The sequence below is a fragment of the Coprothermobacter sp. genome (assembly GCA_013824685.1).
Taxonomy (GTDB): Bacteria; Caldisericota; Caldisericia; order Cryosericales; family Cryosericaceae; genus Cryosericum.
In genome coordinates this window covers 1-57365 of the sequence record PNOG01000008.1, presented here as the reverse complement: position 1 = coordinate 57365, position 57365 = coordinate 1, and the positions used below count along the sequence as shown (strand labels likewise).

Sequence of the window (57365 nt, the reverse complement as noted above, 5' to 3'; positions counted from 1 at the left end):
CTGAATGAAGTCGGGGATGCGCACGCCGACGGGGCAACCCTCGACACAGGGCTGGCTGGTGCAATGAAGGCAGCGCTGCGCTTCCTGCAACGCCATTGCGGGGGTGAACCCCAGTGGCACCTCGCGGACGTTGTGGACGCGTTCGGCGGGGTCCTGCTCGGGCATGACGACAGGCGGCAGCTTCAGTCGATCGGCAGCGTTCATCGGGCCTCCCCGGCGTCCAGGCCGACGCGGCATTCGTGGTCATAGCGTTCAGCTGCCTCCTGCTCCGCTGTGTGGTAGGTCCCGAGACGACGGATCATGCTGTCCCAGTCTACCTTGTGTGCATCGAACTCTGGGCCGTCCACGCAGGCGAACTTCATCTCGCCGCCCACCGTGACACGACATCCGCCGCACATGCCGGTCCCGTCGATCATGATGGGGTTCAGGGAGGCCATCGTGGGGATGCCGAGTTCCTTGGTGAGCAGAGACGTGAACTTCATCATGAGAGGGGGGCCGATGACGACAGCCTGGTCGATGTGCGTCCCGCCGTTCACGAGAGAGCGGATCGCGTCGGTCACGAGTCCCTTGGTGCCATACGACCCGTCGTCGGTGGTGACGATGAGCTCATCGCTCACAGCGCGCAGGTCGTCTTCGAGAATGAGCAGGTCGTGCGTCCTGGCTCCGAGGACCGTGATGACACGGTTGTGGGCTTCTTTCATGCCCTTCGCGATAGGGTAGAGAGGAGCTGTCCCGATGCCGCCGCCAACGCACAGCACGGTCCCGAACCGCTGGATATGCGTTGGTTTGCCCAGTGGGCCAACAATGTCGTGGATGGCATTCCCGGGTCTGAGCATGGCCATCTCACGCGTGGTCTTGCCGACGGACTGGACGATCAGGGAAATGGTCCCCATCTCGGGGTTTGCATCGGCAATCGTCAGCGGAATCCGCTCACCGTGGTCCGTCACGCGGATGATGACAAACTGTCCAGGCTTCCTGTGCATCGCAACCAGTGGCGCGTCGACGACATAGCGGACGACGTTGCGTCCGAGCTCTTCTCTTCTGCAGATCGTATTCATGCGTTCCTCTTGGTTTCCCGGTGAATGAGTTCGTTACAGTATATTCCGAAAAGGCGAGAGGCATCAGGCCGGTTGCTGTGATGGCGCCTCTGCTCAATGGTTTGCAGTTCTTTCCCAATTGTCGTATAACCTAAGCCAGAGAGGTGTGATGATGCTTGGGACGTTCATTGCCGGATACGGAGCCGAGATGCTTCGGCGTACGCTCCAGCACATATCGATGGTTGGCGTCGCCCTTGTGCCGTGTGATCCTTGCGGTCACCTTGGCGCCATCTGGTGTGGCGGGGGCCTGGCTGGTCCATTGTCGAAGAGATGGCGCGGGCGGGTTGGTCCTTGGTGTCAGGGGAAATGAACGCTGTCACCGCGCCGGGACCGGTCGTGAACGGATGACTGCTGCAGGTAGAAGTAGCCCTGATGTTGGGAACACATGGACGAGGGGAGCTGATATGAGCGGGAAGACAGACAGACTGCAGGCAGCGACGGATATGGTGACCGCGATAGCGGCCAGCGTCGAGACCGTGCTGCGTGGCAAGCATGAACAGGTCCTGCTGGCCCTGGTTCCAATGATCGCGGGTGGACATTTGTTGCTGCAGGACGTGCCGGGTGTCGGCAAGTCGACGCTGGCGCAAGCACTGGGGCAATCCATCGGAGCGTCCTATAGCCGAATCCAGTTCACGTCCGACCTCCTGCCCGCCGATATCCTTGGCGTCAACGTCTATGAGGCTGCTACCGGGGAGTTCCGGTTCCGGCGCGGCCCCATCTTCGCGAACGTCGTTATGGCCGACGAGATCAACAGGGCCAGCCCCAAGACCCAATCTGCGCTTCTGGAGGCCATGAACGATCGGCGCATCAGTATCGACGGGGCGACATGGGAGCTGCCAGACCCGTTCTTCGTCATCGCCACACAGAATCCTATCGAGTATACGGGGACGTACCCTCTGCCCGAGAGCGAACTGGACCGCTTCCAGCTGTGCATGGGTATTGGATACCCGGACGTCGACGCGGAGCGCAGGATCCTGACCGAGCGCCCCGTACGCCAGCATTCCATCCATCTGCAGCCGGTAGCCTCAGTCCAGCAGGTGCTGGACGCACAGGATGCGGTCGACAACGTGACGGTGGCACCAGCGGTGCTGGACTACCTCCTCGCGTTTGCGCGCGCGACCCGTTCCGAGACGCTGTTCGAGGTTGGCGTCAGCCCGCGGGGCGCTATCGATCTGCTCAAGGCAGTTCGCGCATGGGCGCTGCTGCAGGGTCGCACGTTCGTCGTCCCTGACGACGTCAAGACGATGGCTCCATACGTAGCAGCTCACCGCATCCTGCGTCGTGGCAGTCGAAAAGGGGCATCGCGCGCCGATATCGACCGCGTCTTCGAGCAGGTACTCGCTCCTGCCTGACGGGCGTGGCTCCATGCTTCAATCGCGATGAATCTGGTCGAGCTGCGGTACAGGAAGTCCCACCGAGCCGAACGGCTGACCCGCAGTGGCCTGTTGTTCTTCCTTGCCATCATCGGCATCGGGGCGGTCGCCATCAACTCGGGCAACAACCTTCTGTATCTCATCTTCAGCGCACTCCTTTCTGCGCTTATCTTTTCGGGACTGCTGTCGGTCGCGAACCTTCGCCGTCTCGACATCTCGCTTGACGCAGCAGACGAGGTCTATGCTGGCCGTCCGGCACTTCTCGGCATCAGGGTTCGCAATACTGGTTCGTTCCCGCTGTTCTTCGCACGCATCGCCGTCCGGGAGCGTGGAGACACTGTTTCGTTGAGCGTTCCCTTCGTGGACGCTCGTTCTGCCCTGGAACTTCCACTCACCCTTACCCTGCCCACGCGAGGGCGCGTGACGGGACTGTGGGCGGACATTGCGTCGACGTTCCCCTTCGGTATCGTCGAGATGCGCAGGGACGTGATTGTTGGTGGGGAGCTGGTTGTCTACCCACAGATCCATCCCGTCCTCTTGCGGCAGCAGGATGAACAGGGCGAACACCGCCTCGAGAGAGCGAGGGCAGGTGGCGACGGGGATTTCTTCTCTCTGCGCAGGTACCACGAGGGCGACGATTCCCGCCACATCGACTGGAAGGTGTCGGCGCGGAGGGGCGACCCCTACGTTGTGGAACAGGAAGCCAGGTATCAACAGGAGACGGTCTTCTACCTCGACACGGCAAGGGGTGCGTGGCCTGACAGCCAGGCGTTTGAACTCGGCGTCTCGAAGATCGCGAGTGGTCTGACGTCGGTCTTCGAGTCGGGAGAGGCCGTCGCGCTTGCTCTTCCCGGATCGTTTCTGGTCGGACGTGAGCGCAGGGTGTGGCAGCAGGCAATGGAGCTGCTGGCTCTGGCGGAACTCACGGAGGACCCTCCCCATTCCGGACCTCTCCACAGTTTCACGCACGAAGCCATCACCTTTGTGAGTGGTGCTCCGTGAAGAGTTCGCTGGACATCCGGCGCATGCTGGCGTTCCTGCTCGGTCTCACGGCGTGCGGGTTTCTGTCCATCGTCGAGTCCTGGTATGCTCTGTATGCCATCGCATTCCTCGTGGCCCTGCTCCTGGCCGGGCACGTTCAGGGGCGCTGGGGACGGCGCTCTCTCGAAGCACTCCCCCTCGTCTGGTTCCTCGTCCTCGTGGTCCTGGGGACCCAGCTCTTCGCTCTCCTTGCGCAGGCGATGCTGGCAGCAATGACGTGCCGATTCGTTCTGACAGAAAATACCCGCGACTATCAGGGACTGGTGCTCATCGGCGTTTTTGTTACTGTCCTGTCTGCCGCCGGGTCCATCTCAGCGGCATTCGGGCTTCTGCTGCTCACCGAGTTCCTGATTGCGACCGTCCTGCTGATCATGGCCCAGTTTGAAGGCAGGGTCCCGCACATCGGCTGGGGATTTTATGGTGTCATCGTCGTGTCTGCGCTCGTGTCGTTTGTGTTTGCATTTGGCGTGTTCTTTGCCCTTCCGCGGTGGACACTGGGCTATATCAAGGGCAGTCCTGCGCTGGCGACCCAGACGACAGGTTTCTCCAAGGACGTCACGATCACCCCTGGAGAAGTTCAGCAGGACAATACCGTCGTCATGCGTGTCGAGCCCCGGAAGGGTGGTCCCCGGTTGCCCCTGCCTGCTTACATCTCGGGCATGCGCTACACGACCTTCAATGGCAGGCAATGGCTGGTCGCCGCTGGTCGCCCTGAGTCCCTGTATGCGTCCTCCGGGATTGATTCGTTTGTGGTGAGCGAGCAGCAACCCGATACGCTGACGACCGTGTACCTCGAGCCGACTGGGACGGACGTCGTCTTCGGACTGGAACATGTGACCGGAGTGCGAGGGCAGTTTCAGTACCTTCGGCGCGACACGGAGGGGAGCCTGTTCACGGATGCGCCGTACTACAAGACGATCCGGTACGATGTCTCGTCGCTGGATCGAGACACGGTCCCTGTAGACAGTGTCGTGGCTCGACGGCCGACATTGCTGGGAAGGTACCTTCAGGTCCCTGAGCTTTCGCAGGCATTCAGGGACGTTGCCTCACGTATCGTGCAGGGTCTGACAGTCAGAGACAAGGCGCGAGCGACTCGCGACTATCTCCTGGCCAACTATGACTACTCACTGAACCCGACGGCGTCTTCGGTGGAGGACTTCGTGGTGAACCGGCGCACCGGGTACTGCGAGCACTTCGCGACGTCCATGGTGTTGTTGCTGCGTGCCGAGGGCGTTCACGCCCGCCTGGTGTCCGGTTTCGTAGCCACAGAGTGGAACAACGCCTCGGGGTATCTCATTGTTCGGGCCAAGGACGCACACACGTGGGTCGAGGTCCTGGATGGGAACCTCTGGGTTCGCTACGACCCGACGCCCAGCTCCTTCCAGCAGGTGTCGCTGATGACAAATGTCCTCGACAATATTCGCATGGCCTGGTACCGGAACGTCGTCACGTACGACCTGGCCAGGCAGGTGCAGACGGCCAACAGTCTCAGCCAGTTTCTCACTGGCAGTGGCCGTGCCGTCGCCGGGGCGTTCGAGTCCTTCCGGACGACAGTGTCACGTTTGGCGCGTGACTGGCGCGTCATTGCGGGCCTATGTGCGGCTGCCGCCCTGGCAGTTCTGTTCCTGCGCCGCCGGTCGGAGGACAGGCGTGGCCGGCTCGCTTCAGCGCTGGAGGACCTCGTCGGAGAACGGCGGCGCCCCGGCGAGACGCTTCTGGAGCTGGTGCACCGTGCGGCGCCGTCTCCCGGTGTTGAAGGCCTTGTCTGGCGCGTCTATGACGCCCTCTTCGCCGGGGAGCGATCGGTGGAGGAGGAGAAGGCCGTCCTGCGACTCATCCACGATGCGCGGCGTGCCCAAGCGACGGCCGGTCCTCAATTGTGAATCCCTTTGGGGTCAGGCACTAATGATATTCACAATTGCAGGGGTAGTCCGATCGAACCTTCGGCGGCCTCCATGATCATCTCAGTCATCGTCGGATGCGGGTGAATCGCTTGTAGCAGCTGTTCCGCCGTCATGCCGAACTGTACGGCCAGGACCGATTCCATGACCAGGTCGGTGGCTTCGGCGCAGTAGAGGGAGATTCCCAGGACCTCGTGGGTTTCGGCATGTGCCAGGACCTTGGCGAAGCCGATGCTTTCTTCCATCGTCCGCGCCTTGCCGCTGGCGCTGACGGGGAATGTCCCCGCCTTGTAGGGGATCCCTTCTGCCTTGAGCTCGTATTCCCTCTTGCCCACCACACTGATCTCCGGGTCGGTGAAGATGACCGAAGGGACAGCCGTGTAGACCATGTGAGCGTCGTGCCCGGCGATGTTCTCGGCCGCGACGACCCCTTCTTTCTCGGCGACGTGTGCCAGCATGTAGGTCCCCTTTACGTCACCGACAGCGTACACGCCGGGGACACTGGTGTGCATGTGATCGTCGACGACGATCCCCTTCTTCGAGAGTGTTACGCCCAGCGGCTCGAGTTCGGGGCCGACATTCGAACGGCGTCCGATGGACAGTAGAACGTGGTCGCCGTGGACTTCCTGTGTGCTGCCGTTCACGTCGAGTATCAGGGTGTAACCGGCATCCGCAGGGGTGACCGACTGGGTCTTCGCCCCGGTGATGATCGTGATGCCTCGCTTCTTGAGGGTGGCAGTGAGGGCCAGGGCCACGTCCTCATCCTCGGCAGGCAGGATATGTGGCATCAGCTCGACGATCGTGACCTTCGTCCCGACGGCGCTGAAGAATGTCGCCATCTCGACGCCGATAACGCCGCCCCCGATAACAACGAGTTCCTTCGGCTGCTCCCTGTTGCGGAAGACGTCATCACTGGTCCAGATGCCCGGATCGGTGAAGGGAGGAAACCTGATGGGGGAGCTGCCGGTCGCGATGATGACGTTTTTCGCTTCGACAACTTCACCGGTCGCGCCGATACAGACGTGTGTCGCATCGTGCAGGGTCGCCCGGCTGGCATAGACTTGGATGTTGTTCTTCTTCATCAGGTATTCGATTCCCTTACGCAGGCGCACGACGACCTGGTCCTTGCGCGTCATGATGGCGCCGAAGTCGGCTCCGACGCCCTCGGCCGTCAGTCCGAACTTGCGGGCCTCCCGCATGCGCGTCAGCAGCTTGCTGCTGGCAAGCATCGTCTTGGTGGGGATGCAGCCCCAGTTGGTGCACGTACCGCCCATGTCGGCCTCTTCCGCCAGCGCGACCGACAGACCCAGCTGAGCCGCCTTGATTGCTGCGACGTACCCTCCAGGTCCACCACCGATAATGAACACGTCCACCATGTCAGCCTCCTGCGATGTTGTCGCGATGCACGTTCATGGTATCACACTGGGCTCCCCGGTCAACTCTGGAAGTCATCTGGTTTCAGGTCTCGAAACCATGCAATGCGTGAGCGGTTTGTACATGGTGTTGCGCGCTCGCACGACCTTGACTCGGGCAAGCGCAGCGTATCATAGGGATAGATACAGTGCGCGGTTTCGTGGAACGAGTTCGTCGGGTCTCAATCGGCAGCAAGAGTATCAAGGAGGAGCCATGAGTCGAAGACTGTTCGTTGCACTACTCATCCTGGCCATGTGTGTCCCGTTTTTTGCGCCTGCATCTCCAATCGAGGCGGCGACGACGCAGACGACACTGGTGTATGATTTCATTGCAAACGCGCCGACTGCGACATGGCAAACTACGGCGGTGCCGATCTCATTTGGTGGTCCAAACACCGACATCCGTGGCTTTGCGATGTACGTGAGCCCGGCGACTCTTGAGGATGGCGTCAGTCGCCACAGAGTGCTGGAAACGCACCCTCAATGGGTCAACGACGGAGCCATTGAAGGAACATACAGAGATATACGTGTCCCCGACGGAGCCACACTCACGCTGAGTGTCGGATTCCTTACGGGCGCTTCTGGCACCAACGGGGTTCACTACTCCATCCGCTTCATGGAAAACGGGACGTCGACCTGGTACTACTTCCCCGCCGGGAACACGACCGCAAATGTCGGATTGCTGGACACCTACGACGGAAAGATCCAGACGCGGTACTACAGCTTGGACGCGCTTAAGGGCAAGACGGGGAAGTTCGTCCTGCGTGTCTCCGCCAACGGGTCGTCCACCAAGGATTGGGCCTGCTGGGCCGATGCCAGGATCACGGCGCTGTCGGTCCCGGGAGCCGTCGAGGCCCACTCGCTGGGGTCGAGCGTCGTCGTCGATTGGGAATACACCTACACGGCCGAACTCTTCCACAGTCTAAGCTTCGAAGTGCAGAAGCGGAGCGGTATTTTTCCGATCTGGCTTGACGTTGGAACGGTGGCCTACCCGGTAACGACCTTGGCGATCGAGGACCAGTCCGCTGGGCAGAACACGTACCGCGTGAGGGCAGTGGAGACCGTCACCTTCATCTGGACCACGACGACGGAAAGCGAGTGGTCGGCGGCCGTCTCCTCCTGGGTGCTGACGGTGCCAGTTGGGGCTGCTGTACAGCACGTCGAGGGCACGAGAGACATCCGCGTCAAGTGGACAGGACTTGATCCGCTTGCGACCGGCTACGAGGTCCTGAGGACCGTGAACCCGCTGATGCGCCCCTCCGTTGTCCATGAGGGTCCTCGCACCGACACTTCCTGGGTGGACACGGGACTCGACCCGAACAAGAACTACTATTACTACGTACGGGCATGGAAGACCGGGACCGAGAGCAGCGACAGGGATGTGTCGGCAATGTCGCCCATGCTTTCCATCACGACGTTCCCAGAAGTACCCACAGAGCAGGTTGCGCACAGCTCGGGACGAACCATCACCGTTTCCTGGGCGCATTCCGGCAACTGCAGTCAGTTCCATGTGTGGTCAAAGCCGACGCGCGTAACGGATCCAGTCATGCCAGACATGCTTCCTGCTACACAGCGGTCGAAGGCAATTGTGGATGCCGAGTACGGCAAATGGTACATCTTGGTTAGGGCTTGGGGTGAAGGGGGATACAGTCCTCAGACGCTTGCGCTGGACACCTGGGTGCTGACGGCACCCTCTGCGCCCCTGGCGACGGTTGGGGGTACGGCCACGGTGAACCTCTCGTGGGGCGCACCTGATGCCAATGCTACGAGCGTCCACATACTGAGAAGCGTCTCGGCTGGCCCGTTTGCCGACCTTAGTACGGTCGCGGCGAACGTCACGTCGTTCGCAGATACGACCTGTCTTCCTGGAACAGCGTATTCTTACAAGCTGCAGGCTGTGAGGGACGACGACGTCTCGGAACTCTCACCGGCATCGTCACCAGTGACGACGTCTGCGGCTCTGACGCCACCCGCAACACCGACCAGTCTCATTGCTGTGGCCCAATCCTCTACTGCCGTCGGCCTGACCTGGGCGGACAATGCCAGCAACGAGGATTCATACCGTGTCTATCGCAGAGATGGCACCGCTATTGTCTTTGGCCAGGTGTCACCCGATCTGCCGGCCGGCACGACGAGCTGGCAGGATGTCGGTATGGCTCCGTCATCCATGTATACGTACGCCGTCAAGGCGCGTAACCCCGCGGGAGACTCTGGATGGTCAAACGAGGCGTCTGTGACGACCCCTGCGGCACCTGTGACCGCCCCGCTTGCGCCGACATCTCTGACGGCCTCAGCGGGCAACCCCCGGTCCGTCGATTTGAACTGGATCGACAACGCATCCAACGAGGACGGATTCCGGATTGAGCGCCGCACCGGAACTGGGGCCTGGGCACAGGTCAAGACAGTCGGAGCGGACGCGATTAAGTGGGCCGACGAGACCGTCCTACCAGCAACTGCCTATGGTTACAGGATACGAGCATACAACGCAGGCGGTGAGTCCGGCTGGTCCAACGAATTCACAGTCACAACACCTGCCGAAGTGCAGTCCGTCGTCATGAAGCTGATCATCGACAAGAAGAACTACACGGTCAACGGCGTGTCGATGATGATGGATGTGGCGCCCGTCATCCTGGAGAGCCGGACACTGGGTCCTGTCCGGTACGTCGCAGAGGCGCTTGGGGCGGACGTCGCCTGGGATCCAGTGGAGCGCAAGGTCACCCTGACCCGGGACAGCCTGGTCATCGAGCTTTGGGTGGGCAGGAACACGGCGCGCGTCGACGGTGCCTACATGCTCATCGACCCGCAGAACCCCGAGGTCAAGCCAGTCATCCTGCCACCTGGCCGTACAATGCTGCCGTTCCGGTTCATCGCTGAGCAGCTTGGCGCCAGTGTTGGGTGGGATGCCGTGAAGCGCGAGGTGACAATCACCTATCCGGCTTCCTGAGAACCGTACGCGCAGTGAATCATGGCACAGGCTCCTTCGTGAGGAGGGGCCTGTGCGCTTGATAGACTGCGTCAGCTGATGTACAGTGTTAGGAGGACACATCCGGAGAGGTGAGTATGAGGCACCGTCGTTCCAACAGATGGGCCGTACTGGCAGTACTGGTCCTCTTCACACTGCTTCATCAGGCAGACCGGCTGCTCGTCGGCCCGCTGACAAGTTCCATCATGGCCTCCTTCAGCATCGATGAGGGGCAGATGGGTGCGGTAGTCTCCGGGGCACTTATTGTCGGCGGTCTGCTTTTCCCGGTCTGGGGATATCTCTTTGACCGGTTTTCGCGGGCGCGACTCATTGCACTTGCTGCGACTATCTGGGGTGCAACAACCTGGCTCGCGGCGCTCGCTCCCACCTTCGGCTGGTTCGTTGTGGCACGGGCGGCCACCGGTGTGGATGACGCCAGTACGCCCGGTGTCTACAGCTTGCTTGCCGACACGTTCGAGCCACGCATGCGGGGGAGGGTGTATGCTCTGCTCAAGACGGCGATGCCGGGCGGGTATGTTCTTGGCGCAGTCCTGGCGACGACCCTCGCTCCGCTCATCGGCTGGAGGTGGATCTTCGTCGTGACGGGAGGAGCGGGCCTGATCGTTGCCATGCTCGTCGCGCTTGTGGTCAAGGACGTCGCACGGGGAGCGACAGAGCCGGAGCTTGCAGGGGCGCCGGTCGTGGCGGCACGATTTAGCTGGGCGGTCGCGCGCAGCCTGCTGCGGCGGAGGACCCTCGTGGCACTGTATGCCCAGGGGTTCTTCGCCATTGTGCCCATCAACGTCGTGACATTCTGGTTCTTTCGGTATCTCGAGACTGAACGGGGCTACACCGGCACAGCGTCGCTCTCAGTGGCGGCCCTTACAGTCCTGGGGCTCGGTGTGGGATTCCCACTGGGAGGAGTGCTCGGTGACAAGATGTTCCGGAGGATGCCCCAGGGCCGTCTCCTTGTAGGCATGGCAACGCTCCCAGGGTCTGTTCTGCTGTGCGCTGCCCTTCTCACGGCGACAACGCAGCCGGTCCTGTTTGCCTTGCTGGCGGCGACCGGAGCCTTCCTGACTTCGTTTGCAGCTCCGAACATAGGGGCGACGATCAGTGACGTGAGCCTGCCGGAGGTTCGGAGCACCGCTCTTGCGATGCAGGGCCTGGTCGAGACGACCGGAGCGGCCCTGGCGCCGTTTCTGGCTGGGCTTGTGGCCTCTCGGGCGAGCCTGGGCACGGCATTCCTCGTGGTCGTCGCGGGCGCCGTGACGTGCTGGACGCCTTTCTACCTGATTGCGCTTGCGAGCATTTCCCGCGATCTAGATCAGACGCGCTCGCAGCTGCGAGCCAGGTCCGGGTTCTGATTACACCCAGGGATTCTCGCCCAGTTCGGCGCCTACGGTCGTCGGATTGCCGTGTCCCGGGAAGATGCGTGTGGCCGGGGGGAGCGTCATGAGGGTCACGCGTATTCCGGCAAGCAGCTGTTCGAACTCTTCCTGGCTGGGCGTGCGCCCAACGCTGCCGGCAAACAGTGTATCGCCGACGAACGCGTGGTCTCCCGCGATGAGGATGCTGCTGGCCGGCGTATGCCCCTGTATGGTCGCAATGCGGTAGGTGATAAGCCCCAGGGGTAGCTCCTGCCCTGCAATCAGTGGAGATGACGCAGCCTGCATGGCGAATGTTGACCCCATCTGTGCGGCGTAGTTCGCCATCGGATCTCTGGCGAGTTCAGCCTCTCGCGGGTTCATGAGTAGCGTCGCGTCGGGAAAACGCTTCATCGCCGTGTCGACGCCCGAGACGTGATCGAAGTGCCCATGAGTGCACACGATCCACCGGAGGTGAGCGTTGGCGCTCTCGACGACGGTGGCCACCTCCTCAAGTTCCCGGTTCCAGACCATGCCGGGGTCCACGAGCATGAGCTCCGTCCCTGACTGTACCAGGTAGCAATTGGTCAGCAGGGGGCCGACCGGCATGCGCGTGACCGTGGCTCCCGCCATCGTCTCGTGAAACTGTTCCATTCTAGCCTCCCCGTACTGTAAGGAAAGTATACTCAAACCGGACCCCAGGCGAACCACAGAGCAACAGGCTTGCCAGAAACAGACGTTTGCTTTTCTTTGTTTGACGCTCAATCGCCATGTTGGTTTTTTGAGAGCAGTCTCCAGCGTGGAAGCGATCAGTTCGGCAATTCCTGAGTTGGCGAAACGACTCACGTTCATGCCGGGTACGTCGATATGTGTGCATGCAATAGCTACAGCAGACGTATACTATTAATGAGTACGTGGATGTAACTACCAACAACGCAGCAGTGCAAGGAGAAGAAGCAATGAGACTATCCGTCATCGACGCGGAACGCTGTACAGGCTGTCAGATATGCATGTTTGCGTGCACTCGCCGACTGGGCTATGCGGGAATAGGCAAGACGGCAACCCACATCAAGTCCGTGAGTGGCATCTATACGCCGGAGTTGACACTGTGGGTGTTTGAGACACCGGCCGTTGTAAGTGGGTTCGATGAGGCGTACATGCGGCGCGCGATCGCGTTTGCCGCGAATCAGCTGGCCAGTCCGCGCGCATAGTCGCGGCAGAACAGCACAGGAGGACCAGACATGACAGACAAGAACAGGGAACCGATGAGCAGCAGCGCCGAGGATCGCAAGGACCGCAGGCAGCGGGAACGCCTCGCGGAGCTGACGCGTTCGTTCAAGAAGGACCCCAAGGACTTCGTTCAGAAGGTGGAGCAGGCGTGTCCGGCGGGCACGCCGCCTGCGACCGCATTGCAGGACGCTGCGGTAGTTCTTGCCGAGCAGGACGAGTTCAAACCCGCGCTGGCCCTGCTGGACAGGGCGGTGGTGCTGTACGAGGCCAAGCATGACAATGCCGGCCTGGCCCACGTCTATGTCAACATGGGCCCCCTGTACGGCATGCTTGATGAGTTGGAGAAAGGCATCAGTGTCTCGCTGAAGGCCGAAGCGCTGGCCAAGGCTCTGCCGGCCGATCCTGAGCTCACGCTGCATTATGCGAGTGACCTCGGTGGCATGTATACGGAGATGGAGGAGTGGGACAAGGCAATGTACTATTTCCAAGTCGCTTGCGACACGTCAAAGGGCATGGGCAACAGGGAGGTCGAAACCGACGCTCTTCTCATCATGAGCCAGGTGGCCGTCGCCCAAGGAGACGCAGGCAAGGCACGTGAGCTCGCTGAGAAAGGCGGCGCTCTCGGCAAGGCCCTCCACAACAAGCTTTTTCAGGCGCGTGCACTCCAGACGATCGGCGACGCGAGTGCACTCGACGGAAACCATGAGCAGGCTGTCGTCCTGTTCCAGCAGGCGCTGGACCTCGAAGCCGACGAGCCCGACCTGGAGCTTCGACAGCAGTTGTTCTGGGAAATGAGCGAGTCGTACGAAGAAGCTGGAAACAAGGAACTGGCAGAGGACTATCGCAGTCGCGCTGCCGATCTCGACGAAACCGACGAGGATATGGACGAGACGGACGACTCAGCCGAGTGACCACGTAGTAGATGCGCATGTGCCGCGTTTTCAGGGGCGAGCTGCGGACAAGGAGGATGGTATGTTGTACGAACGTGAATTGAAGGAGACGGCAAGAGCTCTGGTGGCGCCGCACAAGGGAATCCTGGCGGCTGACGAGAGTGTTGGGACGATCGGCAAGAGATTTGCGAAGTTGGGCATTCCGTCGACGGCCGAGACGCATCGCGCCTATCGAGACATGCTGTTTACGACGCCCGGTATCGAGGAATTCATTGCGGGCGTCATCTTGTATGACGAAACGATTCGCCAGGAGTCTCTGGGTGGAACGCTATTTCCCAGGCTGCTGGCCGAGAAGGCTGTTATCCCTGGCATCAAGGTCGACACGGGAGCGGTTGAGCTGGCGCTTCACCCCGGTGAGAAGGTCACACAGGGACTGGATGGACTCCGCGAACGGCTGGCCGAGTACCGGTCGATGGGCGCACGGTTCACCAAGTGGCGTGCCGTCATCACGATTGGAACGGGTATCCCAAGCAAGGCATGTGTCAGTGCCAACGCCCAGGACCTTGCGCGCTATGCGGCCCTGGCACAGGAAGCTGGACTTGTTCCGATCGTCGAACCCGAGGTCCTCATGGACGGTGATCATGACCAGGAACGGTGCGAGTTTGTCACCTCGGGCGTCCTGAGGTCTGTCTTCAAGGAGCTTGCCCGGCAAGGGGTCCTGCTCGAGGGCATGTTGCTCAAGCCGAGCATGACAGTCTCCGGCAAGTCCTGCTCACATCAAGCGGGGGTCCAGGACGTGGCCGAGGCGACCGTGCGCACACTACGCCGTACTGTCCCGGCAGCTGTCCCGGGCATCGTTTTCCTGTCGGGCGGGCAGTCGTCCGAACTGGCGACCGCTCATCTCAATGCGATGAACAAGCTGGGACCGCACCCGTGGGAACTCAGCTACTCGTACGGACGGGCACTGCAGGAGCCCGCACTCACCATCTGGCACGGTGAGCAGGCAAATGTGGCGGCGGCGCAGGCGGCCTTCTATCATCGAGGCAAGTGCAACAGCGCTGCACGGACCGGTTCGTACACGCCCGAGCTCGAGCGCCAGCAGCAGTAGGCCCCCTGGGGATCTGACCCACGAAACGACGTTCCGGGCAGTAGAGATACCCCACTGCCCGGAACGCTGAGAAGGAGGAACGGCGGGGAGGCTAGCCGCCCAGGTAGGCTTTCTTCACGTCCGGGTTGTTACGCAGTTCCGCGGCTGTCCCTGACAGTACCAGGGAACCGGTTTCCAGCACGTATCCGCGGTTGGCTATGGACAGCGCCTTGAATGCGTTCTGCTCGACGAGCAGGACCGTCTTGCCCAGACGGTTGATCTCGACGATGATGCCGAAAATCTCCTCGACCAGCACGGGCGACAGGCCCATCGAGGGTTCGTCGAGGAGCATGAACGGGTTGTTCTGCATGAGACCCCGACCAACTGCCAGCATCTGCTGTTCGCCACCTGACAGTGTTCCGGAGATCTGTCGTCTGCGCTCCTTGAGACGCGGGAACAGCGAGAATACCTTGTCCTGGTTGGGGCCGGCCGACTTCTTGTCTTTGACCGACGACAGCGCCACGTCCAGGTTTTCCTGCACGGTCAGGTTGCCAAAGATGCCACGGCCTTCGGGGACCTGGGAGATACCCATGCGCGCGATGAGATGCGGCGGCGTGTGGGTGATATCCTGTCCGTCATAAATGATGCTGCCGGACGCTGCACGCAGAATGCCGGAGATGGCGCGCAAGGTCGTCGACTTGCCGGCGCCGTTGGCACCGATGATCGAGACGATTTCACCCTTCTCCACGTTGAACGATACATCCTTCAGGGCACGGATGGAACCATAGAAAACGTCGATGTTCCGGACTTCGAGCAGCATGTCAGGCCCCCTTTCCAAGGTATGCTTCGCAGACCCGCGGGTCGTTGCGGATGTGCTCGGGCACGCCTTCGCAGATGGTCTCGCCGAAGTCCATGACCTTGATACGTTCGCACACGCCCATGACCACCCTCATCTGGTGCTCGATGAGCAGGATAGTCAGGTCGAACTTGTCGCGGAGCCAGTGGATCATTTCCAACAGTTCGTCTGCCTCTGCCGGGTTCATGCCGGCAGCCGGCTCGTCCAGGATGAGGAGCTTGGGTTTGGTGGCAAGAGCGCGGGCGATTTCCAGGCGGCGCTGGGCCCCGTAGGGAAGGGAACCCGAGATGTCGTCGGCATGTCCCTCCAGGTGGAACAGGCGCAGGAGGTCGATGGCATAGTCGTCGACAAGTTGCTCGCCCTGCCAGTACTTTCGTGTGTGCAGGAACGCATCAGTATTGCCGTAGGACATGCGGAAGTGATAGGCGATCTTGATGTTGTCGATAACGCTGGATTTGCCGAACAGCCGGATAGTCTGGAACGTGCGTGCGATCCCTGCCTGGGCGATCTGGTGGGTTTTCTTGCCCACAATGTTTTGCCCGTCGAAGACAATTGTGCCACTCGTCGGCGTATAGACGCCGGTGAGCACGTTGAACACGGTGGTTTTTCCTGCGCCGTTCGGCCCGATGAGGCCGACGATCTCGCCGTGCTCCAACTGGATGTTGAAGTCGGAAACGGCGCGCAGGCCGCCGAAGAACTGCGTGAGATGCGTAACGTCGAGGAGAGCCATTATGCGCTCACCTCCTTCCTCTGACGCTGGGGAATGAGGATGAAGCCGAATTCCTTGAGGCCCATAATGCCTTCTGTCCGAAAGATCATGACGAAGATGAGGATCAGTGGGTAGATGACCAGGCGCCATGATTGCAGACCGCGCATTAGTTCGGGCAGGAACGTGAAGATGGCCGGGCCGACCATGGCACCACTGATTGATGTGGAGCCGCCGACGTACAGGTAGATCAGATACTCCAGCGACTTCACGAAACTGAAGTTGTCCGGGTGGATGAACTGCAGCAAGTGAGCAAAGACACCGCCCGAGACGCCGGCGAAGAAGGCCGAGAAGACAAACACAAAGACCTTCTGGCGCGTTGTATTGATGGCCATTGACTCTGCGGCGATCTCGGAGTCGCGGACCGCCTTCATGGAGCGACCGTACGACGAGAACAGGTAGTTGCGCATGAGAACGACGCTCACGATTGCGAACACGAAGACGACCTCCAGCGTGGTGAGCTTGGGGATGCCGCCCAGGCCACGGGGACCACCGAGCACTTCAGTGACACGGATGACGGTGCGGATGAGCTCGTTGGCGGACAGTGTCACGATGGCCAGGTAGTCGCCCTTGAGACGCAGCGACGGCGCACCGACAAGATAGCCTGCTGCCGCAGCCAGCAACCCTCCTGTAAGAATCGCGACAATGAAGACAGGATACGCGACCCATGGATTGGCTGTACTTGTATGCAACCAGACTGTCGTAATCATGGCTGAGGTATAGGCGCCGACAGCCATGAAACCAGCATGTCCGATGGAGAACTGGCCGGTGAAACCGTTCACCATGCCCAGGCTGACGGTCATGACGATGTTGATGCCGACCAGGGCAATGAGCTGGATGTAGTAGCCGTTCAGAAGAGGTCCTCCGTCGACGAGGGGCAGGATGCTCAGTAGCTTGATGACGACATAGGCCAGCACGAATGCAATGACTGTGGCTAGGGTGCGGTGCGTACGGAGAAAGGTCATGTCAGACCTTCTCCGGCATAAACTTGCCCAGCAGGCCGCTTGGTCGAACAAGCAGGATGCCAATAAGGATGGCGAACGCGATGCCATACCCCAGGTTGGAGTTGACCGACGTCGCAAACGCCTCCGAGATTCCCATGATATACGCGCCCAGCACGGCGCCCGGGATATTGCCGATGCCGCCAAGGACCGCTGCGATGAACGCCTTTAGGCCCCACCATATGCCCAGGGACGGGGAATTCAGGCTGCCGTAGGTCACGCCGAACAGGATGCCGCCGGCACCTGCCAGCGCCGGACCCACGATAAAGGCCGTACTGATGACGACGTCGATGTTGATGCCCATGAGGCTTGCTGTCGGCTTGTCGAATGACACCGCACGCATCTGCTTGCCGATGAGCGTCTTGTTCACGAACCAGAACAGCAGGACCATCAGGACGACCGAAACGCCGACGTCGAGCAGCAGCACGTTGTCGATGATGAGGCCGAGGCTGCCGGGGAGGGGAATGTTCTTGGCCACGATGAGGTCGGGGAACTTGCGGAACGTCGGGCCGAAGACGAATGGCAGGGCACAGAAGTTCTCCAGGAACAGCGACACGCCCAGCGCTGTGATGAGGGCGGACAACCGTGATTTGTACCGCAGCGGGCGATAGGCAAGTTTCTCCATGACGAAGCCAAGCAGGCCGGTAATGAGCATGGCTGCGATGATCGTCGGGATGAAGGCACCACCAAAGACCTTGGCCATGACAGGGGCGAGAAAGAACCCCATGTAAGCGCCAACCATGAAAATGTCGGCGTGAGCGAAATTGATGAGGCGCACGATGCCATACACCATTGTATAGCCCAGGGCAATCAGGGCATAGATACTGCCTAACTGAATGCCGTTGATGAGTTGCTGCAGGAACTGGCCCATGTTTTCTCCTCCAACAGGAGGCGCAGCGGGGACGTACCTGGTTCCCGCTGCGCCGAGATGCGTGCTAGGTTACGGGTTGACAGTTGTCAGGAACGTCTGCTGGCCGTTCTTGATCTGCAGGATGACTGCGGCCTTGATGGGGTTGCGGTTTTCGTCGAACTTGTAGGCACCGCCGATGCCCGAGAAGGTCGTATTTTTCATGGCATCCCTGATGTCCGAGCCCTTGATTGAGCCGGCAGTCTTGAACGCGTCGAGGAACAGTCCCGCAGCGTCATACGCAAGAGCAGCGAGTGCGTCGGGCGCTGCCCCGTACTTGGCCGTGTATGCCGCGACGAAAGCCTGGACTTTGGGGCTGAGGTCGTCCTTGGAGAAGTGGTTGGAGAAGACGCCACCCTCGACAGCCGCACCACCTATCTTGACGAGGTCAGGTGAGTCCCAGCCATCGCCGCCGCCGGCGGGGACGTTCAGACCCATTGCGCGGGCCTGTTTCAGGATGAGTGCGGTGGATCCGTAGTAGCCCGAAAGGTACAGGAACTCAGGCTTGGCAGCCTTGATTTTGGTCAGCTGGGCCTTGAAGTCGACCGTCTTGTCTTCATCCGTGAAGGCTTCATAGGCGACGACTTTGCCGCCCAGGCTCTCGAAACTGGCCTTGAAGTTCTCGGCCAGTCCCTTGGGGTAGTCGTTGCCGTTGTCGAACAAGCAGGCGGCCGTCTTGACCTTCAGCGTGTTCCACGCGTAGTTGGCCATGACCTTACCCTGGAACGGGTCGATGAAGCAGGCACGGAAAATGTAGTCACCGACCAGCGTGACCTTCTCATTGGTGGACGTTGGCGAGATCTCCGGGACGCCGGCAGACTGCGCGATAGGCGCGACGGCCAGGGTGACCTTGCTCATGACGGCGCCGATGATGCCGATGACCTTGTCCTGGTTGATGAGCTTCTGAGCGGCGCTGGCGCCGACTTCGGGGGAACCAGCGTCGTCCTCGTTGATGTAGTTGATAGTCGTCTTGACGCCGTCGACCATTGCTCCGCCGGCAGCATTGAACTCCTCGACGGCCATGGCTGTACCCTGCATGCTGGAAGTACCGAAGGTGGCCGAGCCACCGGTCATCGGGTAGATACCGCCCAGGTTGACAACCTGTTCGGTGGGTAGGACCTCAGCTTTCTTGCATCCGACGCCAACGCCGGCAATGAGTGCACAGACAAGAATAATAGCAAGCAGTCTCCTCATGTGTTCTCCTCTCTTGATGTGGATGTGTGGTACGGGTTCGTGGAGCGACAGAGCGTCGTCAGGTTTGCAGGCCTGCTGACACCCCCTTCCCAAGAAAGCGGAAAGACCTCACGGCACATTCTCCGCGAGGTCTTCTGGCAACTGCGCAAGCTGAGGGCTTGGGTCCCTGCTCAATGCGGACTTCGGACAGAGTCCTGCTCGGTGAGTCCAAGGCACAGACATCCGGAACAAGGCGTGAGCATGAACCGAATGGGTGTGGTAAGTCTAGGTATGAGACAAAGTTGGGGAACCATCTGATGTCCATAATCAATTCTTGCAGAATGACCAGAAAAGTCAATAGGCGGAGGCTGAGGACCATGAAGGAGCTATTGGAGTGCGTTTGCCGGCAGCTTCCGGCATGACGGAGCACGCGGGTCTGTGAACAGGCTACAAGGGAGAGGTTCGACGCGCTGTACCGTGGTCGACATGGGCACGCCAACGTAAGCGGCGGATCCAATCATGACAGAACAGACCTCTGTGCACCGCGTTTCAGCACCTCACATCTGACGTCCCCGCTACGGGACATTCCACGTGTCGTTCCATGTGTTCCACCTCGTCTATGCACACTATTGCAGTGCCGCAGGAATTGTCAAGGTGTACGTGACTTCCTGTCCATGGGGCATTTTCTGTCGCGTCGGACCGAGCTGTGCGTCAGGCTGACTGTCTGCGAAAGCGGAGCACGGCCAGGACGGCAAGGCTGGTGGCACAGGCCAGCAGCAAGGCACAGGACATGAGGACCGAGGATACGCCGAGACCTCGCTGGACAACATTCTCATAGGCGTCGATGATCAGTGATCCCGGCGTCGCTCGCGCTACCTTCTGGAACACCGCGCCGGTGAACTGCAGAGGGACCCACGCGCCGCCGAGACCGGAGAGGACGAACATGAGGATGAGCGAGAACGCTATCGCCTGCTCCTCAGAGCGTGACGCGACCCCGATGAGCAGCCCGAGTGCTGCCACGAATGCCGAAGCGCAGGTTGTCACGAGCAGGGTCGCGAGGGGCGCATGCAGGTACTGGACACGCAGGACCACGGCCGCGAACAGGATGAGCATGGTGAGCTGCGCGAAGACCTGTATGAACATGGCGAGGTAGTGTCCCAGGAGGATGCCGGAACGCGACAGCCTGGTCGTCATGAGGCGGGCAAGGGTCCGGGATTTTCTCTCTTCGACGACGATTCCGGCAGCACCGATGAGTCCGGCGATAGAGAACTGCAGCATCATGCTGGGGGAAGTGTGCGCAAAGCCGCCGGCATTGCGCTGCTGTTCCGTGAGCTTGCTCGATACCGTCACAGTGACGGCCGTTGGCTGTATCTTCCACGCAGACACTGCGTTCCTGAATGCATCCGTGAACTGATCAAACGTGAGTGCCGATGGTCTGTCGAACCCTGAGGGAGGCGCCAGGTCCCGGTACACGGTGGCCGTCATGCGTGCGGTCCGAACGGCACTCGTGAGGCGTGTCGACAGGTTTGCCAACTCGTTCCTGGCTGTCGTTCCACTACTGCTTGCGACGTCCACGACGCATGGCAGCGGCGGGACGGTGCCATCGTAGCAGGTCCGCAGGAACCCGGTTGGGATGAAGAGAACGGCGGTGACCTTGCCATCCCGGACAGAGACACGAAGAGCCTGGTCCTCCATGCTTGCGGGGGTGGCCAGGCGGGCGACGGTTGAGGATTCCACAAGGTCGACGAGGGCTGCATAGGCCGGGTCGCCCGTGTCACCGGTGACGACGACCGGCAGACGGGTGTCCGCTGGAGCGCCGTAGCCGCCGAACGCGAATCCGAACAGGAGGGTGAACGCGATAGGCATGATCAGGATGAACATCAGGGACTTGCGGTCGCGCAGGATCTGCATGAGGTCCTTGATCGTCAGGTCGATGGCACTCATAGCGGACCTTACGCGAACCGCCGCGCCATGCGGGCGCGGCCAACAAGGAACATGACCGCGGTCCAGGCGAGCAGGACTGCCGCGCTCATGAGCAGCCGGCCCATGGGGGCTCCGTCCATGGCCTGCCGGAAGGCGAGGAGTGACCACCCCTGGGGCACGAAGAGAGCTACTAACTGTCCCAGCTTGGCAGCGGACGGGGCACTCATCGTGAACACGCTCGCGAGTGCAAGTATTCCCGTCGCCGTCACGACTCCGCCGAACACGACGCCGGCTTGCCGGCTCGTCTTCAGGAACGACATGAGGAAGATGCCGAATGCCGAAGCGCACAAGGCCGTTGGAACGAGAGCGATCGCGATCGGCAGGAGGCCACCCCAGCGGATGCCGAACGCAAGTGCTGAGAACAGCATCAGGACCAGCATCTGAATGACTGTGGTCAGCAGGATCGCCAGCATCTTGCCCTGCATCACGATTGCCGGGGTGGTTCTGGTGGTGAACAGGCGCTGCAAGGTCCCCTGCTCCTGTTCCAGCAGGATACTCTCGGCACAGGCTGTTCCCGTGTAGAAGACGTAGAAGACCATCATGGCGGCCATGTTGACGGCGAGGATCGTGGCAAGAAGGCTTGCAGACTTCTGTTGTTTCGCGGGGGGCGCTTCGATCTTCAGAGGTCCCGATGCTGTTTCTGCGGGCATCGCCTCGTCGACGAAACGTCGTATCGCCTGCGCCATATCGTCTGGTGATACTGTGATGCCCGCCGCGGTGAGGCTGCCGGTCACGGTCGACTGCATGATGCGGACCGATGTGAACTCGTCGGCGAACTGGCCGATGATGGCGCGGACGATGCCGGGACCGAGTGTGATCGTGGGATCCTGGTAGACTTCGACTGCTCCCGCCGGCACACCTTCCATACAGGTCTGTGTGAAGGTTGTCGGGATGATGACAGCGACTTCAGCCGTGCGGCTGTCCACGGCGTCGCGGGCGGCCTTGGCGGACCCAGCCGTCGTGACGGCGACGAGTCCCTTCATGTCGTCTGATACGAGCAGGTGTGTCAGGATGTCTCCTGCCGTCGTGGACGGGTCAGCATCGGAAGGGTCGAGGTCGACGGCTTGGCCTCCCGCGTCGAGGTTGGCGAGGACGACCTTCGTGACAGGGACGCTGAGCGCCTGCTGTTTCGATGTGGAAGTGCCGCCGAATGCTACGGCTAACAGGCCGACGATGAGCAACGGGATGGCAAACATGAACATCAGTCCGAACAGACTAGTGAACGAGTGGCGTATGTCCTTGAGAGCGACGTCGAATGCCTGCATGAGAGCTCAGTCGCGCAGTGCGCGGCCGGTGAGACGAAGGAACACGGCTTCGAGGTTTGGCTCCTGGACGTCGACCGACGCAATCCGCACACCTGCTCTGGCGGCGCTTTCGAAGAGACGAGGAAGCACACGGTTGCTGTCGGCCGCAAACACGGTCACGATGCCATCGTCTGAAGTCACGTCATGGATGCCCGTGACCGTCTTCCAGGTCTCCAGCAAGCCTTCGGCAGGTCCGGCGAGCCGCAGCTGGATACGGTCGAGTTCGCCCACACTGGTGATCAGCTCCTGCTGTGTGCCCACCGCGACAAGCTTGCCATGGTCCATGATGCCTACGTGGTCGGACAGCTCCTGCGCTTCCTCCATGTAGTGCGTGGTGTACAGGACCGTCATGCCCTGATCGCGAAGCTGTTTGACATTGTCCAGGATGGACCGGCGGCTTTGCGGGTCGATGCCGACCGTGGGTTCATCCATGATCACCAGTGCAGGCTTGTGGAGAAGTGCGACTGCGATGTTCACGCGGCGCTTCATGCCGCCCGAGTACGTGCTGACCCGTTCCCTCTGACGGTCTGTGAGCCCGATGACTTCCAGAACCTCGTCGACACGGCGGGCCAGAGGGACGCCGCGCAGCCCCTGCATCTTTCCCCAGAACAGCAGGTTTTCGCGAGCCGACAGGTCGCTGTACAGGGCAACCTCCTGAGGGACAACACCGATGGATGCCTTCACCTGCTGGGGTTTGACTGAGATGCTGTGTCCCATCACCAGCGCGTCACCGGAGTCGGCCTTCAGCAGGCACGAGAGCATGCTGATCGTGGTCGTCTTGCCGGCGCCGTTGGGGCCAAGAAGGCTGAAGATCTCGCCTCGAAGGACGTCAAAGGAAACGCCGTCGACCGCCCGATTCTGTCCAAAGCTGCGGTGCAGGTCCTGTACCTGGATAGCCAGCGTGTCTCCCATGAGCGACTCCCTTTTTCTGTCGTTGCCGGTGCAGCCGTGACAATGCGTCAACGTAAATCATGATATCCCGTTCGATGTGACGATACAACACGGAGAACAGATTCGGCATGGTCGTCGCCAAGCGCCCGTCGGCGCTCATCCACCAGGACCAGGTCGGTCTTGCCCTACAGCGACAGGCTGCTGAGGTTGCGCGCGGGCGCCGTCGCGCTACAGTAACCAAGAGATACTTCACGTCAGGAGGAACACATGAACAACGATTCCGTCAATGAGATTACAGGATTGCGATGGCCGCAAACCGCTATGGAGCAGGCATGAGCGCGTCGAAGGTGTGGTTCACCGGCCTGCGCACGCGTCCCGGTCACAATCTGCTGGACAAGACCGAGGCTGTGATACGCGCCGCCGGCGTCACAGACATCGACTTCAAGGACAAGTTCGTTGCGCTCAAGCTGCACCTGGGAGAGCCCGGCAACCTCGCCTACATTCGCCCCAACTACGTCGCGCGTGTCGTCAGGCTGATTCGTGAACTGGGCGGCAGGCCCTTTCTGACCGACTGCAATACGCTGTATACGGGAGGCCGCTCCAATGCGGTCGATCACCTGCAGTCTGCCCAGGAGAACGGTTTCAACCGTATCACCGTCGGGGCAGACGTCATCATCGCCGACGGCCTCAAGGGCACGGACTACCGCGAGGTGCCCATCCATCTCAAGCGCTGCGAAACTGCCAAGATCGGCACTGCAATTGCCGACGCCGACATCATTGTCTCGCTTACGCACTTCAAGGGTCATGAGCAGGCCGGCTTCGGGGGCACGCTCAAGAATATCGGCATGGGCAGTGGCTCGCGGGGCGGCAAGATGCAGATGCACTCTGAATCCAAGCCGCGTATCGACGTCGTCAAGTGCGTCTCCTGCGGCACCTGCGTCCGTTCCTGCCCGCAGGTCGCAATCGGATGGAACGCCGACCACAAGGCTGTCATCGACTACACGAAGTGCGTCGGCTGTGGGCAGTGCGTCGCGGTCTGCATGTACGGCGCCGCGCCCCCCGTGTTCCAGGGGACCAACGACGCGCTCAACGAGAAGATCGCGGAATATGCCTATGCCGTCCTGCATGGCAAGCCGGCGTTCCACGTCAGCTTCATCATGAACGTCAGCCCCAGCTGCGATTGCTGGGACCTCAACGATGCAGCCATCGTGCCCGATATCGGCATTGCCGCGAGCTTCGACCCGGTGGCCCTCGACCAGGCGTGCGTGGACCTCGTCAACAGAGCCGTCGCCAACCAGGGAAGTGTGCTTGCCGACGTTCACTTCGAGCACGGAGACAAGTTCACACACGTCCATCCCGAAACGCACTGGGAATCCCAGGTCGCCCACGCCGAGGAGATCGGACTGGGCACGCGGCGGTACGAGCTGGTGGCCGTCGAGTAGGACCTTCCTCAAGACACGTCCCTTCCAGGCGCCGCACCTGGTCTGGTGCGGCGCCCTTCTCTGGCCGGCCGGCCGATCCTGTTGCAAGAGTCAACAATTCCTCTATCCTTTGTGCACGAGCATCCAGTGGTAGAAACCCATGAGGAGGGCTTTGTGGCTCGAGTTCGACCGACGGGAATGAAGGCGTTTACACTCATCTGGGCTGGTCAGGTGGTCTCGCTTGTCGGGTCCGCGATGACCGCTTTCGGTATAAGCGTGTGGGCGTGGCAGGTGACGGGTCATGCAACCGCCCTGAGCATCGTTGCGTTCTTCAGTTTCACACCCACTATCATCATGAGTCCCATCGCCGGAGCGCTGGTCGACCGGTGGAACCGCAAGGTGACCATGGGGGTGTCGGACGTAGCGTCAGGACTGGGCACGGTCATCATGCTCATCCTGTACGTCACCGGGCACCTGCAGATCTGGCACCTCTGCGTCGTGGGGGTGTTGTCCGGGACGTTCCAGGCATTCCAGTGGCCGGCGTATCAGGCCGCTATCAGCACTATGATGCCCAAGGAGAAGTATGGCCGGGCTGCGGGCATGATGTCGCTGGCGCAGAGCGGTTCCGGCATCCTTGCGCCCATCATTGCGGGTGCGATCGTCGTGACGTGGGGCCTCGTGCCGATCTTTCTGTTCGACATCGCTTCATTCTGCATCGCCGTCGCATTGCTGGTGGCGGTCAATGTTCCCTTTCCTTCACGATCTCAGGAAGGCGAAGAGGCACGCGGCAGCCTCTGGAAGGAGACGGTCTTCGGCTGGCGCTACATCGCGGCACGCCGGCCACTGCTCCTGCTGCAACTCAGCTTCTTTGCATCGAACCTCGTCGCGATGGTGTGCCTGACGCTGTGGACCCCGATGATCCTGGCGCGGACCAGTAACAGTGCGACCACACTGGGCATCGTCAACACGGTGTCCGCCGTCGGCGGTGTCGTCGGAGGTGCTCTCATGACGGCCTGGGGTGGACCGCACCGCAAGGTGTACGGCGTCCTGTGGGGAATGGTGTTGGCGTCCGTCCTGGGCATCATGCTCATGGGGTTTGGCCGAACGCTGCCCATCTGGCTCATTTCCGGGTTTCTCGGATCGCTCATCATCCCATTTCTCAACGGTTGCAGCGACGCTATCTGGCAGGCGAAAGTGCCACACGACGTGCAGGGCAAGGTCTTTGGCACGCGCATGATGATTGCACAGGTCTCGGTGCCCGTGGCCATGCTGACCGCTGGACCACTGGCCGACCTGGTATTTGAGCCCTGGATGATGCCTGGAGGGGTCTTGACAGGAATCTTTGGCCCACTGGTCGGCGTCGGCCGTGGGGCCGGCATGGCTCTCATGTTTGTGCTGTTTGGTGGCGTGGCGCTGCTAGTGAGCGTCGCGAGCTTCATGGTGCGCGACATCCGCGATGTGGAGATCCTGATTCCGGACTATGTTCCACCCGGCGAAGAAGTGCCTGGAGCAGCGATTTCTGTGCTTGTTGAGGCAAATGTCGCCAATTGAGCCGTGTGCGCAATAAGCGTGGCGAAGTCCGTATCGTGTCTCCAGAAGCGGTGTTGCTGGCTATGCGACGTTTCGACGTGGTCGCGCGCGGGGGCTTGACATCTTTCATGAAACTTGTTTTGTTGTAGAGTATTGACATCAAGGCTCGGCATCAACGTCAACACCAATCTCAACAAAGGAGATGGCAATGGCTGGAATAACAAAGAAGTCTGCAGAAACAGTAAAGAAGGTCGTCGCTGCTGCACCGAAGAAGGCAGAGAAGAAGGTTGTGCCAGTCGTCAAGAAGACGGTCAAAATCGTGGCGAAGCCCGTCGCCAAGAAGACAGTTGTCAAGGCTGCCGTGAAGCCCGCAGTCAAGGCTCCCGTCGCCAAAGCCCCGGCTAAGAAGGTTGTCGCTGTCAAGGCCGCGAAGCCCGTAGCCAAGAAGCCGGTCGTCAAGAAACCCATAGCCAAGAAGTAGTATACTGATACCAGAACTGTCCTCGCTGTGTCCGCACGTGTGCGGACACAGCGAGGTTGTTTCTCTGAGACGGTCACCATGCTTGTGGACGGTGCCCACACAGGAATTGGCAGGCAGCCCGAACCTGGGCTTGGAGCCCACGATTCGACGCCGCACCAGGTATTCCTGGTGCGGTTCGTCATACTTGGCCCCGATTCCCGGCAATTGATGCGTGTTCTGGGGGATCTACTTTCCACCAAACAGCTCGAAGAACTTGTTTGGTCTGAGACGTAGGAACTTGAAGAACTCCTTGCGACGCAGAACAAGAATGCCCTGGTCCTCAAGGACGACCTGTGCGGGCAGCAGCTTGAGAGTCGTATATCTTTCGAACCCCTCACCGAACAGGTCCCGGAGATCGACCTTTATGCGATCGTCGTGAACTTGGAAGAACCGCTTGTGCGTGTGATACAGGTCGTTCCAGATCCGACGTCCACGGTCGTAGTAATCCTGCAGAACCTCAGCGGGAAACCAGGTAGGCACTTCCTGACCAGCGAGCTTGTAGTATTCCCTGAAGACCGCGCGTGCAGGCGCAAGAAAATCGTGGCCGTCATAGTAGCTGGTCACGTCGCGCATCTTGTCCTGCACCCGCAGGGTGAAGTCCTTGAACAGACCTGCATCCAGCCCGTCGACGACCTCCTGGAAGAAGTGCTCTGACTGGGCGCGGGACTCTTCGACGAAAGCGGCAGTGACCTCTAGATAGTACAGGCGGCGGACGATCTGGTTGTTGGCGCGGAACGTGTTGTTGGTCGTGCCGATGAGACACGGGTGCATGGCGGTCAACTGGTCCGCTAGGTACTTCAGCATACCTTCGCCGCGGTTTCCAGTGCCGGAGAAATATTCCTTGTCGACCTCGTCGATGAGGATGGGGAAAACGCTGGGCGTCGGGTTGTAAGACTGGTCGATGAAGGCGCGGATGCTGGACGGACTCAGCTGCTCGTAGTGGTAGAAGTCACCGCCTCCGCCCAGGAGAATACTGATGAAGCGAAGCAGGTGTGTCTTGCCCGACCAGGCCTTGCCTGCCAGGAGGAGGAACGGCGGTATATCGCCGCGCATCCCCAGATGTTCGCGCTCGATGTCCTCACGTACCTTCCACAGATAGGGCGAGAAGAAGCTGTACAGGATAGCTTCGCCGATGCGTTTCTGATTCGTGACAAGGTCGCTGTCCTGCACCGTGAATTGGCGGTAGGCGTCGAGGAAGCGCCCGATGCGCTCGAGGTATCCTGCTATCTGAGGGCCTTCAAGGAGGCTTCGTGCATAGGGTTCTTCCACGTTACCGTCCCGGTACAGGCGCATATCGCTTCCGACCGTCAGATTGGGCAGCACATCCGGCATTGAAGCCCTGTCTGTCTTCTTTGCCTTGACGAAGAGCTTGCGGACACGTTCGGAATTCTTGGTCAGACTGGCCGTCGACAGGACCTGCTTTCCTGCCGAGATGGGGACGGCGATTGTCTCCACGATATTCTTGAGCAGCACGACCTGTTCTTGCTCAATCTCGATCTGTTGCACGCGCTCCTTGATTTCCTGCACGCAGTCCGAGGGAATGATAAGACCGACCTTGTCGCGCGACAGGGTTTCCTCCAAGATGCGGCTGAAAACCTCTGGCGAAGCATTGGTTAGATCGATGGCAGAGACGCGGCGCTTTGCCTCCTCCGGGATGTAGTCGACGGTTTCCTGCAGAATCTGCTGAACGCGTTGCTCGTACACGTCGCAAGCCGAGGGGGTGTCCCACACGAGTACCTCCTCAAACTGTGCCCCCTGGATGGCGTGCTGTGTCAGGTTGGCGGAACCTATCATGACGCGGCGACCGGCCGGTCCGCTCAACAGGTAGATCTTGGAATGGATGGCGTGCCCCTTAGGGGCATAGCGGACTTCGATGGAGCCGTCACGCACGCGGCCCCGCTGCGAATCGCTAAGGTCGTTCCAGAATGTGAGGGGCGCGTTAGGGTTGAGGAAATCGAATTGCTTGGCGACGTTACCGTCAGGAATCCCCAAGATGAGCGTCACATGCTTGAAACCGTCGGTGACACGGAAGAAGAAGCGTGGTGATGAGACGTAGGTGACCGCGATGAGTCGGTCATACACTTCGGGCTCGAAGAAGGAAAGAAACGTACGATCGGTGAGTCTTCCGTTCCACACGATCTGGCAGTACTTGTTGATGCCGGCGGAGTGCTGACTCTCGCCAAACAGTCCATTGCCCGTTTCCTGTGCCGTTGCCATACCCGCCTCCTGTCGATTTCCCTTTGTAGGCAAAGTATATCACGCAACCGGGAGAGTAGTCTGTTGGTGCAGAACGAGCTTAGAGTCTGTTGCCCGTGTCGATGCCAGAGTTGAGCATGCACAGGATGTCGGGGCAATGTGGATCTTTTGGTAGTGGCGCTTGTCTCCGGGTGCAGCACCCAGGCCGCATCTATCAGGAGCGAGCACGCAAACAAATACGCTGAAAACCCCGATCTGCTTCTGCAATTACACGGAGAATCGCACTTATGGACCGGAGTGTCGGCTATATGGATGGTTTATGGATGAGATATCGTCCTATATACGTCCGATATGCCCACGAAGCATCGCTAGGTCCGCTCGAGGCGGTGGATCACAAGTACTGTGCCCACTGATTTGATCACTACTCGAGAGGAAGCACATAATGCGTTCCCTTGCGAGTTCCCAATCGTTTAAGTTGTCCCGAAGACACCATGACCCTAAGAATGGCCAGTGCCTTCTTGCTGCCCACGACCAATAGGGACTGGCAGTCATGGTTGGTGATGCAGCTGTTCCTGGCGGGCACAGGCGTTGGGTTATCCAGCAGTCCTCGCCGGCATTCACAACGGTCTTGACTTTTTCGAAACGGCTTGCCATAATCTAGTCAATCCAGTCTATCTGGAGGTGGGAGGTCTCGACCTTCGGCGGCCCGCAAGGGCCGCTTTTGTTCTCTCAGACTACGGTAGCCATTTCGTATCGTATCCATCGATTGTGCCGTCTCGTTTTCGGTTGTACTTGGAGTTGCATAACAGGGTAATCACGTCGCGCTCATAGGTGCTGGAGGCGGTTGTACCATTGTGTAGCGCAAGACCGTACCTGAAACTAGGCTGCGCAACCAGATCGGCTATCTGAAGACCCGAAATGTTCGCATCCTTACGCTTGAGTTTCAACTCCCTACTACTGAGCCGCTCGTGGCAGAGACCGGCATCTGCATAGCGTGTTCCTGCGACATACCAATCTGAATAGGCCTTCTTGAGTGCCATGTCCTCGTTTCCACCTCGAGCTTCGGCCAGTACGTCACCCGTTCTGTTCCGTTGGTGTAGCCAAAGGACGTATTTCTCTGTCAAGACTTCGACGCAGTAGCTGTAGGGTTCGTAGGCCCATGAATGGTATTTAGACAAGTGTGCTTGTTTGTCTATTGTGGCCGTGATCACAGTGTAGTCCCATCGCGAGAGTAGGCTTAGCAGGTCGCTGTTGAAGACGCTTCTCTGACCCGGGTCCCTCAGGAATGCGAATTGTCCTGTGCAGCTATGCATATCGCATCGGTGGAGAATCACAGGATCGTCGTCATCAAGTGACCAGTACCTTTGTTTGAAGGCCGTCAGGTCCGGTGTGATGGTCGAGCGATGGTAGTCTGAGTCAACTATGACTCCGGTCAACGAAAGGTACCGGTTGCTGGCAGATACATTTCGCATTGATGCAGAGCCACACTCGTCTATATACATGCGGCAAGACGGTTGGGATGCCATCGGCGCCTACGAGAGAGATTCTCTAAGTCTCTTGATCGCCTCGTCGACTTCCCTGCCCTTCTGCTCGATGAGGTCGAGCAACTCGGCAGGGGTGCGCGTGTCGACGTCAACTCTGGCGTGTGGGTTCACGGCCTTGATGTCATAGCCCTTGGCTTCGATAAGGGCGACCGCAACCGGCTGTGTTGAGGGATTGACGCGCACGCGCAGGGTGTAGTCGATACGCCCCTTCTTCTCCTTGACCGGTTTGCCATCGACGATCTGCACGCTACCGGCGGATTCCTCACGCTTGATGAGATCCTCCGTCCACTGGCGCGCATGCAGTGCCGGGTCAATCAGTTTCGCTCGCGTGTCGCTTTCGCTCAAACTCATTGTGGCAGATGCCCCCTTCAGTTGGCAGAATCTGGTCGAGACTATACTTCTATACTACACAGAAACCGTAGACGGGCAATTCGGGGAAACCCATCAACTTGCGCCCAGTGTCAGACTGTGGTCCAACGCATGTGCAAACGACTCATTCAACTTCTTGGCCAACCTTTGAACAAAACGGTAGGCATTCACATAATTGTCTACTGAATTGCTGCATAGATCTGCAAGGGGGTCATCGTGAACGATTGCACATCTCTTCCGATAGAGTTCCAGTACTGCGAAGCGTTCGTCCAGAATGGGCTTGTTTGTTGGTTGTTTGAACGCATCCTGCGCTTCCTGTTCCCCCATGAGATCAAGATACAACGAGACAAAGACGTATCGTGTTCTGAAGGTCCACTGGATTTTGGTTGAATCGCTCTTGTCCCGGCCAGGTGCGGGGACCTGCCCTGTATGATAGCGTTCGCCTTCGCCACCAGGTCTTGGTTGCCAGTCTTGCCGAGGACGGGTGTCAAGGACTTGAGCAGGTCGTCTAGGACGGTAACAGCGAATACTATGGTTGCATTAAACACAAACCGGAAATAGTCCTCGGGCTCATCAATGGGATCTGGAGGCAGTGGAATACGCAGATATGTCGCGTAGGCCCGCATTTGTGTATCGTGTTTTTGGGCGTCTGTGTGCAACTTTATCAGGAGGTTGAATACTTTAAGTAGGGTTAGAAGACGTTCCGATGCAGTTTCAGCAGAAGACGAGCTAACTTCGGCCGATGGTAGAGCCACCGTTTTCCTAAGTGGTCCGGTAGCCATATCAGGCACCCTTGTGGTCGGCTGTCGGCACGGATCTCCGGTCGCGCCCTTCTGCCTCCTCTGTACCAGCGTTGAGAACGCGCAATATGTCACTCGCTTCATACACCTTTCCGTAGCGCCGCGCATCGCGGGGTCTCAGGATGCCTGCTTGTTGCAGTCGATCGACGTGCAGCTGTGCAGTGCGGTAGGTAACCCCAAGGAACTTCGCTGCTGCCGGCACTGTGACAAACGGCTGTTCCATGAGACTGTCTGCGAGCCGGAGCGTGAGTGCCGAGGTCCGGGGCTGGGACTCCAGCTGCAGATGCCACGAGTCTCTGAGGTCCTGCAATGAGCTCAGCCTGCTCAACGTGTCGTATGATTCACTGATGACTGCAGAGAGGAAGAACCGGACCCATTCGAGCCACTTACCGCGCGTGCTGACACCGAGGAGCAGGCGATAGTAGGTATCTCTGTTGCGGTCGAAGTAAGCGCTGAGGTACAGCAGGGGTGACGGAAGCAGGCTCCACTGGACCGTGAGGAGTGCAAGGAGGAGGCGGCCGACGCGTCCATTTCCGTCGACGAACGGATGGATGGCCTCGAACTGGTAGTGGACCAGCGCGAGCCGGACCAGCTGTGGATACTCCGGGGCACGGTGAATGTATTTCTCCAGGTCCCCGAGTGCTTCTGTCATGGCGTCGACTGGAGGCGGGACATACGTAGCCTCATTCAGGGTACAGCCTGCGGGGCCAATCCAGTTCTGCGTGGTCCTGAGCTCGCCTGGCGTGGCCTGCTCACCACGCACCCCCTTCATGAGGTGACGGTGCAGCTCGCGGATAAGCCGAGTGCTGACAGGGAGGGACTCGAGGCGGCGCAGACCGTACTCGAGTGCGACAACATAGTTGTAGACCTCGTGCGCATCTTCGTTGTCAGAGGAGCCTTGCCGCGGGGGGAACGGCAGCCGGTCCGCCTCATAGCGGTACAGGTCGTCGAGCCCGGACTGGATGCCCTCGATATGTGACGACAGTACGGCTTCCCGCCTGAGAAGGGGTTTGACAAGCAAGGCCGAATTCTTCACGAAATGTCCGATTCCGGCGAGTTGCCCCAGTGACTGATCTGCCTGGGACAGCAGAAGCAGCGTATCTGCATCAAGCTCAGCACGTGGCGGCAGTGGGTCGGGAATGTAGGCCACATACTTCGACGCATCCCTGCCAATGGGTGTCAGACGCCCTGGACTGTCGCGCGCAAACGTAGTTACATTCATCCGGCCACCTCGTTGTGTATGGAAGTACAATTCGTCCTTCTGAAATTATACCTTATCCGACAAAAATACAATTCTCATCGTGTCTGGCCTAGCCCCTTGAGTTTGCCTTCTGCGAACTACACTGAATATGGAAGGGCATCTGCTGAGATTGTCTGGAGGAACTGATGGAAGGACTGCTTTCCTGGCTGTTGGAAGGGTCGTCGTGGATTCGGTACCGGGCGCTGGTGGACCTGGCGGGCGAGCCGGAATCGTCACCTCATGTCCAGGCTGCCCGACGAGGCATGCTGGAAGACCCGCAGGTGTCAGGTCTGGTACAGGAGCTGCAGGAATGGCCGGGTACCGTCCTCAACAGTCACAAGTCAGCTGGCCAACTGTATCACAAGCTCAAGTTCCTGGCGGACATCGGCGTCCGTGTGGACGACCCAGGCATGCGCCATGTCGCGGATCTGGTCATGGCGCACCAGTCGGCGCAAGGACCCTTCCAGTTGCCAATGGCTGTCTCTGCAGCGCATGGAGGGACTGGACGCGAGGGGTGGGCGTGGGCGCTGTGCGACGCGCCGGTCATCGTCGGGTCGCTTTGCACCATGGACATGAGCGACGACACGCGGGTACGGGCGGCCGTGGCCCATATTGCAGGACTGGCGCGCGCAAGCGGATGGCCGTGCTGCGTCTCGCCTGAGCTGGGCTCGTTCAGGGGACCGGGCCGCAAGGACGACCCGTGCCCATATGCCACACTTGCCGTCTGTGAGATGGAGCTGGCTGCAGGTTTGCCAAATGAGGAACAAGTGCGCTTCGGCGCCGAGGCGCTGCTGAGTCTGTGGAGTAGTCGGCGCGAACGCCATCCGTACATGTTCTACATGGGGACGGACTTCTGCAAGCTCAAGGCACCCCTGATCTGGTATGATATCCTGCACGTCATGGACGTTCTGTCGCGCTTTCCCTGGCTCAGGGACGACCCGCGGCTGCGTGACATGACGTCAGTGATGGCGGCGACGGTGGATTCAGATGGACGCGCGACGCCCGGATCGGTGTGGACGGCCTGGAAAGACTGGGAATTCGGTCAGAAGAAGGTTCCGTCGCGCTGGGTCACGCTGCTCGTCGAGCGCGTGCGACACCGCATGAAGGACTGACGGAGGTGTCAGATATGGAGACGATCGATCTTCGCAAGCAGATGAAGGACCTGTGGAACCCGCCGGTGGGCAAAATGGTCCTCGTTACCGTGCCTGCCATGCCGTATCTTGTCATCGAGGGGGTCGGCAACCCGTCGACGTCCAGGGCGTTCCAGGAGGCTATCCAGGCACTGTACTCGGCTGCCTACACCATGAAGTTCGGGGCCAAGGCCGCTGGTGTCGCGGAATGGAAGGTGACGCCACTGGAGGCGCTGTGGTGGAATACGTCCGGACGGGACCTGGCTGACGCCGACTTCGCCGCGACGACGCCAGGGGAGATGGCGTGGAAGGCTCTGGTGATGCAGCCTTTGGTCGTGACCGGGGATATGCTGGAGCAAGCGAAGGCTGAGGTCGTTCGCAAGAAGAAGGACGTGCCCGCTCTCGCCCAGGTATGTCTGGAGACGTGGGCTGAGGGATTGTGTGCCCAGACGATGTACGTGGGGCCGTACGAGGGGGAGCGTCCGACAATCGACATGATGCACACCTGGATAGCCGCAAACGGCTACCGCGTGCGAGGTCGGCACCACGAGCTGTACCTGGGCGACCCCAACCGCACGGCACCAGAGAAGTTGAAGACCATCCTTCGACTTCCCGTGGAGAAGGTCAGAGAGTAGCTCAGGAGGCGCCAGGTCTACCGCGCAAGAGGCCGAATAGAAGTCGACGTGTCGTGCGTGGTGTTACGGTCAAGTTCCGGCGCGTCCGCGGGGCCCAAGCCATATGCTGGAAGCAGTTGTCGCCGCTTCCAGCATATGGCTTGCAGCCTATGACTCGATCGTCACCATCCTGCCGACCGGGTCCCACGTGACCGTACAGCCCAGATTCTCGGCGACGAACCGGAGGGGTAATAGCGTCCTGCTGTTGACGATCATCGCAGCAACGTCCAGGGCTACGTTCACGCCGTCCACACGTGCCTCTCTTGAGCCGATCCAGACCTCGACGGTATGCGTGCCGAGCGTCACGGTCGCTTTTCTCTGGACAGCATCCCAGCCGACACTGCCCCCGAGAGCCTCGATTAGGGCCCGAATCGGGAGCAGGGTGCGCCCTTCGCGAATGATGGGCGGCGAATCGAGCGTCGCGCGTCTCCCGTCAACGGACATCACCGACGAACCGATGGTGAGCACCAGCGTGTGCGACGGAGGCGGAGGAAGGACGATGGGGATAGGCTCAAAGACTGCTGTGATAGCGTGATCCGCCGCGATACCGACCAGTTCATATGTGTTGTTGCGCACCAGACCGGTCACATTGGCGCCGTTGTCGGTCAGGAGCACAAGCCGGTATCCTGCGTCGGGCAACACGTTTAGCGTGACACCCTCATCCTCCGCGACCTCCTTTGCTGTTGGAAGGACAGTACCACGTCCTTGTGGCACAGATGCCGTGATCTGGAAACGAACGATGGGGACGTTCACCAGGCGGTACAGGCCGGTGTTTGTGCCAGCATACACCGTGTGGGGCGCCGAAGAGTCCACGGCAAGCGCAGAGACGTTTTCTGTGAGCGCGCCTCCCACCTGAGCCCAGTCGCCGCCGCCATCAATTGACGCATACACGCCACCAGAGGTCATGAGGCCACTGTCGCCCGCGTAGAGAACGGATGGGTTGGCTGGATCCACGGCGAGTGCCGCGATTCCGAAGAAGTACCGGAGAAAGCCCGATGAGTTGAGCCCGGTCCCCTGTGACCAGGTGGCACCGCCATCCCTGGACTTCCACACACCGGCGGTAGTTCCGGCGTAGACCACGTCCGCGGTCACGACGACTGTCAGGACGTCCGCTTCTGAGGAATTGACCTCCATTTTCCCGATGGTTTTCGTCCAGCCAGCGCCGGCGTCAACCGAAACGTACAGTGAGTCTTCGACTGCTGCATAGACTGTCGAGGGTCTGTCTGGGTCAACAGCCAACCCGTCCACGTCGTCACCGGAAATCCCGGACCCAGACGACCTCCAGGTTGCTCCGCCGTCCGTGGATTTCAGGACGCGTCCCTCCGTCATCATACCGCTGTCGCCCGCATAGACGGTCTGTGGATTTGCGGGATCGACCGCCAGTGCGGCAATCGCGTAGTAGTAGCGCAGTATCCCACTACCCGAGAGCATTCCTGAGCCTTGTGACCACAGTGCACCCCCGTCAGTCGACTGGAACACGCTGGCGGAGGTTCCTGCGTACAATCGGCTGCCGTCCCGCGCGGCGGCAAGGGCGAGTACCTTCAGGGTGGTGGACGAGCTCGTCTTGATGCCGGTGCCGTATTGCCCCCAGGTCACTCCTCGGTCCGTCGACCTGAACAGCCCTCGGTCGGTCCCGGCGAAGACGGTACCCGGGCTTGTTGGGTCGACCAGAACGGCATGGACCTTCCCTGCGTCGAGCGAGGTCTTCTGCCACGCTGGTGTCGCCCCTAAGGTGGCTGCAGGGGGCAATAGCAGGCTGGGGACGGTCAGCCAGCCGATGGCGGCCAAGGTAATCAGCACAGCGACTAGACGTCTCATGGACACCTCCCAAGCAAGCATCACTGACGGACAAGGAAGTTCACTACAATTATTATAAACGTACGGAACAAGGGGTCAACGGTCGACCAGCATGGAGGAAAACGCTTGTATTTGGGACAAGGCGCATATACCTGAATATGTCGGAGTGCGAGCTCTGACATGGCGAAGACTGGTGCCCCCGCACGTTGTGGGGCGTTTCAGCTTTCCGGACGCAGCGACTGGGTCACCTGACTCGACCGTGTCGCCCAGGACCAGATCGTCCGCGAGGAACGTGTTGGACTTGTGACTATTGACATGGTTGGATATACTCAGTCAGGAGGTCGCCATGAGGGTCATCGGAGCGGGCTGGACCGATATTGGATTGCAGCGTCACGTCAATGAGGACAGCTTTGCCGTCGTTCAGGAAGGCAAGGAGGTCGAGCGTCAGGGTGCCTGCTATGTCATCTGCGATGGCCTCGGCGGAGCACGGGCAGGAGAGGTTGCCTCTCGCATGGCCGTGGAGACCTTTGTCGCGGCATGGTCTTCGCGGGAGTTGTCGGCCGAAGACACCAGACAGCGTCTGCGGCTTGCGGTCCATGAGGCGAACGCCGTCGTCTACCGCCTGTCGCTGTCGTCGGAGGAGCTGTCGGGCATGGGGACGACGCTTGTGGCGTTCGTTCCTCACGCTGAGCGCGCGTATGTCTGCAACGTCGGAGACAGCAGGTGCTACCGTCTTCGAGGCAGTGTGCTGGCCCAACTCACGGAAGACCACACGATGGCGGCGGATATGGTACGCCAGGGACTCCTGGATCCGGCCTATGCGCGGCAGGTCAGCGAACGGAACATCCTGACCCGGGCCGTCGGGACCGCTCCGCGCGTCGAGGTCGACGTCGTGTCGGACGAACTCCGTGCTGGTGACCGATATCTCCTGTGCTCGGACGGGCTGTGGGGTACGGTTTCCGAGTCAGACCTCAAGGCCGGCCTGACAGGGGGAACACCGGAGGAGACGGTGCGCCGCCTCGTGGATCTTGCCAACACCTGTGGAGGCCCGGACAATTGCACGGCCATCGTTGTGGACGTCCAGGAAGCAGGTGACGTCGCTGACTGAGAGGCTTCTCGTCCATTCATCTTGCGGAACCGCGAGGACAATCGGTGAAAAATTCGCGGCACCTGCCGGGCACGGTGTCCGTGGCATGGTCATGGTTGTCGCCGGGTGTTCTGCTACAATGGTGGGCATGTCGGCTCGGCTGGTCCGATGAACTTACCATCATGACGGCTCATTACCAGCTGACCTAAAAGGAGACGGAAATGAGTGACAGGAAAAGCCCGACGGTCGAAGAGCGCGTGGTCGCCCTGCTGAAGACGAATCGCAAGGACCTGCGGGCATTCGTACGCGCGGTCGAAGCGCTTTCGCCGCCAGACGGTGACGTCGCAGGTTTTCTGGACGAGATGGGCGCGTCGCTTGCTTCCGAGGACAGGACGATCGGTGCTTTGGAGCTCTGGGACAAGGCTGCGAAAATGTACGAGGACCAGGCGCGTCTCGAAGAGGTTGCGGAGCTGTATGCCAACATGGGGCCGGTCGCGGCCACGATGGGCGACATCCCGCGCGGCATCAGGTTCTCCAGGAAAGCGGAGGAACTGGCGGCCCAGCTGGACCCCGACCCTGAGCTTGTCTATCATGTCTCGTCCGACCTGGGAGCCATGTACGCGGAGCTGGGAGACTGGGAGAAGGCGATGTATGAGAACAGCCGCGCTCTCGAAGTATCACGCGCCACGGACGACTGCGCCGGGCAGATCAACGCACTGCTTGCTCTCGCGCAGGTCAGTCTTGCCCGGCAAGACCTGGTGTCTGCGCACAGTGAGGCCATGGGAGCCTTCTCACTGGCTCATTCGTGCAGTGACAGTCAGCTCGAGGCCGAGGCCATGCGGGCGGTCGGAGATGTCTCGGAGGCTGCGGGGGAACATGAACAGGCCATCCGCCAGTATGAGCAGGGACTGGCTCTCGAGACGATGTCGCCGGATCCCGAGATACGGGCGCAGCTCCACTTCGCCATAAGCATGGTGTGTGACGCCATGGGCGATACGGCGAGGGCGGCACGCGAACGGAATCTGGCCGAAGCGGTTGGGCTCCCGACGGACGCGGAGGACGAGGACAGTGACGCCTGACAAGGACCTGTACGGCGTTCTCAGCGTGAGCCCGTCGGCGTCGCCGGAACAGATCCGGTCGCAGTATCGGATCCTGGTGAGGAAATACCACCCGGACTTGCATCCCGGCGACGCGAGTGCCGCTCACATGATGGAGCGGGTGAACGCGGCATACGACGTCCTCAGCAGCCCCGAGGAGCGGCGGCAGTACGACGCCGAGATCAGCGCGTCGTCGCAGAGCTGGGGTGAGACCACTGCCCCCAGCAGCTACGGACAGTCTGCATACGGCAGTCCACCTGCCGGCGCGGGGCCCCAGTCGACGTGGAACCCACAGTGGGGCAACGCGGGGGCGGACCCACGTGAGCGGCAGGCCGAAGCCGAGGCGATGTGGGAAGCGATGCGCGCTCAGGAGCGCGCCAGAGGCGGTCTGTTCGGCGACGTATGGGCCAACGTCCCGGATCAGCGCGCGCAGGGAGACTTGAGCGGCTGGGCTGTGGTCGGGCGCGTCATCTGGTTCATCGTTCGCATTGTCTTCAGTATCCTGTTTATCGCACTGCGCATGATGAACACGAGGGTGGACGACCGCAACGACTTCTTCTAGCAAGCGTCTTGTACGCAGGATATAAGAATGGCCCACCCCGTGGGGTGGGCCATTTCGGTCTTGTTCGAGGGCCGCGTTATGTCGCAGGCTCTGCTTCTAGATGACCACCGCATACCAGGCAGTCCGGATCACGGTCAACGCGGGCAGCATACCACCGCAGGATGCTCGGGTGTGTCCACTTGAATCCCATGCGTGGCCAGTTCGCATAGGCTTCTTCGCGCCGGTTTGCCCAGACGTAGAAATCCGAGGCAAGGTCTTCGTCGACCGTGCTCATCCCAGTCTCGATGCCGCGTGACAGTTCCACCAGCGCTATCTTGGTCAGCATGTTGGCGATAGGCGCGATGTCGGAGGACAACCCGACCTGGATCATGGCGTTGATCTTGTCTTCCTCGACGTAGGCCGGTAATACGGCGAGGGCCTGCCGCTTCTGTGACAACTCCTCTTCGCGGCCGTCGATGAGGCCTGAGGAGAACACGCAGTTGTAGCAGGGACCCTTCCATGGCCGCACGCGCAGGACGTCGCCGCCTGCGGCGCGTGTGATGGCACGCCCATACAGGGCAACCTTGTTGTTGTTGAGGGACATCTGGTTGAGGTTGAAACGGCTCTGGTCATTGTCAGAGGCGACGATGAGCAGGTCACATGCTGCGACCGCATCCTCGACCTGACTCAGCGACTGGTTGACGTTCACTTCCATCGTCGAGACCTCGGCAAAGGGGTTCTTCTGCAACACCTGGTCCCGCACTGCAAGCGTCTTGTACCGGCCGAGATCGTTCACGCCACACACATGGCGGCTGATGTTTCCCAGCTCGAGCCGGTCGAAGTCGATGAGCGTGAATCTGCCGATCCCCGCTCGGGCCAGTTCCAGAGCGACGGGAGAACCGCCGCTGCCAAGACCGACGATGACGACTTTCTTTTCGGCAAGCGCCGACGTCTCGAGGAGCCCGGTGTTGCGAGAGAACAACTCAGAGCGGCGAGGGACATACCGCGTGTCTGCGCCGGCCACACCCTTCTCAGTCAGGATAAGTGCGCGGCAGGAGGGTGAACCCCCCCCGCCGGTCCCGGCTATCAGGACCACGATGGGAAGCCCGTCGGGGGTGAGACGCCTGCGGACCTGCACCATGAGATTCTCTTCGTCGACGAACCCCGCAGCATCCGAACGTATGGCGACACAGGGGCAAATGTGCCCGGAAGGCGTGGAAACCGGCTTCTCCGTATAGGCGTGGAAGACCGTCCAGTCGTCGAACCCATAGGCAACACCATCTACCAGGCGGACGTCTCCCGTCTGGCCGAGCAGGTCACGGACCTGCTCCTCGAGCACGTAGACCAGGGGTGTCATGGCAGTCAGCAGGCGAAGAAGCCGTCTCGCGTCGGGTCATCCGCTGTCACAGCGTCGGGCGAAAGCTGAGCGGACTTGGCGTCGACAAGTACCAGCTCCTGTGTTCGCGGGTCGAAGACCAGCTTCTTGGTCGTCGTCTTGCCCTGTGTTATCTTGGCCAGATGGTCCAGCACGCTCTTCGAGTCTTTCTCTTCCATCGTGTTCCTCCTCGTGGTCAGGCTTCCATGTGCGGAAGGTAGTGGTCTATGGCATAGCCGCTATCCAGATGGCCTTCATAGGCTTCGATCCAGGCCCGGATTTTCAACAGGACTTTGGAGAATGTGATATTGGGGCTCCAGTGCGAGGCACTGTAGTGACAGATGCGTACGGCGCCGTTCTCCGGTTTCAGCAGGTGCATTGGGTACGATGTCCCAAGGTCGATCAGGGAGTGCCCGAAGCGGTCTCGGAGGACGGGGCTGACGATCTCGACGATAGGGACGGAGTTTGGCAGATCGGCGGGCACATGGAGACGAACGAGGTATTCGCTACCCGCATTCGAGCGCAAGGACCCCTCGATGACGGCATGGCCGGGGATGATGCTGTCCTTGAGGGAGAAGGTCGGGAAGTAGCGCGACAGGATGTCCATTTCGAGATGGAGTCTAACTGACTGCTGCGAAGACCAGCCCATGGGACTCAACCCTCTCTGTCGTGGGGGGCATCAGGCCCCGTGTGTTCCCGGTTGACAAGGAAGGTGGTGACCAGGTCCTCGATGTTCGTAACGACGTCGTCGCCGCGGTCCATGGCCACAAAGAGAGTGCGCGGGGCTTTCCATGACTCCTCCTGCCCTGCCGGAATGTCTACGGGTCGGCATTCGACGACGGGCTTGACGACAGGGTAGGAGTGTGGAAAAACAATCTCGAACGCGTACCCGTCGCGGTGAAAAGCCAACGACACCCGTCCGTCTTCTCGCTGCAGGATTTCGACGTCTTGTTCAAGCGCCGACAACTGCTGGAACAGGTGGTACAGTTCGCCACGGCCTTCGGGGGTCGCCATGAACGATGAGTTGGGGAAGGTCGGGCTGGCTGTCTGTGGCGTGGCTGCCACGACGGCAAATGTGGTGCTGGGGATGGCTTCATAGGTTGAGGCGGGAGTGCGCGGTCTGCTGCACGGAAATCCCTTGACGGCCTCAATGGCAGCGCGCACGGGACTGGAACCAGGCAGGATGAGCCACGTCAACTGCTGGCGTTCTCCACCTCCGTGAGCACGGTACAGATATCCGCGCATCTCGACTCTGTCGGACTTGTCGGCGAAATTGCAGATCGTGAGCAGCCAGGCATTGAACCCGTTCCTGTCGAGCGCTCGCTGCATCGTGCTCGAATCGCCAGTGGACGGTACGGTGAGACCAAGCCTGTGGTGAGAGTGCCAGGTGCCGACATGTTGCAGACCGTGCAGGTCGCGGAGGATTCCGCCGGCAGACTTGAGGAACGGGGACTCCTGGTAGAAGGCCGTGTCGCCGTGTTCAGCAGTCTCGCCCGGTCCCAGTACGTACTCGATCATCGGTGAACCTGTATGGGTCCAGAAACCAAAGAGGTCTCCACCGGTCTCGATACCTGGATAGTCTGTAGCGAAACGGGCCATGATCTCCAGTTCGCCTTGGTAGATGAGCGCCTTATCGCCGCGCAATGCCCCAGACGTCTCAGTCCTCTTGCGGACGGAAGCCGCCATTGTGTGCCTGAACTTATCGCTGTGCCCTGTTGCCATTGTCCCTCCCCTGAAATCTTCTCTCAGAGCCCTCTGACTGCGGAAAGTATACCACGAGATGCAAAACAGCAACTACTCCGGTATGGTGGTCATCTCAGGCTGTCAATCGCATTGGCCTCTTCCTCATTGGCTGTTGGGTGAAGGCAATGTCGACCGAACGTTGCGTTTTGTTGTCGGGAGGTTGCCGATGACGACGCCGGCCACGATCAGGAGGCCTCCCGCAAGGGCAACAAGCTTCATGCGCTCGCCAAGCAGCACCAGTGCATACAGAGCGGAGAGGACAGGTTCCAGGGAGTCGATGATGACGGCTCGCTGAGCACCGATCATGGCGATACCCTGCACGAACAGGAACATGCCACCTGCGGCCGACAGACCGATGCCGGCGAAGGCGAGCGTAGCCGTGCGGGAGCTGAAAACAACTGGGTAGAGGATGGGTTGGCCTATGGTGAGGAGGCACAAAACCATGGCAGGGGCCACCTGGTTGTATAGGCCGAGCGTGCGCGGGTCGACTCCACGAATGACGCGCTGGGAGAGCACGGCGTACAGCGCATAGGCCACCGTGCAGGCCGTCATGGTCAGGACGCCGATCCCGGAGACGCTGCGGAAGCTCGCGCCCAGCAGGAGCAGCAGACCGACACCGATGACACCCACCGACGCCAGGTAGGCGCGCGTCACGCGTTCATGCAGGAGAATCCAGGCGAACAGGCCGGCGAAGGCAGGGTAGCAGTGGAACAGGAACATGGCGGTCGACACGGGCAGCAGCCGGACGGCGGTGAAGTACAGCAATGTCGGCCCGGTGACGAACACGGCCGAGAAGCCCAGGAGGACGCCTGCCTCATGCCAGTTGCGCGGGAACAGCAGGCGCCAGTTCAGGAGCCCGATGATCACGACCAGGATGATGCTGGCGAGGAGGTAGCGCTCTTTGAGCAGCTGCACAGGGCTCAGGTTGTACCGGTACGCGAACTTGGCGAGGACTGAGACACCGCTGTAGATGATGGCCGATGCGAGGGCGACCAGGATCCCTCCTTTTCGAACCTGAGGCTGACTCATATATGTTGCTCCTTTCGAATCGTACTACCTGTCATCATAGTACGTGGGCAGCGGAGCGCAAGGATGCGGGGCAGGGAGTTGGAGATGCACACACTGTCGAGGTTTACGGCGTGCTCAGTTTATGGATGCTGTTCCGGTTCTCGTAGAGTCTCAGAAAGATGACGCCGCCCAGAATGAGGAGACTGCCGGCGATCTGGATGCCGTTCAGGTGTTCCCCCAGCACGAGGTAGGCGATTGCTGCGGTGAATGTCGGCTCGAGGGTGAGAATCAGGTTGGCGACACTCGATGGCAAATAGCCGAGGCTGACATTGTACAGTCCAAAGCCCGCGACAGTGGGACCTGCCGCCAGGAGGAAGAGGATGAACCAGCCCCATGTGGCTTTTCCAAGCCACAGCAGGTCCGCGGGGCGAACGGCCGCGCCGGGCAGAAACCTTCCGAGGGACAGATTGAGCAAAAGCAGGAAGGCGGCGGCAAAGGCGAACGTGTACAGCAGGGTTGTCCAGGGGTTGAGACCTCGCTGAGAGGCTGAACGGCCCATCAGACTATAGCCCGCGTACCAGAGGCCGGACAGCGTTCCTGTCAGGATGCCAGTCATGTTTGCCTGCCAGGCACCCGGCTCGAGAGCACCGGAAATTAGAACGCAACCTCCCACGCAGCCTGCGATTGTCACAACCTTGACCCATCCGAGGCGCTCCTTCAGGAGCCACTTGCCCAGCAGAGCAGTGAATGCCGCCGAGGAGTAGACCAGAACAGTCGACACGGCTGCTCCGTTGAGCGAGACGGAGAGCGTCCAGAAGGAATTGAACATTGTCAGCATGAGGCCATAGGCGACAAGATAGCCCATGTGGCGTCGCTCCGTGCGTAGCAGGCGAGGACACAGCATGGCGAGTGCAATCAGCATCGTGAGCGCCACGAACGCGTCTCGCCAGAAGGCCAGAACGAGCGCCGGCATCTTGTAGTTTTGTGTGAGGTAGCGGATGAAGATGGCGGTGGTCGACAGGATGATGGCGCTGGCTACGGCGATAGGATATCCGCGCGCGAAGTCGGAGTGCTCGCTGGTAGAGCGGCTGATGCGCCGTTCCCGGCGAAACGTCGTCTGTTCCTTCACGAACCCTCAACCTCCAGGACTGGCCTGAGGAATCCACGCCGTGCCAGATAACAGATCTTGGCAACACCTGCGGTGTGCGAGCTGGAGGATCCGATCATGATCGGTCCCATGACGTCGAACGTGGCCACGTGTACCTCCTGATTTCACTCCAAGTATACGATGGAGAAGGTCGTGTCAAGCCGGGAGACGTGGCGAGAAGCGCTGTTGTCCAGCTGCCATATCCGCAATATACTACCAAGGAGGGGGCGATTCCCGGCCCCGGAACAGGAGGAGTGACGATGAGAACTCGCAGGAAGCAAAAGCTTGGCCTGGCTCTCAGTTCGGGCGGGGTTCTGGGGTATGCGCATATAGGTGTGCTGCGGGCGCTGGAAGAGCTTCACGTCGAGATCGACCTGTTTTCGGGCGCTTCGATGGGCGCGGTGGTAGCCGTGTTCAACGCAGCGGGCCTCGACTCGACTGCCCTGGAAGCCCTCGGCGTCAAGCACGCCGCCCAAGTGGCCATGGTGATTGGGTCTGTCGTTTCTGTGGGTGGCCTGACGACACCCTGGCGCCTGCGGGCCTCTCTCCACAAGGAACTTCCCGTGACAATTTTTGAGGCTCTCCAGAAACCCGTCTGCATCGCCGCAACCGACGTGGAGACTGGCAGAGCTCTTGTTTTCGACAGTGGGGACGTCTGGGGTCCATTGTCCGGGAGCTTTTGCGTACCAGGCGTGTTTCCCCTCGTCAAGTTCGGCGACAAATATCTGGTGGATGGCGGCATGTCGCTGCCGGTCCCTGTGACGGAGCTGCGGAAGCGGGGCGCCACGAGCGTTATCGCGGTATCACTGTATGACCCGCTCCAGGCAGGCGAGTACAAGCCCAGCCTGAACGTCGCCAAGCTTCTCGAGCGTTCGCTCAACCTGATGCTCAACAACGTCGCACAGCCGGAGCTCGAGAGGGCTGACCTTGTCATCCGGCCTGATCTCAAGGGCTGTGAGCCTTCGGATGTCCATGCGTATGTCGTGCGGGGGTATGATGCCGTCATGAGCAGAAGGGCGGAGATCGAGGCCCTGCTTGCCTGACATCCACGGGGCTCTGGGAGTGCTGCAGCAGCGGACAGCGCAGTGGGTTTCCAGGACCGTGACTGCCGGCTGGAATGCATTCTTGCCATTCGTTCCTTCCCTGGCGGCGACTGCCGCGCTTCTTGTTCTCATAGCAGTGGCCGGCATCGCCATCCGGATGCGTCGCGACCGCGTGTTTCACGGCGCAACGCTGCATTCCATCGACACCATGGACGGCACGCAGTTCGAGGAATTCCTGGCAGTGCTGTTTTTCCATTTGGGCTACCGCGTCCAACGTGTCGGTATGAGTCATGACTTCGGGGCAGACCTGGTGCTGACGTCGCCTCGTCAGCGTATCGTCGTGCAGGCGAAGAGGTACGCCGGCAACGTCGGCATCGGCGCTGTTCAGGAAGCTCTGGGAGCAGCGCAATACTACCGTGGCACGCGTGCCATGGTCGTCGCGAGCAGCGGGTTCACGGAATCAGCCCGGGAACTGGCGGCAAGGTCGGGGGTCGAACTGTGGGATCGACAACGCCTTGCAGTAGCTATGGCAAGGACCGCCGGTAGAGGCCGTGCAATCGGGCGGAAACCTGCCTACAATATTCATGAGGAGTGAGCCATGAAGATAGCGACGTGGAACGTGAACTCAGTGCGTGCTCGTCTGCCCGTTGTCCAGAGGTGGCTGGAGGAGTCACAGGTGGACGTTCTCGCCATGCAGGAGACCAAGACAGTCGATGAGACATTTCCTGTGGCAGAGTTCGAGGCACTGGGATATCAGGTTGCAATGTCGGGCCAGAAGACCTATAACGGCGTTGCTATCGCATCCAGACTGCCCATCTCCGGCGTCGTCAGGGGCTGGGCCGGCAATGATCCGAGCCGGATTCTGGCAGTGGATATTGGGGGTGTCACGCTGATCGACGGGTATCTACCACATGGTGGCGAACGTGGCGACGAAGCATTTCTGCACAAACTTCAGTTCTTTCAGCAATTTCGGACGTATCTCGACACGACGTATCCCAGAGACCATTCGCTGTTGTTCATGGGCGATTTCAACGTGGCCAGGGATCCCCAGGACGTCTGGGCTCCCGAGGAGATGCAAGACGCCATCGGCTTCATGCAGGAAGAGCGTGAGGTGCTCGAGAATCTACGCGGGTGGGGGTTCGTCGACCTTTTCCGCAGATTCCATGGCGAGCAGCAGTTTACCTGGTGGGACTACCGCATGAACATGTTCAAGCGCCGCATGGGCATGCGCATCGACTATGCATGGGGTTCGGAGGCGCTGTCTGCCAGCGTCACCGACTGCATGGTCGACATCGAGCCGAGGCGCTGGGAGAAGCCTTCAGATCACACTCCCGTCGTCGTCACCATCTCGTGACTCCAGGGCGGGTCACACGATTTGCGCCAATCAGGAGGGAAAGATGATTACAGGAGTACTTGACAGTAGTCTACGCGAGATCCTGGACGCTGTTTCGGACGGCGCGTACGTGACGACCGGGGAGCGCGAGATCGTCTTCTGGAGCAAGGGGGCGGAACGCATTACCGGCTATTCGTCTGAGGAGGTTCTGAACGGGCACTGCTACGACAACATCCTGGTCCATACTGACGTCCTCGGCAAGAACCTGTGTTTCGACGGGTGCCCGCTGCAAAAATGCATCGAGACCGGCGAGCGGCAGGAGGCCAAGGAGGTTTTCCTCAAGAGGAAAGACGGAGAGCGGGTGGCTGTCTACATCAAGGCGTCGGTCCTCCAGGTTGGAGATGAACGGTACGGCGTAGAGATATTCGGCGAACTTCAGTCAGTAGCTGGAAGTACTCTTGCGGAGAAGTTGAAGCAGCTATCTGACGTGTCGATCGTCGACCAGCTGACCGGTCTCTACAATCGGCGCTACATCGACACAATCCTGGAGCAGCAATACGGGCTGTTCAAGCGGCATTTCCAGCGGTTTGGCCTTGTCATGATCGATGTCGACAAGTTCAAGAGCATCAACGACAGCTTTGGACATCTGGCAGGAGACGAAGCACTGAAGCTTGTCGCCTCTGTTGTGCAGCGCTCGATGCGCTCAATGGATTTCCTCGCCCGGTTTGGCGACGACGAGTTTATCATTGTGTGTCCGCTGATCGAACTCGAGGGAATCGAGAAGCTCAGTGAACGGATCGTCGAGCTCGTCCATCACTCGGTCCTGTCGTCGCCGGAGAGCAAGACAAACGTTATCGAGATCTCCGTTTCGGTCGGGGGGTCGATGGTGGACTACAAGGACAAGTCAGCCACTGACGTCATCGCACGAGCGCATGAAGCGTTATACCGGGTCAAGCGCGACGGGGGCAATTGGTACGCCCTGGGCTAGAACCGTTTCCCGAACGTTTCAGTGCGAAGGGCCGGACGTAACGTCCGGCCCTTCGCTTCGGCGCGATCTATGCCTGCCTCTGAGGTCTAGTACGAGCCGAGATACCTTGTCTGCTCTTCGGTCAGCGTGTCGATGGACAGGCCGCGGGATGCAAGGAATGCTCTCGATGCCATGTCGTCGATCGTCTCGGGTACATTGATGAGTTCCTTGGGCAGAGACTCCTGGTGTCTGACCAGATACTCGGCCGACAGCGCCTGCAACGCGAATGTCAGGTCCATGATCTCGATGGGGTGCCCGTCGGCACATGCCAGGTTGACAAGGCGCCCCTCGCCCAGGACATAGAAATGTTTGCCGTCGCAAGCATACTCCTCGATGTTGTGCCGAACTTCGTGGTGCTGAGGGTCCTTGTTCCTCAAGTGTTGAACGTCGACTTCGACATCGAAGTGCCCAGCATTGCACAGGATTGCGCCGTCCTTCATGACGCCGAAGTGCTCCTTGGTGATGACCTTGTCGTCGCCCGTGCACGTAATGAAGATCTCACCGATTCTGGCGGCCTCGAGCATGGGCATGACCTGATAGCCTTCCATGTGGGCTTCGACAGCTTTGACGGGATCGACTTCTGTAACGACGACTTGGGCGCCGAGGCCTCTGGCACGCATGGCTACACCCTTGCCGACCCATCCGTACCCAGCGACGACCACGACCTTGCCAGCGACGTTCATGTTGGTCGTCCGCAGAATACCGTCCCAGGCGGACTGCCCTGTGCCGAAACGGTTGTCGAAGAGGTGCTTGCACAGGCCCTCGTTCACCCCGATGACTGGGAACGACAGTTTGCCTGCGCGGGCCAGCGCACGGTCACGGATGACTCCGGTCGTCGTCTCTTCGCATGCTCCCACAATGGCGGGCAGCAGCTCAGGATGCTCAAAGTGAACGGCGTTCACGAGATCCCCACCGTCATCGATCAGCAGGTTGGGCTTGGTGGCCAGGACGTTGCTGAAGTATTCCTTGTACTCCGCTGGCGTCTCACCCCGTTTGGCGAAGACCGTGACTCCGCGTTCTGCAAGTGCCTGGGCCACGTCGTCCTGCGTGGTGATGGGGTTGGACGCCGTAATGGCGACATTGGCGCCGCCGCGCAGCATCACGTAGGCCAGGTTGGCCGTCTTGGCCTCCAGGTGGAGAGCAATGACCACATTGAGCCCGGCAAAGGGCCGTTCGTTCTCGAAGCGCTCGGCAACCGATGACAGGATCGGCATGTGACGGATCGCCCACTGCATTTTCTGTTCACCCGACTGGATGCTCATGACCCACCTCCGTGGAAGATATGAACGGGCCACCGGAGGACGATGTCCCCGCGGCGGCCCTGGAAAGAATCGACTAGCGCTGTTCCTTGTAGTACGGGCGGCCGTCTGCTGCGGGAGCGATGGACTTGCCGACGAACCCAGCCAGGACAGCCAGCGTAAGAACGTAGGGGAGGATGAGTGTGAGACCGGGTGCCAGCTTTGGGGCAATACCTGTGACGGCGATGATGGACTGCACGATCTGGCCCGTTCCAAACAGGAGTGCCGCCCCGAGAGCGCCGAACGGGGTCCACTTGCCAAAGATCATTGCGGCGAGGCCAATGAACCCGACACCGTTGGGCATGGAGTCGCTGAACCCCGAGAATGAGCTGATGGACAGCGTAGCACCACCTATGCCCGCGAGCGCTGCCCCCGCGACGACGGCGAACCAGCGAACGCGGAACACATTGATGCCAAGTGTCGTTGCCGCCTTGGGATTCTCGCCACACGTACGGATGCGCAGGCCGAGGACCGTGTGGTACAGGAGCACATGCATGAGAACCGTACAGATGAAGCCGAACCAAATCATGAACGACAGGTTGGAGAAGGCACCCAGAAAGGGGATCTTGGCAAGGAAGGGGAGCTGCACGCGGTAGGCCTGAGCCCCAAAGTAGTTCTGGAGCTGCGGCGAGTACCCGGTTGTGCTGAAGACGAATTCCAGCAAATACGTCATGAGGCCGACAGCGATGACGTTGACGGCTGTTCCGGCGACGGTCTGATCACCATTCCACCTGATGGTGATGAAGGCGTGGAGCGCTCCCACAAGGCAGCCGACGGCGATACCGAGTAGCAGGCCGATCCAGGGGGAGTGAGAGAAGAATGCGCCGAGCAGCCCGAAGAAGGCGCCAAAACGCATGATGCCGTCCAAACCAATGTTGACGACACCTGCGCTTTCGCTGAGGACGCCACACAGCGCGGCAAACAGGATCGGCGTAGTGTAGTCCAGCATCTGAGCAATCGTGAGGTTGATCTGTGTGATGTTCATGCTGGGGCCTCCTGGTCTGCTGGCGGGTTCGTACGCGTGCGGCGGCGCTGGATGATCTTGACCAGGTAGTATCGCACGGCAACCTGCAGGGCGATGAAGCCGACGGCCATGCCCTCGATGATGTTGGAGAACGTCTTGGGGATGTTGGCGACCTGCATGGACGTGGCTCCGGTACGCAGCGCTCCAATGAACAATCCTGCCAGTACGACACCCAGGGGTTCGCTCTGGCCGATCAACGCGATGCCGATACCAGTCCAGCCGTATCCCATGGTCGCGGTGTTGGGGAACTGATAGGTCAGACCCAGGATGAAGAAGGAGCCGCCGAGCGCGGCAAGGCTTCCGGAGAAGAACATGAGCTGCAGGATGCGGCGGCTGACGTTGATACCCTGTGCCCGCGGGGCTTCCATGCCAATGTTGGCGGTGTAGCCGATGGCGCGGATCTCATAGCCGACCGTCGTCTTGTACAGGAGGAACCAGGTGGCATACGTCGCGATCAACACGAGCAAAATACTGGTGTTGAGGCGTGTCGGCATCATGATCCTCAACAGCTTGGCCGTGTCAGTCACATAGAAGGAGCCAGAAGTGAACGTCTGAGAGGGAGGCGTCATTGGTCCGAGCACCAGCCAGCTTGTGATCAGGAACCAGGCGATCCAGTTGAGCATGATCGTGCCGATGACGATGTTGACGCCGCGCTTGACATAAAGATAGCCGGCGACTGCCGCCCATGCGCCGCCCGCAAGCATTCCCATGATGATACAGATGGCTCCATGCAAGAGTTGCGCTATCCAGCCGAAGGTCCCCAGAGCGACGTACATAGCCCCAAACGTGTGGGCTACAGGAGTCCAGTATCCGAAGAAGGTCGCTACGATGGCGCCTACCCAGAACTGGCCCTCGGCGCCGATGTTGAACAGGCCACCCTTGAATGCCAGGGCGACCGAGAGACCCGTCGCAATGTACATGGCGCTCTTGATGAGCAGTTCGGCGAACTCGCGCCGCCATGCCGACCCACCGGGAATGAGCCCCGAATCGCCAAACAGAAGTGCGTATGCCCGGAACGGATTTCGCCCGGAGGCGGCTATGACAATCATGCCGACGATCAGAGCCAGGCCCACGGAGATGAGGGGGACCCAGACGTTCAGAGGGTCTCTCCGATTGTGTCCCTGGTTGTCGATACCGAAGGCTTTGAGGAACTTGCTGGTGAAATTGCTTTCGCTCACGATTGCACCTTCTTGTCGATACCGACGCCGAGCATCAGAAGACCCAGGGCCTCTTCGGTCGTCTTGTCCGGGGTTGTCTCTCCGACGATGCGCCCTTCAAACATGACCAGAATGCGGTCGGACAGGCCGAGGATCTCGGAGAGTTCGAGTGAGATGAGCAGGATGGCCTTGCCAGCCTTCTTCTCCTCAAGCAGCTTGTGATAGACGAATTCGGTGGCGCCAACGTCCAGGCCGCGTGTCGGCTGCGAAGCGATCAGGAAGTTGTGTGGCAGCGACAGCTCACGGGCCAGGATAAGCTTCTGCTGGTTGCCGCCGGACAGGGATCCTGCCGTGTCATAGACGTCACCAGGGCGGATGTCATATTCCTTGACCTTCCCTTCGGCAAACTCCCCAACCTTGTCGTAGTTCATCCTGATGCCCTTGCTGAACGGCCCGCTCAAGTGCTGGCCCATGACAGAGTTCTCGCGTACCGTGTACGGCATGACAAGACCTCTGCGCCCACGGTCTTCGGTGATGTAGCTCATGCCTTCCTTGCGCAGTTGGGCTGTGGTGACCATGCGCATGCTCTTTCCGTTGAGTTCCATCGAACCCGAAATTGGATGCGAGAACCCGATCATGGCGTTGACCAGTTCGTCCTGGCCGTTGCCCTGGACGCCCGCAATGCCGACGATCTCTCCGCCGCGGACCTCAAGGCTCATGCCTTTGACGGCCTCGTATCCGCGCTTGTTTCTGACGTGCAGATCGTGACACGCAAATGCCACAGCTCCCACTTCCACGTCGACCCTGGGGATCTCGAGGACGACGTTGCGACCGACCATCATGCGAGCCAGTTCCTCTTCGTTCGTGTCCTTCTTGTTCACGATGCCCTGCAGCTTGCCGCGACGCAGGACCGCTATGCGGTCGGCGATCTCCATGACCTCTTTCAGCTTGTGGCTGATGAACAGGATCGTCTTTCCCTCCGCCTGCAGCTTACGCATGGTCACGAACAGCTCGACAGTCTCCTCAGGTGTGAGGACGGCTGTGGGCTCATCGAAAATGAGGATCTCAGCTCCTCTGCGCAGCACCTTGAGGATTTCGACACGCTGCTGGACGCCGACGGGCAGGTCGCCTACAAGAGCAGAGGCGTCCACGGTCAGCGAGACGCGCTTTGAGAGCTCCCGGACTTCGCGCAGTGCCCTGCCGTAGTCAAAGAAGATACCCTTGTGCGGCTCATCGCCGATGACGATGTTCTGAGTGACGGTGAACCTTGGAATCAGCATGAACTCTTGGTGCACCATACCCATCCGGAGCTTGATAGCATCCTCGACCGAACGAATCTTGACTTCCTTCTCATTGACCAGAAGGTCTCCGCCCGATGCCGCGTAGATGCCGTAGATGATGTTCATCAGAGTACTCTTGCCCGCACCGTTTTCGCCGACGATGGCAAAAATCTCCCCCTTCTCCACCGAGAACGAGATGTTGTCGTTCGCAAGGTTCCCTGGGAACATCTTGGAGATGCCGCGTACTTCCAGTGCTTTCATAGCTTCACTCCCTCGCAACGGCGGAGAGGGCAGGTACTGCACCCCCCTGGCGCCAGGATCTTCCTGTCATGGGCTGACCGTATACCATGGCAGGAAGTTGGGACCGTCCAGACCAGTCCTCTCGTAGTCCGTCAACACGGCGGCTGCAGGAGCCAGGGCCAGGGGGCCCGGGAACAGTTTCCTCATCCATTCTTCTCCTCAGCAGGATTGGTTGCCACGTAGCTATTATATACCAAACGACCTCAAAACAAGAAGGCGCAAAGCCCTTTACAGACTTGCGATTGAGTTGCTGCAAGGGACATTGTGCCTTCGTTGAAAGGGTAGTTCTGAGCAGGTCTGTGAGTTGTGTCGCTTGTATCAGTCGCCCAGCAGGTCGCGGTGCTCGCGCTGTCCGAGATGCCAGTGGTACAACCAGACAGGAGTCCCGACAAGGATGGCGACGATGTTCCTGATAAGGCTTTGGATCGAGTACGTATTGATCGGCGAGACGCGACTGACGTCGTCCGGTTTCACGGGCGACATCATCGGATCCAGCGACATGAAGAACGCCCTATAGATACTGGGAGCGATGTTGACGAGGTTGAACATGACAATGAACAGCCCAATGGCGGACAGCAGATAGATGTAGAGCCTTCTGATGAGATCTCGGCGCATCTCCGGTTGTGGCGTCGGGGTGGCTGTGATGGTTTCGCTCGTCTCTGCGGGACCGGTTGTCGCAAATGCTGGCGCATGCTGGCGTGTTTCCTGGATGATGCCCCAATGGTACAGCCAGACTGGCACGCCGACTGCCACTGCGGAGGCAAAGGTCAGCAGGGAGGCCAGTTCGTTCTGCATGCTGTCCGATGTGATCAGACGGAAGACGTACGTGTTGAGGACACTGGTGATTGCCCCGATAAGGCCGGTAAGAGCCATGACGATCCCGACCACGGTGACGACATACAAGTAGATGGTGCGAACGACATTGCGTTGTTTCATGAATACCTCCTAAGGCACACGGTGCGGTCGATCGCTGAGGGGCTGGGCACCAGGAGATGAGCCAGAAAGCTCCAGCCAGTCCTGGTGCTCAGTTGCATGCCTTGCGGCATCCCTCTACGATATACTAGAGGAAGTCCTGCCGTAATGCAAGAATTGTGAGTATGTACGGTGTTATGGCGAGGAGCCCGGCCGCGCAGGTCGGTGTTGCAGATGCCCGCGTCACACAACGGTGTTGGTCTCTCAAAGGGTTGTGGTATGATACATGATATCTATTGGTCGAATCAAGGAGCAGGATGCGTCGTGATTGAACTGGAACAGAAGGACTTCGAAGAACTCGTGCTCGTTGCTCTTGTCACGCTTCCTGACCAGTTCAGGACGGCGCTCAAGAATATCGACGTCGTCGTCGAGGATTTTCCTCCCATGGATGTCCTGAAGCGTACCGGAGTTGCCAACGGCTACGGCCTGCTGGGGTTGTACCAGGGGGTTCCACTCAGGGACCGGGGGCCGCACTACAGTGGCACTCTTCCCGACAAAATCAGCGTGTTCAAGGTCCCCCTCGAGTCCTCGGTCGATACGATCGACGAGCTGATGCCTCTTGTCCAGCACGTGGTCCTGCATGAACTGGGCCACTACTTCGGCCTCAGCGACGACGAGATGCGCGAGAGCAGAGGAGACCTGCACTAACGTGAGGATTAGAGTGGGCGCACTGCGTGCCACTCTTCCTATCTGGTAACAGGAGAGGTGTACATGGAGATTCGAAGGATTGCGGTGTTTGGTGCCGGCGTCATGGGAGCGGGAATTGCTCAGGACGCAGCAGCGCACGGTCTCGAGGTGGTACTCGTCGATCAAACGGAGGACGGACTGTCGCATGCCCGCCAGAGCATTGAGAACAGCCTCAATCTTGAACTCCAGCGATGGGGTATCACGGGATCAGAGAAGAAGGTCCTGCTTTCTCACATCAAGTTCACGTTGAACCGTAGTGACGTGGGCAGCGTCGACCTTGTCATTGAGGCCATTCCGGATGATCTTGGGGCCAAGCAGGATCTGTTTGCCCAGCTTGAGGCCCAGCTTGAACACATGTGCCCCGGTGAGGTCACCTATGTCAGCAACACTGCCATCCTGCCCATCACTGACATCGCGCTGAAGATGGTCAACAAGGAGCGTCTCGTAGGCATGCACTTCCTCGCGCCCGTTCCAGCGATCAAGCTTGTCGAGATGGTGCGAGGTGTCCATACGTCTCAGACAACCGTCGACCGTGCGAAGGAACTGGCACGCCGCATGGGCAAGACCCCCGTCGACGTACTCGAGAACCCCGGCTACATCACGGCGCGTCTTGTCGTTCCCCTTATCAACGAAGCCATCATGCTCTACCAGGAAGGAACAGCCAGCAAGGAGGACATCGATGTCGCCATGCGCCTTGGTTTCGGCTTCAACAAGGGCCCGTTTGCCCTTGCTGACCAGATCGGGCTGGATATCGTCCTCGGGTGGTCGGAGCACCTCTTCAGCGAGCTGGGCGAGACTCGATATCGTCCACAGGCGCTTATCCGGAACCTGGCTCGACGTGGGCACCTGGGAGTGAAGACCGGCAAGGGCTTCTACAGCTATGAGACTTGTGTCGAGAACATGGAGGAGAAGATATGAAGGTTCTGGTCCTGAACTGTGGCAGTTCTTCTATCAAGTACAAGCTGTACGACGATGATCAGCAGCTGGCCGAAGGCCTGCTGGAGAAGATCGGCACGGCCCAGGCGCAGCTCAATCACACGGTTGCCGGACGGAAGAAGGTCGTCTCTGTCCACGAGATCCTTGAGCACCAGGCCGGCATCGAGCTTATCCTGAAGGCTCTGGTCGGCCCAGAAAAGGGTGCCCTCACGAGCATCAAGGACATTCAGGCTGTCGGGCACCGCGTGGTCCATGGGGCCGAGTCGTTTTCGGAATCGACGCTGATTACCCCCGAGGTGGTGGCCAAGATCGAGGAGTGCATTGACATCGCACCTCTCCACAATCCGCCGAACCTGGCGGGCATCTACTCCATCTCGTACCTGTTGCCCAAGGTTCCTCAGGTCGCCGTTTTCGACACGGCATTCCATCAGACGATGCCGGAGAAAGCATTTATATATGCGATCCCTTACGTTTTCTACACCCGGAACCACATCCGCAAATACGGTTTTCACGGCACCAGTCACTATTTTGTATCGCATGAAGCTGCCGCGATACTGGGAAGGACCATCGATGACCTTAAGCTTATCACGTGTCATCTGGGCAATGGTTCTTCCATTACCGCCGTCGATCATGGCAAATCCGTCGATACGTCCATGGGGTTTACTCCTCTCGAAGGGCTGCCCATGGGGACGCGCTGCGGAGACATCGATCCTGCTGTCCCACTCTATATCATGGGGAAGGAAGAACTGAACCTTCAGCAAATCAATGCTCTGCTCAACAAGCACTCGGGCGTTCTGGGCATTTCGGGCATCAGCAATGACTTCCGCACTCTTGAGGAAGAGGCTGGCAAGGGCGACAAACGTGCGACGCTGGCACTTGAAGTGTACTGCTACAAGCTCAAGAAGTACATTGGTTCGTACATTGCAGCCATGAACGGTGCCGATGCGATCGTGTTCACGGGGGGGATAGGCGAGAACAGCGATATCGTCCGTGAACTGGTGATCAAGGACATGGAATTCCTGGGTATAGAGCTCGATGCTGACAAGAATCGCGCAAAGAAGCGCGGTGAAGCGGAAGATATCAGCATGCCGTCTTCGCGCATCAAGGTCCTGGTCATCCCGACCAACGAGGAACTGGTCATTGCACGGGACACCCGTCGGATAGTGGCCGCAAACTAGACAACCATCGTCAGTAGGCAAGAAGCCCACAGTGCGACAGCGCTGTGGGCTTTCTCTCTATCTTGTGATTGCCTCGACAAAATTGCCATGAGACTGAGGTCGCCCTGGTGGTGCTGTGTAGCCAAAGGTGCGATGAATACGGCCTGCCGCTGTCTCACGGTCAACCCCGTCTCCTCACCTCTCCTCTGCTCACCCTCTTCCATGGTTCCTCCTCAGTCTACTGAATTGGAGTAGATTCATTCGTGAGGCAACGATACGATTTGGAGTAGATACTAGATGAGGCAATACGGGGCCTTGACAAGACCGGAATGTGCACCAAACTGAATTTGAACATCGAAAAGAAGACCCCGTATAGGGTGCTGTTCATCCGGACCGCCGGGTCAATGATTGCAGTAGTATTCCGGCAGGCCATCGACATGACAGCGCGCGAAGGTGACCAAGACTGGTCGCGGCTGCCCTTCTTACACGCATTCAGATTCTTCTCCGCATCAGTCCAGGCTCCCTTGAGATCGGTTAGACAGCCGCCGTAGTCGAGTGTTGCGAGCTTGTCGACGTTGGCAGCCGCCTCTTTTCTTGCCGCCGGAGACCGGTGGTGTCCTCCAAGAAGCTCCTGCGATGGTAGGTAAGTAGTGACGTAAGGTTGATTAGTGGGAAGTTCATATCGTAGTAC

53 protein-coding genes and 2 pseudogenes (1 of these 55 running past the window's edge) are annotated in these 57365 nt (G+C 59.9%); 24 read left to right on the top strand and 31 right to left on the bottom strand.

The window, feature by feature from the left end; genetic code table 11:
* Both gltA and C0398_02270 read right to left on the bottom strand, forming a co-directional pair.
* Positions 1-204: the 5' portion of a glutamate synthase (NADPH), homotetrameric gene (gltA, locus tag C0398_02275; protein MBA4364816.1), read on the bottom strand. Its footprint begins 1224 nt before the window's first position; 204 of the gene's 1428 nt are visible here — the first part of the coding sequence; it begins with the start codon at positions 202-204; its stop codon lies off the left edge, out of view.
* Complete coding sequence (locus tag C0398_02270) at positions 201-1058, bottom strand: ferredoxin-NADP reductase (GenBank protein ID MBA4364815.1); 858 nt, start codon at positions 1056-1058, stop codon at positions 201-203. The genes gltA and C0398_02270 overlap by 4 nt, the downstream gene beginning before the upstream one ends.
* A gap of 482 nt (positions 1059-1540) precedes the next feature.
* Between C0398_02270 and C0398_02265 the strand changes: the two genes are divergently transcribed.
* The 3 genes from C0398_02265 to C0398_02255 are packed head-to-tail and all read left to right on the top strand — an operon-like array spanning position 1541 to position 5394.
* Complete coding sequence (locus tag C0398_02265; protein MBA4364814.1) at positions 1541-2449, top strand: hypothetical protein; 909 nt, start codon at positions 1541-1543, stop codon at positions 2447-2449.
* Positions 2450-2476: 27 nt separating this feature from the next.
* Complete coding sequence (locus tag C0398_02260) at positions 2477-3472, top strand: hypothetical protein (protein ID MBA4364813.1); 996 nt, start codon at positions 2477-2479, stop codon at positions 3470-3472.
* Positions 3469-5394 carry a hypothetical protein gene (locus C0398_02255; GenBank protein ID MBA4364812.1) on the top strand — a complete coding sequence of 642 codons (1926 nt, stop codon included), beginning with the start codon at positions 3469-3471 and terminating at the stop codon, positions 5392-5394. The genes C0398_02260 and C0398_02255 overlap by 4 nt, the downstream gene beginning before the upstream one ends.
* A 29-nt stretch (positions 5395-5423) precedes the next feature.
* Here the strand turns inward: C0398_02255 and lpdA are convergent, their stop codons facing one another.
* On the bottom strand, positions 5424-6788 hold the full coding sequence (gene lpdA / locus C0398_02250) for a dihydrolipoyl dehydrogenase (protein ID MBA4364811.1): 1365 nt from the start codon (positions 6786-6788) through the stop codon (positions 5424-5426).
* Here lpdA and C0398_02245 point away from each other — a divergent pair.
* Together C0398_02245 and C0398_02240 are read left to right on the top strand one after the other, a co-directional pair.
* Entirely contained in the window at positions 6772-9768 is a 2997-nt protein-coding gene (locus C0398_02245; GenBank protein ID MBA4364810.1) for a hypothetical protein, read from the top strand. The two genes, lpdA and C0398_02245, sit on opposite strands and share 17 nt — an antisense overlap.
* Before the next feature lie 116 nt (positions 9769-9884).
* On the top strand, positions 9885-11153 hold the full coding sequence (locus C0398_02240) for an MFS transporter (protein ID MBA4364809.1): 1269 nt from the start codon (positions 9885-9887) through the stop codon (positions 11151-11153).
* Here C0398_02240 and C0398_02235 read toward each other — a convergent pair whose 3' ends face one another.
* Complete coding sequence (locus tag C0398_02235; GenBank protein MBA4364808.1) at positions 11154-12005, bottom strand: hypothetical protein; 852 nt, start codon at positions 12003-12005, stop codon at positions 11154-11156.
* A 107-nt stretch (positions 12006-12112) separates the two neighbouring features.
* Here C0398_02235 and C0398_02230 point away from each other — a divergent pair, with 107 nt between their 5' ends.
* The 3 genes from C0398_02230 to C0398_02220 all read left to right on the top strand — a co-directional run bounded on the left by C0398_02230 (position 12113) and on the right by C0398_02220 (position 14381).
* A complete protein-coding gene (locus C0398_02230; protein MBA4364807.1) occupies positions 12113-12364 on the top strand; it encodes a hypothetical protein in 252 nt (83 codons plus the stop codon).
* A 30-nt stretch (positions 12365-12394) separates the two neighbouring features.
* A complete protein-coding gene (locus tag C0398_02225; GenBank protein MBA4364806.1) occupies positions 12395-13294 on the top strand; it encodes a hypothetical protein in 900 nt (299 codons plus the stop codon).
* Positions 13295-13358: 64 nt separating this feature from the next.
* On the top strand, positions 13359-14381 hold the full coding sequence (locus C0398_02220) for a fructose-bisphosphate aldolase class I (protein ID MBA4364805.1): 1023 nt from the start codon (positions 13359-13361) through the stop codon (positions 14379-14381).
* A 91-nt stretch (positions 14382-14472) separates the two neighbouring features.
* Here the strand turns inward: C0398_02220 and C0398_02215 are convergent, their stop codons facing one another.
* From C0398_02215 to C0398_02180, 8 genes are all read right to left on the bottom strand, one after another.
* On the bottom strand, positions 14473-15180 hold the full coding sequence (locus tag C0398_02215) for an ABC transporter ATP-binding protein (GenBank protein MBA4364804.1): 708 nt from the start codon (positions 15178-15180) through the stop codon (positions 14473-14475).
* A gap of 1 nt (position 15181) precedes the next feature.
* A complete protein-coding gene (gene livG, locus C0398_02210) occupies positions 15182-15946 on the bottom strand; it encodes a high-affinity branched-chain amino acid ABC transporter ATP-binding protein LivG (protein MBA4364803.1) in 765 nt (254 codons plus the stop codon).
* A complete protein-coding gene (locus C0398_02205) occupies positions 15946-17034 on the bottom strand; it encodes a branched-chain amino acid ABC transporter permease (protein MBA4364802.1) in 1089 nt (362 codons plus the stop codon). Before C0398_02205 ends, livG begins: the two co-directional genes overlap by 1 nt.
* Positions 16949-17854, bottom strand: coding sequence for a branched-chain amino acid ABC transporter permease (locus tag C0398_02200; GenBank protein ID MBA4364801.1), 906 nt, complete (start codon positions 17852-17854; stop codon positions 16949-16951). Before C0398_02200 ends, C0398_02205 begins: the two co-directional genes overlap by 86 nt.
* Before the next feature lie 69 nt (positions 17855-17923).
* Positions 17924-19084 carry an ethanolamine utilization protein EutJ gene (locus C0398_02195; protein ID MBA4364800.1) on the bottom strand — a complete coding sequence of 387 codons (1161 nt, stop codon included), beginning with the start codon at positions 19082-19084 and terminating at the stop codon, positions 17924-17926.
* 690 nt (positions 19085-19774) lie between these two features.
* Positions 19775-21007, bottom strand: coding sequence for a hypothetical protein (locus tag C0398_02190; GenBank protein ID MBA4364799.1), 1233 nt, complete (start codon positions 21005-21007; stop codon positions 19775-19777).
* Positions 21008-21015: 8 nt separating this feature from the next.
* Positions 21016-22311 (bottom strand): hypothetical protein, encoded by a 1296-nt coding sequence (locus C0398_02185; protein MBA4364798.1) that lies wholly within the window; start codon positions 22309-22311, stop codon positions 21016-21018.
* A gap of 6 nt (positions 22312-22317) precedes the next feature.
* Positions 22318-23262 (bottom strand): export ABC transporter ATP-binding protein, encoded by a 945-nt coding sequence (locus C0398_02180; GenBank protein ID MBA4364797.1) that lies wholly within the window; start codon positions 23260-23262, stop codon positions 22318-22320.
* Positions 23263-23573: 311 nt separating this feature from the next.
* On the opposite strand from C0398_02180, the gene C0398_02175 reads away from it, so the two are divergent.
* The 3 genes and pseudogenes from C0398_02175 to C0398_02165 all read left to right on the top strand — a co-directional run bounded on the left by C0398_02175 (position 23574) and on the right by C0398_02165 (position 26670).
* The gene (locus tag C0398_02175; GenBank protein ID MBA4364796.1) at positions 23574-24683 is read left to right on the top strand and encodes a 4Fe-4S ferredoxin; all 1110 of its coding nucleotides are present in this window, start codon (positions 23574-23576) and stop codon (positions 24681-24683) included.
* Between the two features lie 177 nt (positions 24684-24860).
* Entirely contained in the window at positions 24861-26213 is a 1353-nt protein-coding gene (locus C0398_02170) for an MFS transporter (GenBank protein MBA4364795.1), read from the top strand.
* Between the two features lie 271 nt (positions 26214-26484).
* Positions 26485-26670 (top strand): annotated as a pseudogene (locus tag C0398_02165) (transcriptional regulator).
* A gap of 228 nt (positions 26671-26898) precedes the next feature.
* Here the strand turns inward: C0398_02165 and C0398_02160 are convergent.
* The 5 genes from C0398_02160 to C0398_02140 all read right to left on the bottom strand — a co-directional run bounded on the left by C0398_02160 (position 26899) and on the right by C0398_02140 (position 32843).
* Positions 26899-28929 (bottom strand): hypothetical protein, encoded by a 2031-nt coding sequence (locus C0398_02160; GenBank protein MBA4364794.1) that lies wholly within the window; start codon positions 28927-28929, stop codon positions 26899-26901.
* Between the two features lie 713 nt (positions 28930-29642).
* Complete coding sequence (locus C0398_02155) at positions 29643-30434, bottom strand: hypothetical protein (GenBank protein ID MBA4364793.1); 792 nt, start codon at positions 30432-30434, stop codon at positions 29643-29645.
* 6 nt (positions 30435-30440) lie between these two features.
* A complete protein-coding gene (locus C0398_02150) occupies positions 30441-30803 on the bottom strand; it encodes a hypothetical protein (GenBank protein ID MBA4364792.1) in 363 nt (120 codons plus the stop codon).
* A 197-nt stretch (positions 30804-31000) separates the two neighbouring features.
* A complete protein-coding gene (locus tag C0398_02145) occupies positions 31001-31603 on the bottom strand; it encodes a hypothetical protein (GenBank protein MBA4364791.1) in 603 nt (200 codons plus the stop codon).
* A gap of 1 nt (position 31604) precedes the next feature.
* The gene (locus C0398_02140) at positions 31605-32843 is read right to left on the bottom strand and encodes a cell filamentation protein Fic (GenBank protein ID MBA4364790.1); all 1239 of its coding nucleotides are present in this window, start codon (positions 32841-32843) and stop codon (positions 31605-31607) included.
* A gap of 164 nt (positions 32844-33007) precedes the next feature.
* Here C0398_02140 and C0398_02135 point away from each other — a divergent pair, with 164 nt between their 5' ends.
* On the top strand, positions 33008-33973 hold the full coding sequence (locus tag C0398_02135; protein ID MBA4364789.1) for a hypothetical protein: 966 nt from the start codon (positions 33008-33010) through the stop codon (positions 33971-33973).
* 14 nt (positions 33974-33987) lie between these two features.
* Positions 33988-34626, top strand: a complete 639-nt coding sequence (locus C0398_02130; protein MBA4364788.1) for a hypothetical protein — start codon at positions 33988-33990, stop codon at positions 34624-34626.
* A gap of 147 nt (positions 34627-34773) precedes the next feature.
* On the opposite strand, the gene C0398_02125 is transcribed toward C0398_02130, so the two are convergent.
* Positions 34774-36504 carry a hypothetical protein gene (locus C0398_02125; protein ID MBA4364787.1) on the bottom strand — a complete coding sequence of 577 codons (1731 nt, stop codon included), beginning with the start codon at positions 36502-36504 and terminating at the stop codon, positions 34774-34776.
* A 304-nt stretch (positions 36505-36808) separates the two neighbouring features.
* Here C0398_02125 and C0398_02120 point away from each other — a divergent pair, with 304 nt between their 5' ends.
* From C0398_02120 to C0398_02110, 3 genes are all read left to right on the top strand, one after another.
* Positions 36809-37570 carry a serine/threonine-protein phosphatase gene (locus C0398_02120; GenBank protein ID MBA4364786.1) on the top strand — a complete coding sequence of 254 codons (762 nt, stop codon included), beginning with the start codon at positions 36809-36811 and terminating at the stop codon, positions 37568-37570.
* A 200-nt stretch (positions 37571-37770) separates the two neighbouring features.
* Positions 37771-38628 carry a hypothetical protein gene (locus C0398_02115; protein ID MBA4364785.1) on the top strand — a complete coding sequence of 286 codons (858 nt, stop codon included), beginning with the start codon at positions 37771-37773 and terminating at the stop codon, positions 38626-38628.
* Positions 38528-39208 carry a hypothetical protein gene (locus C0398_02110; GenBank protein ID MBA4364784.1) on the top strand — a complete coding sequence of 227 codons (681 nt, stop codon included), beginning with the start codon at positions 38528-38530 and terminating at the stop codon, positions 39206-39208. The genes C0398_02115 and C0398_02110 overlap by 101 nt, the downstream gene beginning before the upstream one ends.
* Positions 39209-39284: 76 nt before the next feature.
* Here the strand turns inward: C0398_02110 and C0398_02105 are convergent, their stop codons facing one another.
* The 7 genes and pseudogenes from C0398_02105 to C0398_02075 form a co-directional block, all read right to left on the bottom strand.
* Positions 39285-40544 carry a hypothetical protein gene (locus tag C0398_02105; protein MBA4364783.1) on the bottom strand — a complete coding sequence of 420 codons (1260 nt, stop codon included), beginning with the start codon at positions 40542-40544 and terminating at the stop codon, positions 39285-39287.
* A 5-nt stretch (positions 40545-40549) separates the two neighbouring features.
* A complete protein-coding gene (locus C0398_02100; protein ID MBA4364782.1) occupies positions 40550-40741 on the bottom strand; it encodes a hypothetical protein in 192 nt (63 codons plus the stop codon).
* Positions 40742-40758: 17 nt separating this feature from the next.
* Positions 40759-41169: a hypothetical protein gene (locus tag C0398_02095; GenBank protein MBA4364781.1), complete on the bottom strand. Its 411-nt coding sequence runs from the start codon at positions 41167-41169 to the stop codon at positions 40759-40761.
* A gap of 47 nt (positions 41170-41216) precedes the next feature.
* The gene (locus C0398_02090) at positions 41217-42284 is read right to left on the bottom strand and encodes a hypothetical protein (GenBank protein ID MBA4364780.1); all 1068 of its coding nucleotides are present in this window, start codon (positions 42282-42284) and stop codon (positions 41217-41219) included.
* Between the two features lie 123 nt (positions 42285-42407).
* Positions 42408-43334, bottom strand: a complete 927-nt coding sequence (locus C0398_02085; protein MBA4364779.1) for a hypothetical protein — start codon at positions 43332-43334, stop codon at positions 42408-42410.
* A 103-nt stretch (positions 43335-43437) separates the two neighbouring features.
* Entirely contained in the window at positions 43438-44442 is a 1005-nt protein-coding gene (locus C0398_02080) for an EamA family transporter (GenBank protein ID MBA4364778.1), read from the bottom strand.
* A gap of 29 nt (positions 44443-44471) precedes the next feature.
* Positions 44472-44552: pseudogene (locus tag C0398_02075) on the bottom strand (serine dehydratase).
* 168 nt (positions 44553-44720) lie between these two features.
* Here C0398_02075 and C0398_02070 point away from each other — a divergent pair.
* The 4 genes from C0398_02070 to C0398_02055 are packed head-to-tail and all read left to right on the top strand — an operon-like array spanning position 44721 to position 47824.
* Positions 44721-45503 (top strand): hypothetical protein, encoded by a 783-nt coding sequence (locus tag C0398_02070; GenBank protein MBA4364777.1) that lies wholly within the window; start codon positions 44721-44723, stop codon positions 45501-45503.
* Complete coding sequence (locus C0398_02065) at positions 45496-46098, top strand: hypothetical protein (GenBank protein ID MBA4364776.1); 603 nt, start codon at positions 45496-45498, stop codon at positions 46096-46098. Before C0398_02070 ends, C0398_02065 begins: the two co-directional genes overlap by 8 nt.
* 3 nt (positions 46099-46101) lie before the next feature.
* A complete protein-coding gene (gene xth / locus C0398_02060; protein ID MBA4364775.1) occupies positions 46102-46857 on the top strand; it encodes an exodeoxyribonuclease III in 756 nt (251 codons plus the stop codon).
* Positions 46742-47824 (top strand): hypothetical protein, encoded by a 1083-nt coding sequence (locus tag C0398_02055; protein MBA4364774.1) that lies wholly within the window; start codon positions 46742-46744, stop codon positions 47822-47824. The genes xth and C0398_02055 overlap by 116 nt, the downstream gene beginning before the upstream one ends.
* 86 nt (positions 47825-47910) lie before the next feature.
* On the opposite strand, the gene C0398_02050 is transcribed toward C0398_02055, so the two are convergent.
* The 5 genes from C0398_02050 to C0398_02030 form a co-directional block, all read right to left on the bottom strand.
* The gene (locus C0398_02050; GenBank protein MBA4364773.1) at positions 47911-49125 is read right to left on the bottom strand and encodes an adenosylhomocysteinase; all 1215 of its coding nucleotides are present in this window, start codon (positions 49123-49125) and stop codon (positions 47911-47913) included.
* Between the two features lie 73 nt (positions 49126-49198).
* The gene (locus C0398_02045; protein ID MBA4364772.1) at positions 49199-50146 is read right to left on the bottom strand and encodes an ABC transporter permease; all 948 of its coding nucleotides are present in this window, start codon (positions 50144-50146) and stop codon (positions 49199-49201) included.
* Positions 50143-51234 (bottom strand): ABC transporter permease, encoded by a 1092-nt coding sequence (locus tag C0398_02040; GenBank protein ID MBA4364771.1) that lies wholly within the window; start codon positions 51232-51234, stop codon positions 50143-50145. Before C0398_02040 ends, C0398_02045 begins: the two co-directional genes overlap by 4 nt.
* Before the next feature lie 125 nt (positions 51235-51359).
* A complete protein-coding gene (locus C0398_02035) occupies positions 51360-52883 on the bottom strand; it encodes a heme ABC transporter ATP-binding protein (GenBank protein ID MBA4364770.1) in 1524 nt (507 codons plus the stop codon).
* A gap of 357 nt (positions 52884-53240) precedes the next feature.
* Positions 53241-53858 carry a hypothetical protein gene (locus C0398_02030; GenBank protein ID MBA4364769.1) on the bottom strand — a complete coding sequence of 206 codons (618 nt, stop codon included), beginning with the start codon at positions 53856-53858 and terminating at the stop codon, positions 53241-53243.
* Positions 53859-54068: 210 nt separating this feature from the next.
* Here C0398_02030 and C0398_02025 point away from each other — a divergent pair, with 210 nt between their 5' ends.
* The 3 genes from C0398_02025 (at position 54069) to C0398_02015 (ending at position 56695) form a co-directional block, all read left to right on the top strand.
* Positions 54069-54542 (top strand): hypothetical protein, encoded by a 474-nt coding sequence (locus C0398_02025; protein MBA4364768.1) that lies wholly within the window; start codon positions 54069-54071, stop codon positions 54540-54542.
* Between the two features lie 63 nt (positions 54543-54605).
* A complete protein-coding gene (locus tag C0398_02020) occupies positions 54606-55499 on the top strand; it encodes a 3-hydroxybutyryl-CoA dehydrogenase (protein MBA4364767.1) in 894 nt (297 codons plus the stop codon).
* The gene (locus tag C0398_02015) at positions 55496-56695 is read left to right on the top strand and encodes an acetate kinase (GenBank protein MBA4364766.1); all 1200 of its coding nucleotides are present in this window, start codon (positions 55496-55498) and stop codon (positions 56693-56695) included. The genes C0398_02020 and C0398_02015 overlap by 4 nt, the downstream gene beginning before the upstream one ends.
* Here the strand turns inward: C0398_02015 and C0398_02010 are convergent.
* Entirely contained in the window at positions 56692-56898 is a 207-nt protein-coding gene (locus C0398_02010; GenBank protein MBA4364765.1) for a hypothetical protein, read from the bottom strand. The genes C0398_02015 and C0398_02010 overlap by 4 nt on opposite strands.
* 105 nt (positions 56899-57003) lie before the next feature.
* Here C0398_02010 and C0398_02005 point away from each other — a divergent pair, with 105 nt between their 5' ends.
* Positions 57004-57225 (top strand): hypothetical protein, encoded by a 222-nt coding sequence (locus tag C0398_02005; protein ID MBA4364764.1) that lies wholly within the window; start codon positions 57004-57006, stop codon positions 57223-57225.
* The last annotated feature ends 140 nt before the right edge of the window (positions 57226-57365 follow it).

Bases quoted from the DNA above. Each gene is read 5' to 3' on its own strand.
- livG (MBA4364803.1), bottom strand. From the start codon at position 15,946: ATGGCTCTCCTCGACGTTACGCATCTCACGCAGTTCTTCGGCGGCCTG.
- C0398_02240 (MBA4364809.1), top strand. From the start codon at position 9,885: ATGAGGCACCGTCGTTCCAACAGATGGGCCGTACTGGCAGTACTGGTC.
- C0398_02050 (MBA4364773.1), bottom strand. From the start codon at position 49,125: ATGAGCATCCAGTCGGGTGAACAGAAAATGCAGTGGGCGATCCGTCAC.
- C0398_02185 (MBA4364798.1), bottom strand. From the start codon at position 22,311: ATGCAGGCATTCGACGTCGCTCTCAAGGACATACGCCACTCGTTCACT.
- C0398_02170 (MBA4364795.1), top strand. From the start codon at position 24,861: ATGAAGGCGTTTACACTCATCTGGGCTGGTCAGGTGGTCTCGCTTGTC.
- C0398_02230 (MBA4364807.1), top strand. From the start codon at position 12,113: ATGAGACTATCCGTCATCGACGCGGAACGCTGTACAGGCTGTCAGATA.
- C0398_02215 (MBA4364804.1), bottom strand. From the start codon at position 15,180: ATGCTGCTCGAAGTCCGGAACATCGACGTTTTCTATGGTTCCATCCGT.
- C0398_02085 (MBA4364779.1), bottom strand. From the start codon at position 43,334: ATGAGTCAGCCTCAGGTTCGAAAAGGAGGGATCCTGGTCGCCCTCGCA.
- C0398_02155 (MBA4364793.1), bottom strand. From the start codon at position 30,434: ATGGCATCCCAACCGTCTTGCCGCATGTATATAGACGAGTGTGGCTCT.
- C0398_02040 (MBA4364771.1), bottom strand. From the start codon at position 51,234: ATGATTGTCATAGCCGCCTCCGGGCGAAATCCGTTCCGGGCATACGCA.
- C0398_02160 (MBA4364794.1), bottom strand. From the start codon at position 28,929: ATGGCAACGGCACAGGAAACGGGCAATGGACTGTTTGGCGAGAGTCAG.
- C0398_02005 (MBA4364764.1), top strand. From the start codon at position 57,004: ATGTGCACCAAACTGAATTTGAACATCGAAAAGAAGACCCCGTATAGG.
- C0398_02180 (MBA4364797.1), bottom strand. From the start codon at position 23,262: ATGGGAGACACGCTGGCTATCCAGGTACAGGACCTGCACCGCAGCTTT.
- C0398_02140 (MBA4364790.1), bottom strand. From the start codon at position 32,843: ATGAATGTAACTACGTTTGCGCGCGACAGTCCAGGGCGTCTGACACCC.
- C0398_02015 (MBA4364766.1), top strand. From the start codon at position 55,496: ATGAAGGTTCTGGTCCTGAACTGTGGCAGTTCTTCTATCAAGTACAAG.
- C0398_02235 (MBA4364808.1), bottom strand. From the start codon at position 12,005: ATGAACGTGAGTCGTTTCGCCAACTCAGGAATTGCCGAACTGATCGCT.
- C0398_02270 (MBA4364815.1), bottom strand. From the start codon at position 1,058: ATGAATACGATCTGCAGAAGAGAAGAGCTCGGACGCAACGTCGTCCGC.
- C0398_02245 (MBA4364810.1), top strand. From the start codon at position 6,772: ATGAACACGTCCACCATGTCAGCCTCCTGCGATGTTGTCGCGATGCAC.
- C0398_02090 (MBA4364780.1), bottom strand. From the start codon at position 42,284: ATGGCAACAGGGCACAGCGATAAGTTCAGGCACACAATGGCGGCTTCC.
- C0398_02070 (MBA4364777.1), top strand. From the start codon at position 44,721: ATGAGAACTCGCAGGAAGCAAAAGCTTGGCCTGGCTCTCAGTTCGGGC.
- C0398_02100 (MBA4364782.1), bottom strand. From the start codon at position 40,741: ATGGAAGAGAAAGACTCGAAGAGCGTGCTGGACCATCTGGCCAAGATA.
- C0398_02115 (MBA4364785.1), top strand. From the start codon at position 37,771: ATGAGTGACAGGAAAAGCCCGACGGTCGAAGAGCGCGTGGTCGCCCTG.
- C0398_02225 (MBA4364806.1), top strand. From the start codon at position 12,395: ATGACAGACAAGAACAGGGAACCGATGAGCAGCAGCGCCGAGGATCGC.
- C0398_02205 (MBA4364802.1), bottom strand. From the start codon at position 17,034: ATGGCATCGCGTTCGCCATCCTTATTGGCATCCTGCTTGTTCGACCAA.
- C0398_02030 (MBA4364769.1), bottom strand. From the start codon at position 53,858: ATGAAACAACGCAATGTCGTTCGCACCATCTACTTGTATGTCGTCACC.
- xth (MBA4364775.1), top strand. From the start codon at position 46,102: ATGAAGATAGCGACGTGGAACGTGAACTCAGTGCGTGCTCGTCTGCCC.
- C0398_02145 (MBA4364791.1), bottom strand. From the start codon at position 31,603: ATGGCTACCGGACCACTTAGGAAAACGGTGGCTCTACCATCGGCCGAA.
- C0398_02120 (MBA4364786.1), top strand. From the start codon at position 36,809: ATGAGGGTCATCGGAGCGGGCTGGACCGATATTGGATTGCAGCGTCAC.
- C0398_02260 (MBA4364813.1), top strand. From the start codon at position 2,477: ATGAATCTGGTCGAGCTGCGGTACAGGAAGTCCCACCGAGCCGAACGG.
- C0398_02265 (MBA4364814.1), top strand. From the start codon at position 1,541: ATGGTGACCGCGATAGCGGCCAGCGTCGAGACCGTGCTGCGTGGCAAG.
- C0398_02010 (MBA4364765.1), bottom strand. From the start codon at position 56,898: ATGGAAGAGGGTGAGCAGAGGAGAGGTGAGGAGACGGGGTTGACCGTG.
- C0398_02055 (MBA4364774.1), top strand. From the start codon at position 46,742: ATGCATGGGGTTCGGAGGCGCTGTCTGCCAGCGTCACCGACTGCATGG.
- C0398_02125 (MBA4364787.1), bottom strand. From the start codon at position 36,504: ATGCTTGCTTGGGAGGTGTCCATGAGACGTCTAGTCGCTGTGCTGATT.
- C0398_02150 (MBA4364792.1), bottom strand. From the start codon at position 30,803: ATGAGTTTGAGCGAAAGCGACACGCGAGCGAAACTGATTGACCCGGCA.
- C0398_02025 (MBA4364768.1), top strand. From the start codon at position 54,069: ATGCCCGCGTCACACAACGGTGTTGGTCTCTCAAAGGGTTGTGGTATG.
- C0398_02195 (MBA4364800.1), bottom strand. From the start codon at position 19,084: ATGAGGAGACTGCTTGCTATTATTCTTGTCTGTGCACTCATTGCCGGC.
- lpdA (MBA4364811.1), bottom strand. From the start codon at position 6,788: ATGGTGGACGTGTTCATTATCGGTGGTGGACCTGGAGGGTACGTCGCA.
- C0398_02020 (MBA4364767.1), top strand. From the start codon at position 54,606: ATGGAGATTCGAAGGATTGCGGTGTTTGGTGCCGGCGTCATGGGAGCG.
- C0398_02190 (MBA4364799.1), bottom strand. From the start codon at position 21,007: ATGAGTGCCATCGACCTGACGATCAAGGACCTCATGCAGATCCTGCGC.
- C0398_02130 (MBA4364788.1), top strand. From the start codon at position 33,988: ATGGAGACGATCGATCTTCGCAAGCAGATGAAGGACCTGTGGAACCCG.
- C0398_02135 (MBA4364789.1), top strand. From the start codon at position 33,008: ATGGAAGGACTGCTTTCCTGGCTGTTGGAAGGGTCGTCGTGGATTCGG.
- C0398_02095 (MBA4364781.1), bottom strand. From the start codon at position 41,169: ATGGACATCCTGTCGCGCTACTTCCCGACCTTCTCCCTCAAGGACAGC.
- C0398_02105 (MBA4364783.1), bottom strand. From the start codon at position 40,544: ATGACACCCCTGGTCTACGTGCTCGAGGAGCAGGTCCGTGACCTGCTC.
- C0398_02035 (MBA4364770.1), bottom strand. From the start codon at position 52,883: ATGAAAGCACTGGAAGTACGCGGCATCTCCAAGATGTTCCCAGGGAAC.
- C0398_02045 (MBA4364772.1), bottom strand. From the start codon at position 50,146: ATGAACATCACACAGATCAACCTCACGATTGCTCAGATGCTGGACTAC.
- C0398_02200 (MBA4364801.1), bottom strand. From the start codon at position 17,854: ATGGGCCAGTTCCTGCAGCAACTCATCAACGGCATTCAGTTAGGCAGT.
- C0398_02175 (MBA4364796.1), top strand. From the start codon at position 23,574: ATGAGCGCGTCGAAGGTGTGGTTCACCGGCCTGCGCACGCGTCCCGGT.